The sequence below is a fragment of the Pseudogemmobacter lacusdianii genome (assembly GCF_030848395.1).
Lineage (GTDB): Bacteria > Pseudomonadota > Alphaproteobacteria > Rhodobacterales > Rhodobacteraceae > Pseudogemmobacter > Pseudogemmobacter lacusdianii.
Genome location: NZ_JAVDBT010000011.1, coordinates 64,648 through 119,276 on the forward strand (window position 1 = coordinate 64,648; position 54,629 = coordinate 119,276).

The following is a 54,629-nucleotide window of genomic DNA, read 5'->3' on the forward strand; positions in this document are numbered from 1 at the left end:
GGTTACACGGATCTCGATGGCGATCCGCAGTCGGTGAGCGACCTGTCGGGCACGGATGTGGACGACAACACCACGACCGTGACGCCGCTGGCGCAGACCCCCAGGATTGCGGTTGTTAAGACGGCGGATGACTCTGCGGTGCAGCGTCCAGCTGCAGTGGGTAACACGATCACTTACAGCTTCGCAGTGACCAACACCGGCAATGTGACGCTGAGCAATGTGGTGGTGAACGACCCGCTTCCCGGGCTGAGCGCGATCTCACCGACTTCGGTTGCAACCTTGGCACCAGGCGCAAGCACCGTCTTCACGGCGACCTATGCGGTCACGTATGATGACATTCTTGCTGGTGGTGTACCGAACACTGCAATCGCCGAGGGGACAACCCCGGCAGGGACAAGTGTTAGTGCACTGTCAAATGAGGTCATCACGGCATTGCAACTGAGCTTGGTCGAGCAAGTCCTTGAACCTCTAACAGGTATCCTCGAAGACGACCTGCGTGAGACGACTGCAAAACAGTCTCGCCTGTTCGAGGATATCGCCAGCGGGGCGAGAGATCGCTTGGCACGTCAGGCGGTTGATAAGTGCGTGGCCCGGCTGAACGAGTTTGTCACGGACAACCCGATCCTGTTTGAGACGGCACGCGCTGATCTGAAACCGGAGAGCGGTCCTGTGCTGGATGAGATCAGAGACATCCTGGCCCAGTGCGAAAACGGGCGCATTGAAATCGGCGGTCACACGGATTCCCGTGGGAGCGACGAGTACAACATGGGCCTGAGCCAAGCCCGCGTTGACTCTGTCCTGAACGCTCTGCGTCAGCGCGGCGTCAATACGGAGCGGCTGAGCGCACGTGGCTACGGCGAACGCCAGCCGATCGCAGACAACTCGACCGAAGAAGGCATGGCGCGCAATCGTCGCGTTGTGTTCACCAACCTTGACGTGGTGGCAGAGGCACGGGAAGAAGAGTGCGGCACTGTCACGCCGTTTGATGTTGACGGGTCTCTCGAAGCAGGAGGCGGCACAGCCAATGGGAATGGTCGCTTCGGCGGTGAAACCTACAACTGTGAGACGGGCGTTCGTCAGATCATCAGCGGTGAGTTCAGCATCAGTGATCAAGATGACTTTGGCTCGCAGGCTGCAATCTTCGGCACCCTGCAGCGTGAGCGTATGGTCTCTGACGACCACTTGAGCGGTTACTTTGTGGGTCTCTATGGCAGCAAGACATCTCTGTCTGGCCAAGCAGACGGCAGCATTAATGGGTTCGGCGCTTATGGTGGTATCTATGGTGCCAAATATATCAGTAACCGCGCGCTCATCCTCGATTACTATCTGGCAGGTTCAGCGGGACGTCATAGCTTCGATATGACATTCCCCGGAACGGTGCCGACGGACATCGATGTGGATGGCGCTTACAACTACTGGGCTGCATTCGGCGGGGTTTCGGTCTCTGGAGAACGCAAGTTCGACAACTATACCCTTGTGCCGCGTGTGGGGGCGCATCTCACATACGCCAATGGTGGGACTGCAAACTTCACTGCGTCTATCCCGGGGCTGAGCGAGCAAGGTCAGCTTAGGATCGGCGATCAAAACAGTCTGCGCCTCATTGGTGAGCTTGGGTTCCATTTCGGAGATGGTGACGCGGAAGAGTCCGACCTCGAGAGAGTACGGAACTGGTCCATCACGCCAGGGATCTTCTGTGATCGTTTCACCGGGATTGGCTCAGAAACCACTTGTGGGACCAGCCTCGACGTTGAGTGGTCGCAGACCGAGACCGAAACGGGCGACACGCTGGGTTATGCGCTGGGTCTTGAGGGAACGGACTCGACTGTCCGGGCCACGGGCCGCATCTTCTATGAGCGCAACATCCTGCAAGGGAATGGCTCCCTTAAACTGAACGCAGATGTTGGTCAGGGCACTGCACCAACTGTTGGAGGGGGCTTGGATCTGCGCTTCTAAAGTGCGACGTTTGTAAACTCGATCCCCAGCCTATCCTCAGGCAAACTCCCGCCCCCGTGCTTCGTGCCGGGGGCGGAAATTTCCAGAGGTGAGGGATCGTCCTTGGGTAGTGGGCTCTCACAACCCCCACCCGTGACCACGCTCCCTATGTCGGCTCCGTTCAGCCTCGCGCTCTAGCTCTTGCGTGGGCATTGTCAGGTTGTTTTCGTTTGGTGGAGCACTGGGGTTCTCGCGGTCATTATGCGCAGAGCCTTTCAGTCATGCCTGCCCAAAGGCTGAAGGCGTCAGCCCGGGCATGCCGGTATGAGATTGCGGAAAGGTGGTGACGTTTAGGGCGAAAGAGGGTAACGGCCCGGTTGCCACCGCCTTTTGATCTTGGCCTCAGATCTTAAGCTATGTCGTTATTGACGTCGTTACCGACGTCGTATCGGGGAGCTGACATCAGGTGCGTCATGTTGAGGTTCTAGGGCGGGAGCGTCGCCGTCACTGGTCGGATGCCGAGAAGATTTCGGTCCTTGGGCGTGTTGGGGTCGACGGCAGGACGGTTGCGGATGTTGCTCGCGAGGCGGACCTGACACGGCAGCACATCTACCAATGGCGGCAGGAGCTGCGGCGTAAGGGGCTTTGGCCTGTTTCGGGTTCGGCGCTGTTCGTTCAGGTTGACGAAGATACCGCTGGCCTGAACCAGCCCTTGCCACCCGGATCAGTGCCGATGATCGAGATATTGCTGCGCAACGGTCGGCAGATCCGTTGCACTGAGGTGATCGATGACCGATCTCTTGCCCGGCTGATCCGGGTGCTGGAAACTGTATGATTGGGCCCGGCACAGGCGTCCGAGTCTATCTGGCCTGCGGCGTAACCGACATGCGGAAGGGGATCGAGGGGTTGGCGGCCCTCGCCCAGGATCATCTGCGCCAGAAGCCGACCGGTGGTGCTGTCTTTGCCTTCCGGGGTCGTCGAGGTGACAGGCTGAAGCTTTTGCATTGGGATGGGCAAGGCTTCTGCCTCTATTACAAGGTGCTGGAGAAGGGGCGCTTTCCCTGGCCTTCGCGTGGCGACGGCGCGGCGCGTCTGACCTCGGCGCAGCTGGCGATGCTGTGGGAAGGCATCGACTGGCGCCGCCCGGACTGGGGGGCACCACCGGCCCGCGTTGGCTGATTTATCCTGCTGAAACGCCTTGTTTTTATAGAGGTTCTGCCTGTCTTGTGGTAGCTGGACGCATGTCGATTGTGCCCCAGATCCTTCCAGATGATCCTGCGCTTCTGAAGGCGCTGATCGCGGCATTGCAGGCAGAAAACGCGAAGATCTCGGCCACGTTGCGTGCCCATGACCAGTTGATCCAGACCTTGCGGCTCCGCATCGCCAAGCTGAAGAAGCAGGTATTCGGCCAGTCCTCGGAAAAGATCGAGCGCGAGATTGAACAGCTGGAACTGGCGCTGGAGGATCTGCTGATCGCAACGGCCGAAAGCGATATCCCGGTCACGGATGACGGCCAGGGCGATGATGCGCCGGAAACGTCAGCTCCCGATGAAGGCGGTGACCGCCCCTCCCGCCGCCGCCCTCGGGTCTCGGACAGCACACCGCGCGAGCGACAGGAACTGGATCCCGGCAGTTGTTGCCCCGATTGCGGCGGTGATCTGCGCCTGGTGGGCGAGGATGTCAGCGAGATGCTGGATCTGATCGCGGCGCAGTTGAAGGTCGTGCAGATCGCCAGGCTCAAGAAATACTGCCGCCGCTGCGAACGCATGGTGCAGGTTCCCAGCCGGCCGATCCCTGGCAGCATTGCAGGCGCGGGACTGCTGGCGCATATCCTCGTCTCCAAGTTTGACGACCATCTTCCCTTGTATCGCCAGCACGAGATCTTTGCCCGGATGGGGGCTGATATCCCGGACAGCACACTGGTCGACTGGTGCGGTCGTGCCATGAATGTGCTGGCACCCTTGATCGAACGGATCGAGGCGGATGTGATGGCCAGCGACCTACTCCATGCCGATGATACACCGATCCGGGTGCTGGATCGTGCGGGCCGTGACAAGGGGTTGGGCAAGGGTGTGAAGAAGGGGCGGATCTGGGCCTATGTCCGCGATCAGCGGCCTTGGTCGGGTGTCTCGCCCCCCGGTGCAGTCTACGCCTTCGCACCGGACTGGAAGGAAGAGCACGTCCATCGCCATCTGGCCAACACCCGCGGCATCCTGCAGGCTGATGGCTACAAGGGCTATGCCAAGCTCTATGAACCGGGACCGGACGGGGCGCCCCGCCTGCGGGAAGCCGCCTGTTGGGCCCATCTGAGGCGCGACTTCCATGACGAATGGGACAAGACCAAATCCGTCATCGCCCGCGAGGCGCTCGACCGCATCGGCGCGCTCTACGACATCGAGCGGGAGGTCAACGGCTGTCCTGCGGAGATCCGTCTTGCCGTCCGCCAGAAGCACAGCTCTCCGAAGGTTGAGGCCTTCTTCGCCTGGTCAGAGCAGCAGCTCTCGCGGATCCCCGGCAAGGGGGATCTGGCCAAAGCCTTCCGTTATGGAATGAGCCGACGGGACGCCTTCAGCCTGTTCTTGTCCGATGGTCGCGTGGGCATCGATAACAACCCAGCCGAACGCGCCTTGCGCCCGATCGGCGTCGGACGCCGCAACTGGCTCTTCGCGGGGGCCGATACCGGAGCCGAAACGCTGGCTCGGGTCATGACCATCGTTGAGACGGCCAAGATGAATGGCTTGGACCCGCAAGCCTATCTGACCGACATCCTGACCCGTATCCATGATCACAAGATCAATCGGCTCGACGATCTGCTGCCCTGGAACTGGTCGCCGCTGGCGGCACCCCCGGCGGCAGCCGCCTGATCAACCGCAAGCCAAAGCGGTAGCAACCGGGCGGTTACGAAAGAGGGCGGCGGTTTGATCGTGGGTGGACAGGAACATCTGCGCGTGCGGGTCAGACTTGAACCGGCCCATCACCTTCTCCCGCCTTCGGGTGTGCCGATGTGAAGCTTCACATCGGTTGTTCAGTCCCTTGTGTCGCCGGTGGTCGGCCTCGGGGCACAGCTCTCGGATCGCGACGCCATAGCTGCGCAGTTTGTCAGTGATGAGCACACGGGGATTGCCCCAGTGTTTCATAAGCTTTTTCAGAAAACGCTTGGCCGCACGGGCATTGCGGCGGCTTTGTATCAGGATTTCCAACGTATCGCCCCTGGCGTCAACGGCGCGCCAAAGCCAGCGCTTCTGACCGCCGATGGAGATGGCCATCTCGTCCATGTGCCATTTGTCGGCCGGGTTGGGGCGATCCCGCCGGATCGCCGCAACAAACTGCGGCCCAAATCGCAGGCACCAGACCCGGATCGTCTCATGGCTGACGCTGACCCCGCGCTCAGCCAAAACATCCTCGACGTCGCGCAGGCTGAGAGCAAAACGATGGTACAGCCAGACTGCGTAGCCGATGACGCTGCGGGGGAAGCGATGCCCTTTCAGGCGGGTCGGATCAGGCGACAATATCATGAGACCAGCATAGCCGCACGCAACCCGGGCAACAAACCTGACAATGCCCCTACGTGTCATGCTCCTGTGTGGGTGCCGCCATCGCGGCGGTCTTCAGGGGCATCATCCCCGTCATCAAGCATCTCGAACCACATTGCGTTCAGCACCGCGAAGCAGACGGCCAGCGGCAGGCCGAGGATCCAGGCAAAATACCACATATCTTGCTCCTTTCAGTAGGCGTGACCGCCGCCGGTGATGTCATCTTCATCCACCTTTCCCCACAGCAGCTTGTAGGCCCAGGCGGTATAGGCGACGATCAGCGGCAGGAAGATCACGGTGACGACAAGCATGATGAACAGCGTCATATGGCTGGAGGACGCATCCCAGACCGTCAGGCTTGCCCCGGGTTGCGCGGTCGAAGGCAGGATGAAGGGAAACATCGACAATCCGACCGAAGCGATAATCCCGAAGATCGAGAGCTTACTGAACAAGAGCGTTGCCACCTCGCGGCGTGCGCGCAGCCCCCACAGCACCAGCACCGCGCCAAGGAACCCAAGAACCGGGGCGGCGATCATCCAGGGATGGGCGGCGTAATTGGCGAACCAGGCCCCGGCGCTGACATCAACCGTTTTCGCCAGCGGATTTGACGGGCCGGTGGTACTGATCGCGCTGGTGATGCGGTAGCCATCGACGAACAGCCACAGCGCGATGCCGCCAAGTGCATAAAGCGTGATCGTCGCCAGGGTGGCGATGGTGCCAAAGCGGCGGGCGCGCCCGGCCACCTCGCCCGAGGATTTCAGCACCAGCCAGTTCGCGCCATGCATGGTCAGCATCGCGACCGATAAGAGCCCGCAGAGCAATGCAAACGGGTTCAGCAGGCCGAAGAACGTGCCATCATAGAAAATCCTCAGGTCAGAGCCCAATCGGAACGGCACTCCTTGCAGCACATTGCCGACCGCTACGCCGAAGATCAGCGCGGGAACGAAACCTCCGATGAACAATGCCCGGTCCCAGTTCCTGCGCCATGTCGCGCTTTCTCGTTTCGAGCGGTATTTGAAGCCGACCGGCCGCAGGATCAGCGCTGCAAGGATCGCGAACATCGCAAGGTAAAAGCCCGAGAAACTGACCGCGTAAAGCGGCGGCCAGGCAGCAAAGATTGCGCCGCCGCCAAGGATCAGCCAGACTTGGTTGCCTTCCCAGACCGGGCCGATGGTGTTGATGACGATACGGCGTTCCAGATCTGTTTTTCCGGCAAATGGCAGCAGCATTCCGACGCCAAGGTCGAATCCGTCCATTACGGCAAAACCGATCAGAAGCACGCCGAGCAGCAGCCACCAGATGACGCGCAATGTGTCATAATCAAGAAGGGTGTGCAGGATCATCGGGGTTACTCCGCTGCAACAGGGTTACGGGGGGCCAGCGCTTTGGGCGCAAGCGGCATCTCCGGGTCATGGTCCGGCTGCGGTCCCTTGCGGATCGCGGCCAGCATCAGCCGCATCTCGATCACGATCAGCACCGTATAAAGCAGCGTAAACCCTGCGATGGTGATCAGAAGCGACGTCACCGTCATGTCCGAGACCGCGGCGACAGTCGGCAGGACGCCTTCGATAGCCCAGGGCTGGCGGCCGAATTCGGCGGTGATCCAGCCAAGTTCCGCCGCGATCCAGGGCAGGGCCAGTGATGCGACCGCGATTTTCAGCGGCCAGCGGCTGATGCCCAGCTTGCGGCGCGCGGCAAGCACCACGAAAAAGCCCATCAGCGCGACATTGAAAAAGCCTATGGCGACCATGATGCGGAAGGACCAGAACAGTGTCGGCACATGCGGCACGGTATCCCATGCGGCGGCCCTGATCTGCTCTTCGCTCGCCCGGCGCGGATCGTCGACGTATTTCATCAGCAAAAGCGCATAGCCAAGATCGTCGCCATGCCGCTCAAAGATCTCGATGGCCTCGGGCGGAACCGCCTCTCGCGTTGGTGCGGCGCGGTATTCCTGCAAGGCGTCATAGGCCAGCAGCCCGCTACGGATGCGGGTTTCGGCATGGGCTTCCAACTCGCTGATGCCGGGGATCACGGTTGTCAGCGAACGGGTGCCGATCAGGCCCATCACCCAAGGGATATGCACGGCGTAATGGGTAGTTCGGGCCTCCATGTCTGGGATGCCGATCAGGGTGAAAGAGGCGGGGGCGGGTTCGGTTTCCCACATCCCTTCGATGGCTGCGAGCTTCATCTTCTGGTGCTCTGTTGCCAGATAGCCGCCCTCATCCCCCAGGATCACCGCTGAAATCGACGCCAGCAGTCCGAAGGAGGCCGCAATGGTCATCGAGCGTTTGGCGATGGCGATATGGCAGCCCTTCAGCAGATACCAGGCCGAGACGCCAAGCACGAAGACCGAAGCCGTCAGATAGCCCGCCGAGACGGTATGGACGAAACGCGCCTGCGCCACCGGGTTGAACAGGACCTCGAAGAAATCGATCACCTCCATCCGCATCGTATCGGGGTTGAATTGCGCCCCCACCGGGTGCTGCATCCAGCCATTGGCGATCAGGATCCACAAGGCCGAGAAGTTCGAACCAATCGCCACGCAATAGGTGGCGAACAGATGCCCGACCTTTGACATCTTGTCCCAGCCGAAGAAGAACAGCCCGACGAATGTGGCTTCCAAGAAGAAGGCCATCAGTCCCTCGATGGCCAGGGGGGCGCCGAAGATGTCGCCGACATAATGGCTGTAATAGCTCCAGTTCATGCCGAACTGGAATTCCATCACGATGCCGGTGGCGACGCCGAGGACAAAGTTGATGCCGAAGAGCGTACCCCAGAACTTGGTCATCTGGCGCCAGATCGGGCGGCCGGTCATGACATAGACCGTCTCCATCGCCGCGAGGAGGACGGAAAGGCCCAGCGTCAGGGGCACGAAAAGAAAGTGGTAAAGTGCGGTCAGGGCGAATTGAAGCCGCGACAGGGTGACGATGTCGAATTCCATCTTGCTGCCTTTGCGTATTGCGGGGGGATGGAGCTTTGAATGCGGGTGGTGGGCGGGTCGGAAACGGGGGCTCAGTCGGATTGCATCAGTCTGGGCGCAGCGCAGTCAGCGCCGCATCGAAACCGGGGCTGCCACGAATATGGATGGCTAGGATGCCGCCCTGTCCAAGAACAAGGATACGGTCGGCGTTTTCCGCTTCGCGCCGGGTATGGGTCGCGGTCACCACGGTTGTCCGATCCTTGGCCTTCTGGTCTTTGGCACGGTGCAGTCGCGCCAGCACATCGCGCGCGGTCTGGCCATCAAGCCCTTCGGTCGGCTCATCCAGCAGCCAGACGGGCGCATTGCGCAGGATCATCCGCGCCAGTGCCAGCCTGCGCGCCTGACCGCCCGACAGCCCCTGACCGCGATCTCCCAGCATTGTGTCCAGCCCATCGGGCAGGCTGTCGAACAGGCTTTCAAGCCCCGCAGCGGTCAGCGCGGAGATCAGTTCTGCGTCTTCAGCATCGTGGGCGGCAAGCCGAAGATTGCCGCGCATGCTGTCGTGAAACAGCTCGGTCCTTTGGGTCAGCCGGGCAGAGGGCAGGCAGAAGACCTCACCCGATTGCGGCGCTATTTCGCCAGCCAGGCACTGGAGCAGGCTGGTCTTGCCGATGCCGCTCGGGCCGGTCAGGGCGATATGCTCGCCTTGCCGGATCTCCAGCGAGAGATCGCCAAGCACCGCAGTCGCCGCCCCGTCATGGCGCAGCGTGACATGGTGCAGGCAGACGGCAACCCCGTCTTTCGGAGAGGGCGGGATGACAGAGGGGGCGGGCGGTGCCAGCCCCGGCCCGATACGGCGCACGGCCAGCCGGGTGCGGGCAAGGTCCAGCGCGCCCCGGCGTAAGGGTGCAAGCGTTTCCGACGCGGCCATGGCGACCAGCAGGGCCAGCGCGACACCGGGTGCCCCGATCCCCGACATGGCTGCGGCGACCAGCACCGCAGGTGGCAACAGCGCGGCGATCACCCCGAAGACGATGCCTGCCCCGGTCTCGATCCGGTTCAGTCGGGTTTCATGCGCGGCAAGCCGGGTCTCCAGCGCGCCCAGATCCGCGCAGCGGGCGGGCAACTGCCCGGCCATCAGCAATTCGGTCTGACCGCTGGCAAGGTCGATCACGCCGCTGCGCAGGCCCTCGATCAGGGCGGCACGGCGCAGTGTGGCGGGGGTGGCAGCGCGCGATATACGCCACACCATCACAGACCCCGACAGGATCAGCACTGCAAAGATGGCAAGCCCGAGCAGCGGGCTGATAAAGGCCAAGGTGATGCCTGCGGCCAGTGCGGCGATGAAGCCCGTGCAAAGCGGCACGATCAGCCGCAGATAAAGTGTGTCCAGCGCATCGACATCGGCGGTCAGCCGGAACAGAATCCGCGCCGGACGCAGGGCAAGCGCTCGTGCGGCCCCCGCCGCAGACCAGGCGCGAAACAGCCGTTCGCGCAGCGCCGCCAGCACGGCCAGCGTCGCGTCATGTGTCACCAGACGTTCGCCATAGCGGGCCGCTGTGCGGCCAAGCGCGAAAAGCCGGATCGCCGCCGAGGGCATGAAGACATCAAAGGCCAGCGCCGTGACCGTGGAAAGCCCGGCAAGCGCCGTCGCGGTGATGAACCAGCCGGAAAGCCCCAGCAACGCCATTCCCATCAATCCCGTCAGGGCCGCAAGCGCCGCGCCCGCCAGCAATCGGCGGCGCGCCTGCCGGTCGGGCAGCGCAAGAAAAGGGCGAAAATCCTGCCACAGGCGCGACATCATGGGGCCTCCACCGTTGCGGGCGCTGGCAGACTGATCCGGCGATCCATCCGTGCGGCAAGGCGCGGATCATGGGTGGCGACGATCAGGCTGCGTCCCTGCGCCAGCGCCAGCAGGCTTTCCGTCACGCTTTCAGCGGTTTCCGGGTCAAGATGGGCGGTTGGCTCATCGGCGAGCACAAGGCCCGCCGGGCTGACGGCGATCCGTGCCAGCGCCAGACGCAGCGCCTCGCCACCCGATATCCCGTTGCCGCCCTCGCCAATCGGCGCGGCGCCACGGATACTTGCCATTGCGCCCAGATGCATGTCTGAAAGCGCGCGGCTGACCTTCTCTTGCCCGATTTCCTTGCGGCCCATGGTGACGTTCTGCGCCAAAGAGCCTGCAAAGATATGCGGGCTCTGGCCGATCCAGGCCATGCGGGCGCGCAGGCGGGGGGCGGTTTCGGCTGTCAGCGCCTCGCCGTCGATTTCGATCCGGCCCGCCTGCGGCAGATCCAGCCCGGCGATCAGCGCCAGCAGCGTGGTCTTTCCGGCGCCGCTTGGGCCGGTCAGCGCCAGATGTTCGCCTGCGGCAAGGGTGAAATCCAGTCCCGCAGGCAGCGTCCCCCCATCGTCGCCATAACGGAACCGCAGACCTGCGACCAGGACAGAAGCCGCCTGCGGACCGGGGGAGGCAGGCGGGGTTGCGGGTAGCCCCGCTTCGGGCAACGTCCGTTCGCTGCGGGACAGGCGCAACAGATTGTCCTGTGCCGCCTGACCCGCCGCCTTGTCATGCCAGATAGCCGACAGATCGCGCAGCGGTTCAAAAAAGGCGGGGGCCAACAGCAGGATGAACATGCCCTGCGCCAGGCTTAGGGTGTCGCCCCAGGCTCCGAAATTCAGATCTCCCAGCAGGTGAAAGCCGACATAGACCGCGACCATGGCCACGCCGAGCGCAGCAAACAGTTCCAGCACCGCCGAGGTGAGAAAGGCGATGCGCAAAACCGCCATCGAACGCGACCGCAGGCCCTCGGCTTCGGCTCTGACACGGGTGGCCACCTGATCGGTCGCGCCCAGCCCCCGGATGGTGGCAAGCCCACGCAGCCGGTCAAGCAGAAAGGCGTTCATCGTGCCGATCTCGACCAGTTGCGCCTTGCTGGCCGCCTGCGCCTGCCAGCCGATCAGCGCCATGAAAACCGGGATCACCGGCATTGCGATCAAAAGGACCAGCGCCGCCGTCCAGGACAAGGGCAGGATCGCCAGAAAAATTGCCAGCGGAACCAGCACGGCCTTCATCCGCGCCGGGCCGAACCTGGCCAGCCAGGGCGTGATGCTGTCGGCCTGTTCGGCGATCATGCTGGCGGCTTCACCTGATGGGATGGCCCGCCTGTCAAGCGGCGCGCGCTCTGACAGGGCCATGATCGCGGTCATGCGTAACGCAGAAACGCGGGCGCGGGCATGCTGATGGCCTGCACGCTCGCTGAGCGCGCCGAGGATGACTCGCAAAATGCCTATGGCTGCGGCCGTTGCCGCCGGCAGGATCGTCGCGCCCCAGGACATCCGATCCGCGACGTTTGAGATCGCCTGCGCCAGCAGGCCGGCCTGCGGCAGCCACAAAACCGCGGCCAGCGTCGGCAACAGCGTCAGCCTGATCGGCTGGCGCGCGGGACGTTCTGCATCCTCGGTTTTGGGTCGGTTTGACATGGTCTTGATGCAATCCGTGATTTACCACTCTGCAATTGTATTTACGGGGAACCGGAACGAACCGTCAGGCAGTGACGCGACAACATACCGTTTTAATGCGCCAGGGCCGCGCGGCGGGATGACGCGCGACATTTCGGCATGGGCGGCTCTTCACGGAATGGTGCGGCATGAAACAGGCAGATTACAATTGTCTCTCTCGCCTTGGTTCGACGCTTGCCTTTCCATCGCGCTTAACAAGAGACTTTTCCAGTCAAGTATATTGCAGTTCCTGTTGGCATGGATTGCAAATGAAAAGTGCAGCATATGGCTGCCCCAGGTTGCTGCCGCTTTAGCTTTGGGAAGCATCAGGCTGTCTGACCGTCACTCGACATGGGCTGTTGGTGCGTCCGCAATGATTGCTCTCCAGGCGTCATATTGCGAAAGGAAGACCTTGCCGTTCAGGTCGTTGAGGAAACGGCTGCCTTGCAGTCGATCCATCACCGGGCCCTTGACCTCCGAAAGGTGCAGCCGCACGTTCTGGGCCGCCAGTTCATGCGCCAGCGTCTCAAGCGATTCCAGGGCGGAATAGTCGATCACATTCACCGCCGAACAGATCAGCACCACTTCGCGGATTGCGGGATTTGCGGCGAGCCGGTCCAGAACCATGGTCTCGATGGCGCGGGCATTGGCGAAATAGAGGCTCTCGTCCACCCGAAGCATCAGCACGCCCGGCAGGGTCTCGACCTGATGGCGCTGGATGTTGCGGAAATGCTGGCTGCCGGGGACCAGCCCGACCTCGGCCACATGCGGGCGGGCGGTATTGAGCAGATGCAGCAGCAGGGACAGCGCGACCCCGGTCGATACCCCGGCCTCGACCCCGAAGCCCAGCGTGGCAAGGATCGTCGCCAGCACGCTTGCAAAATCGCGGCGCGAATAGGCCCAGGTGCGGCGCAGGATGGCCGGCTCCACAAGGCTGAGGACCGCGACAATGATCGTTGCCGCCAGTGTGGCCTGCGGCAGGAAGTAAAGCAGCGGCGTCAGCGCCAGTGCTGCCAGCGCCAGACCGATCGCGGTAAGGGCCCCGGCGGCGGGCGTGGCAGCACCCGCGTCGAAATTCACCACCGAGCGCGCAAAGCCTCCCGTCACCGGAAAGCCGCCGGTAAAGGCCGCGCCGATATTGGCGGCGCCAAGCCCGATCAGTTCCTGATCCGGGTCGATCCGCTGGCGTTTCTTCGCGGCCAGCGTCTGCGCCACCGAGACGCTTTCGACAAAGCCGATGATCGAGATCAGCGCGGCGGGCAGCAGCAGGGCCCCGAGCAGGTCGGGCGACAGGCCGGGCAGGGTCAGGGGCGGCAACCCCTGCGGGATGGTTCCGACAATTGCCACGCCCTTTTCATGCAGACCGAGGGCCTCGACTGCGGCGGTGGTGGCGACAATGGCAAAGACCGGTCCAGCCCGGGTCAGCAGCGTGGCAAGCCCCTCGCCCGCGCCCAACCGTTTCAGCGCGGGCTTCATGCCCTTGCGCACCCAGACCAGAAATCCAAGCGAGGCAAGCCCGATCATCAGCGTTGGTGTATTGGTGCCGCCGATGTTCAGCCAAAGCCCGTGCAGGATCTCCGGCAGCGTATTACCGCCGCCCCTGATGCCAAGGATATGGCGCGCCTGCCCGGCGGCGATCAGCAGGCCCGAGGCGATGATGAAGCCCGCAATCACCGGATGCGACAGGAAATTCGCCAGAAAACCAAAGCGCAGCAGCCCCAATGCGATCAGCATCAGCCCTGACAGCAGTGCCAGTGTCAGCGCGGCGACCGCATAGCCCGCCGTCCCGGCCGCGGCGACCTGGCCCACCGCCGAGGCAGTCATCAGCGAGACCACGGCTACCGGCCCCACTGCCAGCGCCCGGCTGGTGCCGAAGACCGCATAAAGGATGATCGGCAGGACCGAGGCATAGATTCCCGCCTGCGGTGGCAGCCCCGCCAGCATCGCATAGGCCAGCGATTGCGGCACCAGCATGATGGTGACGATTACCGCCGCCGTCAGGTCGGACGACAGATCGGCCCGGTTGTAGCGCCGCCCCCAGACAAGAACCGGCATCAGAGAGGTCAGGGACAGGCGCATGGCAGCCACTTTCGGCAAATTCGGGAACCCGCGCCCGATCAGGGCGCGGGTGTGGGGCAGGGTGGGCCGTCAGACACCGGCGGCGGCGCAAAGCGCGCTGCTGCGCGCCCCTGAACGACACCAGAGCAAGGCTGGTCCGGGAGCATTGCGCAGGGCCCCGGCCAACGCCGGGGCCTGGGCTGCAATATCTGCTGGCCCGGAAACCGGCAGATGCAGCGCTCCGATCCCGGCCGCGCTCGCTGCGGCGGCGATCAGGGCAAATCCCGGCTGACCCGGCTCTTCGCCGTCAGGGCGATTGCAGATCAGGAGGCGGTAGCCGGATTTGACCAGCGCCGGGATGTCGTCGGGGCTGATCTGGCCGCAGATGCCGATCTGCGGCGTGTGGTGGCGAATATCCATACCGGCCTCTTACAGCCCGCCAAGAGGCACTTTGAGGAAGCGCTTGCCGTTTTCCTCGGGTGGCAACTCGCCCGCCTTCATGTTCACCTGAAGTGAGGGAATGATCAGGGTCGGCATCTTCAGCGTGGCGTCGCGGGCCTCGCGCATGGCAACAAAGTCCTCGCGCGAGCGGCCCTGACCCACATGGATATTGTGGTCGCGCTGTTCTCCCACCGTGGTTTCCCATGCGATGTCGCGGCCATTCGGTCCGTAGTCGTGGCACATGAAAAGCCGGGTTTCGCGGGACAGGGCCAACACGCGCTGGATGCTGTCATAAAGCGTTCCGGCATCGCCGCCGGGGAAATCGGCGCGGGCAGAGCCGCCATCGGGCATGAAAAGCGTATCGCCGACAAAGGCCGCATCGCCGATGACATGGGTCATGCAGGCCGGTGTATGGCCGGGGGTATGGATCGTGCAGGCGGTCATGGCCCCGATCCTGTAGCTGTCGCCATCGTCGAACAGCCGGTCGAACTGGCTGCCGTCACGCTGGAATTCGGTGCCCTCGTTGAAGACCTTTCCAAAGGTTTCCTGCACCACGGTGATGTTCCTGCCGATGCCGATCTTGCCGCCAAGCGCGGCCTGGATATAGGGCGCGCCGGAAAGGTGGTCGGCATGGACATGCGTTTCGATCAGCCATTCGAGACGCAGAGCCTTTTCGCGGATGAAGGCGATGATCCGGTCGGCGCTTTCATAGCTGATGCGGCCGGCGGCATAGTCGATATCCATCACGGAATCGACCACGGCACAGGCCTCAGAGCCCGGATCCTTCACCACATAGGAAATCGTATTGGTGGCCGGGTCGAAAAACGGTGTGACCTCGGGTTTCATGGTCAGATCGGGTTTGCAGGTCATGGGCTTCTCCGTAAATCAGGCGGTTTGGGTGCGGCTGGCGATCAGGCCGTTTATGCCACGCGCGATCAGTAGGCCGCAGATCAGGGCTGCGACAAAGGCCAGCGGCTCGGGGCGCAGGGTGCCAAGCGCGGGCAAAGCGCCGCCGGGGCAAAAGCCCGCAATCCCCCAGCCTATGCCGAAGACTGCCGATCCGGCGACCAGTTTCACGTCGATCAGCCTGGTGCCGGGCAGTTGGAACTTCGGCTCGAACCGCGGCGCGCGCCGCGCCAGAACCAACCTGTATCCCGGGATGGCGACCGCCAGCGCGCCGCCCATCACAAAGGCAAGGCTGGGGTCCCAGCTTCCGGCCAGATCGAAGAAGTTCAGGACTTTGGCCGGGTTGAACATGCCCGAGACCGCAATCCCGGTCCCGAAGACCAGGCCGATCAGCAAAGCGGAAAGCAGGCGCATTTCAGGCTCCGATCAGGTGGCGGGTCACATAGACGGTGACGAAGGCTGCGAGCATGAAGCTGATCGTTGCCGTGATCGAGCGGCGCGACAGGCGGGCGTTGCCGCAGACGCCGTGCCCGGAGGTGCAACCGCCACCATAGCTGACGCCGATGCCGACAAGAAGCCCGCCGCCAATGATGGCGGCCATGGAAACCGGCACCTCCATTGCGGGCCATGTGCCTGTTGCAAGGAGTATCAGCCCCGGTGCCAGCACCATGCCCAGAAGCATGACGGCACGCAAAGACCAGTCGCGGCCATCGCCGCTGCGCATCAAGCCGGACAGGATTCCTGTCGCACCAAGGATACGTCCATGGAAGGCCATCAGCAAAACGGCAGCAAGTCCGATCAGCATGCCACCGGAGAAGGATGTGAAGGGGGTGAACTCGGTCATTTCTTTTTCAACGGACAGGTCGAGAGACCGACCAGACGGTAAGCCGGGCAGGTGGCGAAAGCGGCGGTCAGCAACAGGACTGCCGCGACGATCCACAGCACAGGGCCGAGGATTGGCCAGTTTGCGCCGTAGAACCAGGCAATGGCAGCGATGACGATGCCAGCAGCCAGCCGCAGAATGCGGTCGGTCTGGCCAAGATTTTTCAGCATGGGACACCCCTGGAATCGGTTTCGGGTCATGGATGCCACGCCCCGGCGCCTTCCGTCTGTGACTTAGTTACTGTTCCGCGCTCTGGGTCAGTTTTTCCAATGCATCCCGGTTGGTCAGCCGCAACTCGCCCCGGGCCTGCTCGATCCAGCCCCGCCGCTGGAATTCCGCCAGCGCCCGGCTGATCACCTCGCGCGCCGAACCGAGCTCGGTCGCCAGTTGCTGATGCGTGACGTTGACCCTGTCACCCTCGGCCATGGCAAGAAGACGCTGTGCCAGGCGCAGATCGATGCGCTGGAAGGCGATGTCGTCGATCAGCGATAGCAGGTCGGTGACCCGGCGTGACCAGGCCCGCATCACAAAGCCTCGAAATTCGGGCGAAAGTCCCATCATCTCGTCGAAAGTGGCACGCGGGATACCGATCGCCTCGATATCGGTTTCGGCCATGCCCTCGGTCGCCAGATCGTCATAGGCCAGCATACAGGCCGAGGTTAACACACAGCTTTCGCCAGCACCGATACGGTAGAGAACCACTTCACGTCCGCTATCGGACACTTGAGTGACTCTGATCCGACCGGAAAGCAGCAAAAGCAGGTGATCGGCAGGCTGGCCCGCACCAAAAAGCCGTGTTCCTGCGGGAAAGTCCAGTTTGCGGCTGCCATGCAAAAGCGACTTGCGCAGCGCGGCGGGAAGCTGGTCCAGCTCTTTGAAATGGGCGGTCCAGTCGTTCATATATCGCTCCTGCAACGGCCGGATTTCGGGCCATTCCAAATCTAAAGCCAGTGGATAGCAGGCTTTGCGGTGAAAGCCTCTCTACAGATCTGCGCGCAGTCGCCTGTCGCCTTGGCGACATATCATGGCATGCTGGCGATCTTCTGCAATTGCTGTTTGGCGGCTAAATCCAAAAAGGCACAGTTCCGAGGCCACGCGTCCAGACGCCCCTGAACTTTTTTACCCGGATTCCAGGAGGGTTTCATGCAATCCGCAGATTTTGTCGCAACGCTGTTCGATGGCAAGTCCAATCCCGCAAAGGTCACCGTGGCCTTCACCATGGCGCTGAATGCGCAGCAAAAGGGCCATGGTGCGATGGTGCTTTTGATGGTGGAGGCGGTCGAACTGGGCCTGCCCGGCGCAACGGATGGCATCGACGTGGGCAAACCCTTCGAGCCTGTTTCCGATCTGTTGGCGAAGTTCCGCGACGGCGGTGGCCGCATCGGGATCTGCAAATCCTGCATGATCCACAATGGCTTTTCCGCTGAGCAGATGGTGCCGGGCTACGAGATTGTCACCGCACCCGAAGTCATCGACCTGATGATGGCGGCCAAAGGCTCGCTTCAGATCACCTGAGCGCAATTTCCCTGAAGGACAATTCCGATGACCACTGCTCCGCAACGCAACATCGTCAAGGCCCGTGAAAGCGGCTTTGGCCCCTTTGGGCAATATATCAATATCGGCCACCATATTCTTGGTGCCGATGAGCCTGGCACCTTTGGCGGCCAGGATACCGGGCCGGACCCGTTCGAACTGGTGATGGCCGGGCTTGGCGCCTGCACCACGATGACCATCCGCATGGTGGCAGGCCGCAGGAAAATCGCACTCGATGATGTCTCGGTCGAGGTGCGCCATTTGCGCGCCCCGCCGATGAATATGGGCACGGATAGCGCGCCTTCTGACCAGAAGCCGCATGCGTTCGAACGCGTCGTGACCCTGCTTGGCGATCTGTCGCCCGAGGATCGGGCCTTCCTGATCGCGATGGCCGACAAATGCCCGGTCCACAAGCTGCTGGAGGGCGAAGCCGAGATCGTCACGCGTGAGGCAGAGGCGGCATGATGCGCAGTGCAGAGCGGGGTTTCCCCGCTCTGCTTCGGTTTCAGAAGGGGGGAGATTTCAGAATGGCGGAATTCCACAGCACGCGGCGGGGCTTTATCGGCCTTGGTGCAGCGGGTGCGCTGGCCCTGGGCCTTGGCGGTGGCGCGCAGGCGGCGCGGCTGACGACGACGGCGCGGATCGTGATCATTGGTGCCGGTGCTGCGGGCACGACGCTGGCTAACCGGCTGGTCGAGCGGCTTGACGGGGCCACGATAACGGTGATCGACCCGCGCAGGGAACATCTCTACCAGCCGGGACTGTCGCTGGTCGCGGCCGGGCTGAAGCCCGCGAATTATGTTGTCAGCCAAACGACGGACTGGCTGCCGTCAGGCATCACGCTGATCCGGGAAAAGGCCGCCGCGATCGATCCGCTGGCAAAAACCGTCTCGACCGAAAGCGGTCAGCGGCTGGATTATGATTTTCTTGTGGTGGCACCCGGCCTTGTGCTGGATCATGCGGCAATCGAGGGGTTTTCCCCAGACATGGTCGGGCAGCACGGGATCGGGGCACTTTATGCCGGGCCGGACCATGCTGCAAAGACCTGGGAGGCCGCACATACATTCAGCGAAGAGGGCGGCATCGGCCTGTTCACCCGTCCCGCGACCGAGATGAAGTGCGCCGGTGCGCCGCTGAAACACACGTTCCTGATCGACGACATCGCAAGCCGTGGCGGCGCGAAGGGCAAATATGAGGTGCATTACGCTTGCCCGCAGCAGGTGCTGTTCTCGGTGCCGATCGTTTCGGAAAAAATCCGGATGCTGTTCGGTGAACGCAGGATTGCCACGCATTTCGGTCAGACCCTGACTGCCATTGACCACGGTGCAAAGCGCGCGACCTTTGCAACTGTGACCACAGATCCTGCAACCGGCCAGGCGGTGAATTCCACCACCGAAATGGATTACGATTATCTGCATGTGATCCCGCCGCAGCGCGCGCCCGATGTGATCCGGCAATCGGGCCTGAGTTGGACCGACAAATGGAGCGATCAGGGCTGGGTCGAATGCGACATGAAGACGCTGCGCCATCTGCGCTATCCCGAAATCTTCGCGCTTGGCGATGTGGCGGGTGTGCCCAAAGGCAAGACCGCGGCCTCGGTGAAGTGGCAGGTGCCGGTGGTCGAAGACCATCTGATCGCAGCCATTGGGGGCAGGGACGGCACTGCGGTCTATGACGGCTACACCTCTTGCCCGATGATCACCCGCGTGGGCCGTGCGATGCTGGTGGAATTTGACTATCACAACAATCTGGTGCCGTCCTTCCCTGGTCTGATCGCGCCGCTTGAGGAGCTGTGGATTTCCTGGCTGATGAAGGAAGTGGCGCTGAAGGCCACCTATAACGCTATGCTGCGCGGCAAGGCATAAGGGGGAAAGGCGATGCAGGACCTGACATTCACCACCATGATCGCAGTGTTCGAGGAAATCTTCGGGCGCAGCCTTTTCTGGCTCATGGTTGCCGCCGCCATAGTGGTGACCGGGCTTTATCTCTATGTGCTGGTGCGGGATCGGGCGGTGTCCTGGCGCAAGTTCCTCTGGGCGCAGGTCTCGATGCCTTTCGGGGCGGTTGCGGCGGTGCTTTTCGTGCAAAAGGTCACCAGTTCGGGGTTTCGCGATATCGGCGGGCCGATTGACGTAATCGTCCTGCTGGCTGTGGCGGCAATGGGGGCGGTCGGCGCGGCGATCCTCGTCTATACCGCGCAATCGCTGATGCGTGGCCGCGCAGAGAAGGTTTGATCTGCCACGGGGGCCGGTTTCGGGCGGATCGAAGCGTTCCCCGATCTGCTGCGGCGGGCCCTCGGACCTCCCCTCAATCAGGTTTGGTTGCCGCTCAGAAACCGCTGCGGTGTGGTTCCGAACGCCTCGCGAAAGGCCGCGATGAAGGCGCTTGGGCTGCTGTATCCCATGGAAAAGGCGATGGTCGTGCTGCTCTCACCGCGATTGAGTGCCTCGATGGCGCTGAGGAGCCGCAGTTTCGACCGCCATTGCCGGAAACTGAGCCCGGTTTCCGCGCGAAACAGCCGCTCCATCGTGCGGGGACTGGCACCTGCCATCTGGCTCAGTTCCGGCAATTGGCTCTGCTCGTCGGGATGGCCGATCAGGTGGCGCGTCACCCGCGTCAGGCGTTCATCCTGCCCGCCCGGCAGGTTCAGCGGTGCCTCGGTCAGCAGGTCCAGCTCATCAAGCAGAACGGAACACAGGCGCAGCAGGCGCGCGTCAAAGGGCAGCGACGTATCGCTTTCACCAAGCCGCCGGATCATCTCGCGCGCCAGGGGTGTCAGCAGCAGCACTGCGCAACAGGGGATCGGGCGGTTGGTCTTTCGCACCGAGATCGACGGATCGACATAGATGTTCAGCAACTCCGCTTCTGCCTCGATGGTGACCTGATGTTCCATCCCGCCGGGGATCCAGACCGCATGGCTGGGCGGCACCAGCCAGATGCAGGCATTGCTGACCACCCGCAAAACGCCGCGCATCGCCCAAAGCAACTGTCCGCGCGGATGGCTGTGCGCGCGCAAGGCCTGTCCCGTCCCGATCACCCGGCCATGTGTCAGGACCGGTCGCGCCGGATCGAGGATATAGGCGACGTCCGCCGGGTCGAGATCTGGCGGCTTGGCGATATCTGTTGTCATCATGGCAGTCTGGCACAGGGTGCGCATCAGGGCTAGGTCTGAAGTACCTGCCATTCTGTTTGGTGCCCTGCGATGACTTTCCCGATGAAACATGCCCTTGTGGCGCTTGTCGCCCTGCTGGCGCTTGTTCTGGCGCTGGTGCGGCCCGCGATGCTGGGCCCGGATCAGGCCCGGATCCTCGGGATCGTGCTGGTGACCCTCGTGTTGTGGGCCACGAATCTTGTGCAGGGCTATCTTGCCAGCCTGATCTTCTTTGCGGTGCTGCTGGTCTTCGGGCTCGCCCCGCCGGATCTGGTCTTTCTGGGCTTTCAGTCGACGGCGGTCTGGCTGATCGTTTCCGGCTTTGTGATCGGCGCGGCGATTTCGATATCCGGGCTGGGTGCGATACTGGCGCGAGCGCTGTCACCTTTGCTGACCGGCAGCTACCCACGCCTGATCGCCGGCCTGATGGCGGTTTCGGTGCTGCTGAGTTTTCTGATGCCGTCGTCGGTGGGTCGCGCGGTGGTCATGGTGCCGGTGGGGATGGCTCTGGCGGATCAGATGGGCTTTGGCCCCGGATCGAAAGGCCGGATCGGCATCGCATCGGTGCTGGCCATCGGCACCAATATGCCGGGCTTTGCCATATTGCCTTCGAACATACCGAACATGGTGCTGTCGGGCGCGGCAGAGACGATCCAGAACGTACATTTCGGCTATATGAAGTATCTCTTGCTGCATTTCCCCGTGCTGGGCTTGCTGAAGGCCGCAGCGGTGGTGATGCTGATCCTGTGGATTTTCCCCGCGAGGACAGGCGAGGCGATGTCGCCGCGCGAAGCCGTGCAGGAAGGCGGCCCCGCCAGCCGCAGGGTTCTGATCAGGGTGGGGCTTATCTTGCTGGCAACGCTGGCCTTGTGGATGACCGACAGCCTGCATGGTGTGAACTCGGCCTGGATTGGTCTTGTTGCGGCAGTGCTTTTGCTTTTGCCGGGGGTCGGTGTGGTCACTCCGCCTGCATTCAGGGCATCGGTCGATTTCGGGATGCTGCTGTTCGTTGCCGGGGCATTGGCGCTTGGCGCGCTGGTCAACGCCTCGGGTTTGGGGGCGATGCTGGGTCAGGGCCTGATCGCCATCCTTCCCCTGGAAACAGGCGCGGACGCGGTCAATTTTGCCTCGCTTTCGGTCATGTCGGTGGTGACCGGGCTTTTGGCCACGATGCCGGGTGTGCCAGCGGTACTGACCCCGATGGCGGGCGATCTTGCGGCACAGACGGGGTTTTCGGTAGAGGCGGTTCTGATGACGCAGGTGATCGGTTTCTCGACCGTGATATTCCCCTACCAGGTTGGGCCGCTGATCGTCGCCATGCAGATGTCGGGCGAAAAGCTGGGGCATCTGCTGAAGATCACCCTGCCGCTGGCTGCGATCACCCTGTTCCTGCTGTTGCCCTTGGATTTTCTGTGGTGGAAACTGCTCGGCGTCCTGTGACCTGTCCGCTTAAGCCCCGTTTAAGGGACGAGGCCCAGAGGTGATGCTGTAAATCTGTCAATCGATCCGCGGGCAACATATGCGCAAGATGAAACGACGTGACTTCGCGGCCTTCGGGCTTGCCTCAGGACTGGCCCTGACCCTTTCGCCGCGTCCGGGACAAGCCGGAGGCAACCCAATGCCGGGGGAACTGCGCAAGGCCATCGAGCGGCCCCCATTCGCCCCGGTTCTTGGCAATGCAGCTGGCGATATCACCCTGACCGAGTTCTTTGACTACAATTGCCCGCATTGCCGCACGACCGTCCCCGAGATCCGCAAGCTGATCGGCAGCGACCCGGACCTGCGCGTGGTCTTGCGTGAATGGCCGATCTTCGGAGAAGGATCGGAGTTTTGTGCGCGGGCATCGCTGGCGGCGCTGAAGCAACGGAAATACTGGGAATTCCATAGCGGTTTGATGGCGATCAAAGGCCGTGCCGATGAAGCATCTGCGATGAGAATTGCGAGCGCCATCGGGCTGGACGAGGCCCGTCTGCGGCGCGACATGGTTGGCGCTGACGTTGAAGAGCATATCGCCGAAACCATGGCACTTGGCGACCATATGGGTCTGATGGGAACGCCCACCTTCATTGCCGGAAATGACGGTCTCTTTGGCAAGCAATCGGCTGCCGATCTTGCGCGCCTGATGGCCAGGGCCCGCCAGGATCTGTCCTGAGCATCCGGCCCGTTTCGGGACGGAAGCGAAAGCGGAAACAGGACGCCCTGCCCGCGCGCAGCGGTCTTAGGGCCTTCTGTTCGGGACGGATGCCGGAACCACTCCCCTCAGGCAACGCCGCCCTCCTCGCGGATTTGTGTCGGGGCGTGTCGCGCGCGCTTAAGCCCCGGTTAAGCCGGGCACCACAAGGCAGGACCCATGAAACGCACGTCTTTTCTCCTTGCGCTTGCCGCTGCCCTTCTGGGCCTTGTGCTCTTGCTTCCCCCGGCGTTTGCCCAGCAGTTTTCCTTTGGCGCGGGGGCGGGTCGCCCGCTTGACCCCGAGCAGGCCTTTCGTATCGAGTTGATCTCGGTCGAGGAGGGGCGGGCGGTGATCGGCTGGCAGATCACAGACGGCTGTTACCTTTACCGCGACCAAATCTCTGCGCAAACCACACAGGGTGCGGCGCTGGAGGTCGATGCCCCGGCGGGGCAGATCAAGGATGATCCCGGCTTTGGACGTGTCGAAGTCTGGTATGGAAATGCCTCGGTCGTGCTGCCGCGCGCGGGGGGCGACATCCGTGTCACCTGGCAGGGCTGTCAGGAAGATGGCATCTGCTATGCCCCCGTGACCAGCGACCTGAGCCTGCCTCCGCTGCCGGTGGCGGCCAGCGGTGACGGGGCCGCTACCGCAATAGTGCTGGCGGAAGGCGGCGGCCTGCTTGCCGGATTGGCAGACCGGGGCGGGGCTGGTGCTGCTGGCATTTTTCGGCTTTGGCATGGCGCTGGCGCTGACACCTTGCGTTTTTCCGATGGTGCCCATCCTCGCGGGTGTGCTGGCGCGTCAGGGGGAGACCCTGACGCCTGCGCGCGGTGCGGTTCTGTCGGGTTCCTATGTTCTGGCCATGGCCATGGCCTTTGCCCTGATGGGCGCGGTGGCAGGCTGGTCGGGACAGAATTTGCAGATGGTGCTGCAATCGCCCTGGGCGGTGGGCGCGGTGGCGGCATTGTTCGTCATGCTCGCCCTGTCGAATTTCGGGCTGTTTGCGTTGAGCCTGCCTGCCGCCTGGACCGCGCGGCTGTCGAGGCCGGGGCGACGCGGCTCGGTCGGCAGTGCCGCGACGCTTGGCTTCACCTCGGCGCTGATCGTCGGGCCTTGCGTCACCGCGCCGCTGGCGGGGGCGTTTCTCTATGTCGCGCAGACCGGCGATGTGGTGCTCGGGGCGGCGGCCTTGTTCATGCTGGGGCTGGGGCAGGGCGTGCCACTGGTGATTGCCGGCACATTCGGCGCAAGCGTGCTGCCGCGCGCCGGGGCCTGGATGGAGGCTGTTCGGCGGCTGTTCGGCATGCTGTTTCTGGGCATGGCGATCTGGCTGGCGGCACGGATATTGCCGGGGCCGCCGGTGCTGGCGCTTTGGGGGCTGTGGTTGACGGGGGCCGCAGTGTTGCTGGGGGCCCTCGACCATTCTTCGGCGCAGGCGGCACCGCAACGCCAGCCCGGACGCAGCCTTGGGGTCTTTGCGCTGATCGGGGCCGGGGTGATGGCGGTCGGCGCGGGGCTGGGGGGCGATGATCCGCTGCGCCCGCTGGCGCCGCTGACTTTGACCGGCCAAGGCGGGTCCGTCGCCGCCGGTCCGGATTTCGCCCCTGTCACGAGCCGGGGAACCCTTGCCTCAGCGCTGGCCGACAGCCCGGCCCGTCCGACCCTGATCTATGTCACCGCCGACTGGTGCGTCACCTGCAAGGGGATTGAGCGCAGCGTGCTGCCCGATCCGCAGCTTGGCGCGCCCCTGCGCGCCATGCGGCTGCTGAAACTGGATGTGACCGATAACAGCCCCGAGGCGCAGGCGCTGATGCGTGATCTGGCCGCCGCCGGGCCGCCGACGATGATCTTTCTGGATGCCGCTCAGCGCGAGCCCGCAGGCAGCCGCCTGATCGGCACGATCGAGGCCGGTGATGTGGCGGCCTCGGCCATCCTGGCGAAAGGGGGGCTGTGATGGGCGGGCTGGCGTTGGGGCCGATGGCCCTCTCGGGTGAACGGGCGGCGGTCCTGGCCGGGCTCATCGTGCTTTTGCTTGCCACCGGGCTGATTGCGCGGCGCATGGGGCCGGCGATCGCAGGCTGGGCCAGCGCCGCTGCGATCAGCGGGGGTATTGCCGCGCGGCTGGGCTTTGTGGTGCAGAATGCGACGACCTATCTGGCGGACCCCTTGTCCGTTTTTGCGATCTGGCAGGGCGGCTTCAGCCCGCTCTGGGGGATTGCCGGTTTCGCGCTGGCCACCGGCTGGCATCTGTGGCGCAATCCCGATCTGATCCTGCCCGCAGCCGCTTCGGTCCTGTTTGCGGTGGGGGGCTGGAACATCGTCTGGCAATTGACGAGGGGGGAAGCGGTCGCCTTGCCCTCCGGGGCGGTGCTGGCCACCCTGTCGGGGGCTCCGGTCGCCCCCGGTGACTGGGAGGGCAGGCCGCTGGTCATCAACCTCTGGGCCAGCTGGTGCCCGCCCTGTCGGCGCGAAATGCCGATGATGGCGGAACTGGCGGCCGCCGATACCGGCGCGGAGTTCGTTTTCGTCAATCAGGGCGAAGGGGCCGAGGCGGTGCGCCGCTACCTCTCGCGTGAGGGGATCGTGATTGCGCCGGTGCTGGACCCGACCTCGCAGCTGATGCGGCATTACGGCTCGATGGGGCTGCCGGTCACGCTGTTCATCGACGCACAGGGGCAACTCCACACCGCGCATATGGGCGAGATCTCGCGGGCGGGATTGCTGGCTGGCATCGCGGCAATAAGGACCGGGACAGAATGAGCTGTGGGATTGACATGAGGCGGGCGCTGGCTGGGTGCGCGCTGCTGACGCTGGCGGCATGTGCGCCCCCGCCTCCGCCCGCACCGCCGTCCGCGCCGGAACTCCCGCCCGCAATCGCGGCGCAATATGCCACAGTGCAGGACGGCGGGATCGAGGTGCCGGCGGTGCCTGCGAAATATCTGAGCGAGCGCACGATCCGGCGCGAGGTGGATTACTGGACGGACGAAAAGCCCGGCACGGTAATCGTCGACCCCTGGCAGCGGTTTCTCTACTATGAGCAGCCGGGCAACCGAGCGATCCGCTATGGTGTGGCAGTGGGTGATGAGGGACGGGCCTTTTCCGGCACCGCCCATATTCCCTATAGCCGCGACTGGCCGGGCTGGCGCCCGACCGAGAACATGATCCGCGAATTCCCCGGGCAATATGCCCAATATCGCGATGGCCTGGAGGGCGGATTGACCAACCCGCTCGGGGCTCGGGCGCTCTATCTGCACAAGGGCAACCGCGACACATTCTATCGCATCCACGGCACATCCGAGATGGATTCGATCGGCAATGCCACCTCGGCCGGCTGCATCCGCATGTTCCATCAGGATGTGATCGAACTGGAAACCCTTGTCCGTTCGGGCGCGCGCGTCATCGTGCTGACCGAAGACGAGAGCGGCAAGGGCACAGCCCCACCCGGAACGCCGCTTCCCCAACTTGAGCCGCCTGTTATTGCCACCGAAGGAGATCCGGCATGAGACTGTCCCGCAGAACCCTGATCGGATCCGCCATTGGCAGCGGGATGCTGCTGGCTCCGCGCCCGGCGCGCTTGCCCAGAACGTCCGACCCGACTACCAATCTCAAACCCGCAGACTCTCGTCATGAACGAGGGACCCAAGGAGGGCAGGTCAGCTGTCGGATCACTATTCTCTGGAGCGGGTCGCCCGGCAATGGTTCGCGCATAGGTGACCAGTCTCAAAGGCACTTCACCTTCGCGCAGCAGATCCAAGGTGCCTGTCACTTCGTCGCCCGGCATTCCGATTGTCGCAGGCGTGTCCGCCCATGCCGACCGAGGCAAGAGTGTGAGCCCAGCCAGAGCAATGCCAAAGAGACGCCGGTCGATACGTTGCATCTACTGTGCCTCCATCATGACCCGGCGCGTGAGGGTTACGCCCCCGCCGCTCCACTCCATGCCGCCGATCAGGGCGGCATGCTCGGGCGTCATGTTCCAAACCATCAGCCGATAGGTGAAGCTGACCTGCCCGCCATCCGCCATCGTGGTCCCCGACCCGATCAGCTGCGGAAGACGGTTCACGTCGCAGCCGGCGATCTCGGCCAGTTCCTCGGTGCCGACCTCGCCGTCATCGCCGCGACAGTCCGGCTTATCCGGGCCGACATAGCGGAAACTGACCGCAGGGCCCCCGAGGTGTCCTGCAACACGAGGTCTTCCCCCATCAGAATGAGGCTGACGGGATGCGATGATTGATGCGATGCCGCCACGGACCGGACGCCATCGGTGAGCATTCCGGGAAAGACGGACAGGCGGTAGGGACCGACGAGATCCTCAAGCGGAGGCGATGCATCGCATTCGCTGGGGAAAAGCTCGATGGCTTCGGCGCGCACAGGCCCGGCCAGAAGCGCCGTGACGATCAGCGCGGCAAGGGCGGCGCCGCGCATCAATCCTGATTCTTGTGAAGCTGGGTCTCGAAACTGCCGCTGATTTCGTGGCAATCTGTGGGATCGGCTTCATAGCCGGGCTGGTCCACCCGGCATATCTCGCCCGAAAAGCGGGCCTGAATCATGCCGGTCTCGCCATCGAAATAATAGCTGTCGACCTCATAGGTGACATTGCTGCGCTGATCAGGGTTCATCTCCCACATCGGCGGGGTGGAGAGATTGAGTGCATAGCTGACAGAGTCATTTTGCCAGATGATGGAGGCTGTGCCGTCGTGGGGGTGTTCGTCGAAACTCCGGGTCAGGAACAATGTGCCTGCCGTGCGCCCGTCCACAGCCCTGACGCCGGTGATCTGCAGAGTGTTGACAAGCGGCAGGCCCGGCGAGCCACCCATGGTGCCGACCGTGGCCGAGGACATGGTCTGGCCGTCGATTTCGGTGGCCTGCGTCTCGAACACCAGTTCCTCGCCCTGGAAAGTGACGCGGATTTCTCCGATTGGCTCAAATTCCTGCGCCGACACGGGGCCTGCAAGCAGCACCAACAGGGCAGCGAATGTGTGATTTTTCATGGAATACTCCTGTCAATTGGGCAGATCACGGGGCGGCGATGACGCCGTCGAATGTCAGGTCGATCTGGCGTGGCGCAGACATTTCCACGCTTGAGCCATAGTCAGTGGTCTGGCCCAGAACGCCGGACAGGCTGCCCGAGAGGCGGAGCGCTTGGCCCTCGATCCCGACTTCTGTCAGCGTGATTTCGATGTCCTGGCCAAACAGGGCCGGTCCATCGCCGCGCGGCATCAAAAGCACTTCCGGGTTCTCTGGTCTGCCCTGTTGCAGTCCGAACCCGATGCTGATCATGGCGAACCACTCGGGTGCCGCATCGGGCCAGCCCATCAGCGAGATTCTGGCGTAATTGGTATCCCAGACGAAATCCGATTGTGTGGCAGAGAAGGTCCAGCTTGTCGGTGTGCCATCCAATGTGCCGGTGATGGTTCCGGTAGTCACCTGCGCCATGGCGGGTGAGACGAGGGCTGCAACGGCCAGCACCGCGAAAAGATGCCTTGTCATCATATGCTCCTGTCTCAGGGTGCGACTTCGATGATGGTCCGGCCCAGCACGGCCTGTCCTGCCACGTCGAGGAAACGCAATTCGTAGCGGCCCGGTGCATCCGGCAGCGTGATCTCAAGGCTGCTGCGCCCAATGGCACTTTCCGCGATGATCCAGCTGAAATCGGCCTGATCGGCACGGGCCAGCGCCACACGCTGATCGGCACTGTCACTGCCGCCGCTCCAGCTGATGGTGATGACTTCGCCGGGTTTGCCGGTGGCCGGAGCTTGCAGACCGGCGCCGTCATCCAGCGCCGCATCCGGTGCCAGCACCTCAAGGGGTCCCCGAGCCATGACCCGGTTGCCACGCTCCAGCTGATAGCGAATTTCATAGGCACCGGGCTCTTCCGGGGCCGTCATTCTGCCCTGAGAGGCATCGCCAACACGCGTATAGGCGGCATATTCCCCATCTGCGGTTCCCGCAGGAACGATGGTGATATAGTCACGCGGGTGGATGGCACCGGTCCAGGAAACGGCGACATCACCCCCTGCCCGGACGCGCTCGGGGCCGCTCAGCGTCACCTCTCCTTCGGCCACTTCCACCGGCGTGCGCGCGAGGACACGGCCACCGTTTTCAAGTTGCAGGCGCACCTCATAGAGCCCGGGTTCAATTGGAGCACGCAGGCGGCCGGATGCTTGACCTTCAAGGCGGTCGTAATCGGTATATTCCCCCTCGGCTGCGCCCATGGGGACGATGGTGACATAATCGCGCGGATGCAGCCCTTCGGCGGTCCAACTCACATCGAAGGCCGAGCCGACCAGAACCTGCGCGGGTGCCGAAACCGTCACCTGCGCCTCGACAACTTCAATGGGCGCGCGGGCGAGGACACGACCGCCATTCTCCATCTGCAAGCGCAGCTCATAGAGCCCGGCTTCGGCAGGGGCGCGCAGGCTGCCTTCGGTCTTGCCCTCAAGGCGGGTGTAATCGGTATAGGCACCTTCCTCGGCCCCCAAAGGGACGATGGTAACATAGTCACGCGGGTGCAGGCCTTCGGCTGCCCAGCTCACCGGGAAGGCCGATCCGATCACGACCTGCGCCGGGCCGGAGACGGTCACGACAGCATCGACAACCTCGATCGGAGTTGTGGCGAGAACGGCCTTGCCATCCTCGGTCTGCAACCGAACCTCGTAGAGGCCGGGCTCGGCGGGCGCTCGCAACTGCCCCTCAGACCGACCCTGCAGACGGTCATAGTCTGTATAGGCGCCGCCTTCTGCGCCCACGGGCACGATGGTCACATAGTCCCGTTCCTTCAACGCGCCCTCTGCCGTCCAGCTGACGCCAAAGGCAGACCCCACCACAACCTGTGCAGGCGCGGTGACCGTGACGGCGGGCAGCGGCGCGGCCGGGGTTTCAAAAACAAAGGTCTGTGTCGCGCGCTGACCTTCCGCCAGCGTCAGCGTCTGTGATTGCTCCAGCTCCATCGCGGTGTGATAGCCGGTGACGGTCCAGGTGCCGGGGCGAACCTCCATGACGCCGGGATTGCCGCCGAATTCAAAGCTGTCGTCACCTTGCGCGAACTCCCAGGTGATCGGGGTATCGATCAGCGGACCGCTTGCGCTGTCCAGAACCGCGCGCAGGGTCAATTCGGCCAGGTCCGGCTCTCGGGGCGGGAACATCACCGACAGATTGTGGATGGAATCCGCCGCGAAGTTCATCTCGGTCTGGACCGGCTGATCCCAGGCCTCAGTTGTGACGGTCACCACATAGTCGCCGAACGGCAGGTCCAGCTGGGCCGGGTTGCCGGTGAGGGTCTGGACATAGCTGGCTTCACTGTCCGAGATCTCCCAGCTGACATTGCCCGCGAGATACTCGGCCGACATCTCCTGATCCGGCCGGAAGAAGACCGGCTCTGGCCCCATGCGCTCGTGGTTCTGATACGCGGCAAAGCTGAAGGTGCCGGATTCGACAACGGCCAGCTGTTCCAGCGCACCATAAAGCTCTTCGGCATTGTCGGCGGTGAAGAACCGCCCACCGGTCTCATCGGCGATGCATTGCATCTGTAGCAGCGCCTCGGCCTCGCCGCGCACATCAAAGCCGATGACATGGGCGGTGAAATCGACGCCGGCGTCGTTCAGCGCACGGGCGGCAGCGCAGGGATCGGGGTTGCAGGTCTCGATCCCATCCGAGATCAGGATCACGGTCGCCGCCTGTTCGGTATGGCGCAGGGCGTGCGCCGCCGCGATCACCGCATCGGTCATCGGCGTCATGCCGCGCGGGTTCAGCTCGGCCACGATCTTGGCGATATCCTCGCCGGTTCCCAAGGCGGGGGTTACGATGGTCTCGATATCGGAACACTGGCCGCGCTCGCGGTGACCATAGGCCACAAGGCCAAGGTTCTCATCCGCCGGAAAGACCGCCACGAAATCGCGCACCACATCGCGGGCGATGGTGATCTTGTTCACGCCGTCGATCTGCCCCCACATCGAGCCGGAGGCATCAAGGACGAGTATCGTATCCGGGCGCTGCTGTGCGGTGGCGGGGAGGGCAAGACCAAGGGCCGCCAGCCCTGCAAAAAGAGTGCGTTTCATGCGGTTTCTCCCTTGCGGGTAAAGGCGCCCGTGACCCGGGCCTTGAGTTTGCGGAAATGCGACGACATCTGTTCCAGCCGCGCATCCCATTCGGGATCCAGCGGCTGGCCGTCGGTGGTTTTCACCCAGACCTGCAACAGGCAGGCGACGGCAAAGGGTTCAAGGAAAGCGGCCTTGACGCTCCAGGCGAAGAGCAGCGCGAAGACGAAGCCTCCGGCCGACCAAGCTCCGGGCATGACGTAGACCAGCGCCGCCGCCGGGGCGAGCATGACAAGGAACACGAGGCCCGCCAGCCCATAGGTGAAAACCGTCAGCCAGGCGGCATTGCGCAGCATCACCTTCCAGCTCTGGCCATAGAGCACCAGTGCTTCGCGGGCCGATCCCCAGGCATCGGAAGACCCGGACCGGATCGCATGGGCCAGTATGATCTCATCGACAAAACCCACCGCCACGCGCAGAAAAGCCTGCACCACGCCCATCAGTTGTTTGACGTAGGGAATTGGTAGAATGCTGAGGATTCCGCGCACAAGGCCGGTCACCGCACGGATCACGCCCTTGACCAGTTGATCCAGCGCGAACAGCGTCGAGGCCTCGCCGAACCGCCCTTTCACCACGGCGGTGGCATGACCGATCTGGCCGCGCCCCTCGGGTAGTGTCCGCCCGTCGATCAGTTCGACCATGACGGCGATATGCCCAGCCTTGACGATGTAGAGGATGTATTCGCGGATCCAATACATCACCGCGCCGGTGATCCCGAAGCCGATCATGCCGCCCCAGGCCATGCTCTGGGCCCGGAACTCGTCATCGCCAAAGGCTCCGATGCCCCAGCCGATCCCGACCCCGGTTCCGGTCGCAAGCATATAGGCCAAGGTGATCCCGAAATAGACCCCTGCGCGCAACAGCACGAACGGCATCGTGCGTAGCATCAGGCCAATCGCCTGTGCCATACTGAAATCCCACATCGTCGAAACGCCTTCGCCTGGTTCGAATTTTTTCGATCCTTGCACGACAGAACCGGCACCGCCCCGTTCGTTTGAACGGGGAAGGGCGGCAAAATCTGTGACAGGTATCGAGACAGAGCCTATCCTGACCCGGTTCAGAACGGATTTTGCGGAGGCTGATTTGAGAAAGCTGCGGATTTTGACCGCCGGACTTGCCTGGCTGGCCATGACCGCCAGCATTACGGTTGCACAGGATATTCACTATTGGGTCGATCATGGCACGGGATCGAACACGGTGTATGCCGATGCGATCATGGCCCTGCCGATGCATCAGATCGCCACAACGACCTCGGTCACCGAAGGGGTGCAGCAGTTCGAGGGCGTGTTGATGCGTGATCTGCTGGCGCTCATGGCGCGCCATGTGCCGGGCGAAACCGTCGTCGTCGGGGCACTGAACGATTACGAGGTCGAGATCCCGATGGAGGATTTCATCCGCTTTGACGTGATCCTGGCCCACAGCATGAACGGCACCCGCCTGACCCCGCGTGACAAGGGGCCGTGGTGGATCATCTACCCCCGCGACGACCACGAAGAGTTGCAGGACATCCGCTATGATACCCGCTGGGTCTGGCAGCTGAACCGGCTCGACATCCGGTGAGGAAGCGCGCCCGCCAGTTTGCCGGGGTGGTGCTGCCGCTTGTGACGATCGCGGTCTTCGCGACGGTGCTGCTCATGTCGTTCCGCCAACTAACCGCCACCCAAAGCACGCTGCGGATCGAGCTGACCCAGAACATGCTCTGGGTGATCTCTCGGGCCGAGGCCGCCACCCTGCGGCTGGCCGAAGAGGCGGCCTGGGCCAGGCCGGAAGATTCAGTACGGGTGCAGCAGCTGTTGGATGTCTGGTTCTCGCGCACGCAAATCCTGCTCGATGAGCCACAGCGCGCCCGCATGATCCATCTTGGGTTCGAGCAGACGCTTATCGCGCTTGAGGCGGCCGAGGGCCATCTCGAGGCAGATCTCGCGCTCCTTCTCACCCGTGACATTGCGGCGAAAGACCGGGTTCAGGAGACGCTTCAACCTCTGGGCCGAGAGCTCGCCCGTGCCGCCAATCGCGCGATGACCGCGGAATGGGAGGATGTCGGGCGCCAGTTGGACGAGACCGCTACCGGCATGCGCCAGATCGCTCTATCGCTGGCGGTGATTGCCGGGGCTGGGCTGGTGCTTGTGCTTTCATTGGCACTGACCGCGCGGGCGTCGAACCGCCGCGCAGCGCAGCTTCAGGCGGAGCGAGCCTTCTCCCAGCTGTTGGTCAGTGCCGGGGATCGCGGGATCGTGGCCTTTGACGCGGCCGGACGGTGCTCGGTGTGGAATGGCGCGATGGAGGCGTTGTTCGGGGTGCGTGCGGCCGAGGCCCTTGGCCGCAGTCCTGCTGAAATCGCCGGATTCTTTGCCACGGAGCATATCGCGGCCATGCTGCAAGACATTACGGGGGGCCGTGCGCGTGTGGCGGTCGACCAATCGGTGTTCGACCGGGATGGCGGAGAGCCGCATTTCGTTGACCTGATGGGCTTTCCCTTGCGCCGGGACAGTCAGATTATGGGCGCGGTGTTGATTGCCTCCGATGTCACCGAACGCCACGATGCGCAGCGCGAGCTTGCGCGGCACCGGGACCATCTGGAAATCGAGGTCGCGCGCCGCACCGAAGAACTGGATGCGGCCCTGATCCGCGAGCGGGCGTCTCTAGACATCTATCGCAATTTTGCCGCGATGATCTCGCACCAGTTCCGCACCCCGCTGGCGGTGGTCGACTCAAGCCTGCAGCGGCTGATGCGGCGCGGAAGTGCGGTCGACACCGCCGAGATTGCCGAGCGCGCAACGCGGGCACGCGGTGCCGTCGCGCAGCTGCTGCGCCTGATCGAAAGTATTTTCGACGCCGCCCGTCTCGACGCGGGCCAGGTCACGATCGACTCGCGCAGGATAGATATTGCAGCGCTTCTGGCCAGGCTGATGGCACATGCCGAGCATGATTTCGCGCCGATAGACTTTGACGCTCGTCCCTCGGAGGATCTGACGCCGGTGACTGGCGACGCAACACAGATCGAGCATATCCTGCTCAACCTGCTGTCCAATGCCCGCAAATACTCCGATCCTGGAGAGAGCATCCACGTGATCCTTGCAGCAAAAGGGCGTGGGGCTTCGATTGTCGTCGCCAATCCCGGCAATATTGCAGCCGTAGATCGACCCCATGTGTTTGAACGCTACTACCGGGGCAGCCGGGTAGAGGGGGTCAGCGGCATTGGCCTTGGGCTCTATATGGCCCGCAGTCTGGCGCGCATTCAGGGGGGCGATCTGGTCCTGTTGGATACAGCGCCCGGAACGGTGGCATTCGAACTGACTTTGCCCTCGGCCGGAGCCGACGGGGTACAGTTGCATGAAGGAGGCGGCCATGCGCAGACGTGACGGCAAGGGGCTTGTGCTCTGCATCGACGACGAGGCCGATCTTTTGCGCGATCTGGCCGATGAACTGCGGGAGGCCGGTTATGGTGCGATTGAGGTGGCCAGCGGCGAAGCTGCGCTCGAACAACTGGCCCGTGTGCAGCCGGATCTGATCCTCTGTGACATCTCGATGCCGGGAATGGATGGCTATGGTGTGCTTCAGGCCGTGAAGGCGGGTGGCGGCCCCAATGCCGCGATCCCGTTCGTGTTCCTGACGGCGCTCGCCGAGCGTCAGCAGATCATCGACGGCAAGCGGCTCGGCGCGGATGATTATCTGGTGAAGCCGATCGACTATGATCTGATGCTGGCAACCGTCGAGGCGCGGCTCAGGCAGGTGAAGCTCTGGCCGGATCGCGGCACCGGTCCCGCAGCGCAGCGCTGGTCTGACGCCAGTTCGCCGGAAGCGATGCGCGTTCTCGATGTGCTGGCGACCCCGGTGGTCGTGACCGATGCCGAGCGGCGTATCCATTTTGCCAATATCGCCGCCCGCAAATTCGTCGAAGAGGTGGGGGGGCTGGTGTTGGATGGCGGGATTTCTGCGTGTGATGATGCCGAAAACCGCAAGCTCGGCATGTGGTTGAGGGAAGTTGGGACAGGCGAAAGCGAGGGAGAGGTTGCTACTCTGACCATATCAGCCGGTTCGGATGAGCATGATCTTTCGCTCTTCGGTATCGCATTGCAGAGCGGCCGGGCTGAACCGCACATCGCGGTGTTTCTGGGAAACAGACAACGGCCCCCGCTTCCGCGACCGGAAACGCTGTCTTCAATCTACGGTCTGACACCGACTGAAGCGCGGATCTCGCTGCTCCTGGCGGGTGGCGCGAAACCTGCGTTGATTGCGGCAACACTGGGTGTGTCAGCCTCGACTGTTGCCTTCCATCTGCGTAACATCTTCGAGAAAACCGGTGCAGATCGTCAAGCGACGCTTGTGAGGCTGCTTTTTTCTTGTCCGGCGATATCTACGACGCCCGACTAGGTGAGCTTCTATGGCTAACCTGACGGATCTGTTTGCCAGTTGCCGTGGGAAGCCGGATTATAGGCAGATCATGCGCGAGTGTCAGAGCGATTTTTGACAGACCATCACGGCTTTTCGTCCATTTGGCCGCAGACTTCTTCGGCGAGGCTCAGAAATGCCAGCCTGATTTCCTCTGGAAGGGAGAAATAGGCCTTCAGTATGCGATGCCGTTCCCCCATGCGTTGAAATGGCTGTAGTTCAGATAGCCTGTCGTCGCAGCTCTCGGTGAGTACTGACTCAAGGACTGCACAAGGCTCTACGGCCAATAGCGCTGTCACTCGCAACATGCGCTTAACGGACACGCTATTGCGGCCTGCTTCGTGCTTTTGCATTTGCTGATAGCTGATGCCGATCTCTTCAGAGACATCCGACAGTGACAGCCCACGTCTTGTCCGCAGTTCTCTCAGTCTCGCTCCGAGGCGCGTATCAAAGTCTTGTAGATTGCCGTCCAACTCGGCCCACCCTTTGCCGGACAGAAGCGAATGCTGCGGTACGCCCCCGCAATCGCTTCCTGACCCATGATCGGGGAGTTGGAAAACCGAACCTGTCCGGTCCCTATGACCTTTAGCACCGGAGCGCCTGGACATACGTCACAGGCTCCCCGACCGCATGGTCAAGGAATCGGCGCCGTTTCGGCCGACGCCAATACCGACAGGTTCAGGGGTTTCCACGCCCCAGGGACGACGCGTGGCGTCCCCAAGTGCAGTGTATCGGTTTCAGGGGGTTAGGAGCAAGATGGTGCGTTGACCGGTTCCAAGGTGATCTGGTCAGGCGGCAGGGTCTTCGGTCGCGGGGGCAACTGGCGCGTCAGGCCCGAGCGACTCGCGCAGCTTTCGACCCGCCAGGTTCCAGTCGTGCCTGGGCTCATCCCAGCTTTGCGTCGAGGTGAGCTGGCGGTCCAGGTAATCGCGGAACTCTTGTTCACCGACCCGCAACTGGAATGTGTAGAGCCGATTGACGATTTCGTGCATCAAGTCACGCAGTTCGTCATCGCTGATCCTGGAAACCTCTGACCATGGGATCTCTCGGCCGTTGGCGTCGGTCACGATAACATCAGAGTAGTCCTCGGTAAGGCTGACCACTCCGGGGCCTGCATGCAGGGTTTCAAGACACGTATTACGAACACAGATCAGCGCCATGGCCTTGGACATGACAGAGGCAATTTTGCGCTCAAGGTCGTTGGGCATGGCTTCCTCGTCTCGCAATACGAGCGAGGGCCTATCGTTCCCCGCCCTGTTGATTAGATAGCGAAATCTTCGAGCGATTTTCCGGCGGCAAGCGCGTCGCCGATCCAGCCGGGTTTGCGTCCGCGCCCTGACCATGTCAGTTCCGGGTTTTCGGGATGGCGATACTTCGCGACCGAAGGAGAGCGCTTCCGGGTTGTTGCGGCTTCCGCGAGATCCTCGAAAGAATAGCCGAGTTCGCGGGCCAGCTCATCGACCTTGGCGCGGGCTTCGGCTTTACGGCGCTCCTCAAAGGAAGAAATGGCCTTGGCCACCGATTTTTCCAGCTGCTTCAGTTCGCTTAGCGAGAAGGCGTCGAGGTTGATTTCGGTCATCAAAGTCCCCTTTGTACTGCAACACTGATAGGGCAGGGCGAGGTGACAGGCAATTCCCCAATGGGGGACATGGCCAGACATGGCTGTGTGGTCTAATGCTGCCGCATGAGCAGAAGAAGAGAGCCCCGGCCATCCACGCGTACCATTGCGAGACGATCAGCATCTGGACTTCGCCGACCAGGCGGCGGGCGCCACTGGCCTTTCCAAAGTCTGGCCGTTCTTGGTTGCGTGTTGTTGTTTGGCTTTATGGCGGTGGAGCGCTTTCCCGAGCATCTCGGGGCGTTGCCGGAATTGACCGCCATTCGTGTGGTTGAAGGTCCGGTCAGACATATTCGCGACGGTGATACGATTGAGGTGGCGGGCACGCCTGTCCGGTTTGGATCCCTTGACTGTGCCGAGCGTGGAACAGTGCGAGGCGATGCGGCTACCAGGCGGATGCGGGAGCTGGTTGCCGAGCAGCCCCTCACCTGCGCCCTGAATGGTCGCACCAGCTATGATCGCAGCATCGGGCGCTGCACTTTGCCCGATGGGCGTGACGTGGCCGCACAGATGATCCGGGAAGGATTGTGCGGCCGATACTGGTGAGGGCAGTCCTGTCGGATTCAGAGTGAGAGCGCGGGTGGTTTGCCCGTGACGGGTCCGGGCTGGAGGAGAGGCCTCCGGCGGCCCGTCGCGGAGTGACTGTCATGAACAACATACAAATTCTGGAACCCGCGCGACCGGCGCGCGGCGGCTATAAGGTGGATGTCAGCCGGGGTGAGCGCAATGGCCGGGTGTCATCCGAATGGTTCAACCGGCCCGATGATGAGCGCTATCTTTCGCTCGATGACCTCTGGGCCTCGGTCAAGGCGCGCTCGGAGCGCAGCACGTCCCGCATCGTCGAGACGGCGAAGATCCATGTCGAGGCCAGCCGTGACAATGCCGAGCGGCTGCAACTGATCCTGCCGAAAGCCGATGCGCCGCTGGCACCGACCCATTGGGCCTTTGGCCAGCTTGCAAGCTTGGTCGGCGCACCGGCCTCGTATCTGCGTCAACTGCCTGCGCCTCTGGCGGGGATTAATCTGCAGTATGGCCTCTCCGGCCATCGGGCCGAGCAGATCAAGACCTTCGAGACCGAAGACGGCAGGACGGAACTGCGCGCGGTGACCGGCCCGGATTACGGGCGGATCTATGATCATGAGCTGGTCGAGGCGGTGCAGCGCATCGCGGGCAATGGCACCGGTGACACGCGCTGGAAAGTGCCGGGCAGGCTCGACTGGTCGACCGGGGTCTATAACCCGGACGTCGACATCACCCGCGACACGACCACGCTCTATGCTTCGGACCGCGATGTGTTCCTCTTCCTCGTGGACGATCACAATCCCATCGAGGCGGGCAAGCTGCCCGACGGATCGCCGGATCTCTACTTTCGCGGCTTCTACTGCTGGAACTCGGAGGTCGGGGCCAAGACACTCGGTATCGCCAGCTTCTATCTGCGTGCTGTGTGCCAGAACCGGAACATCTGGGGGCAGGAAGAATTCCAGGAGATCACCATCCGCCATTCGAAATACGCCGCCTCGCGGTTCGCCCATGAGGCGGCACCGGCGCTGACCCGCTTTGCCAATTCCTCGCCCTCGGGGTTCATCAACGGGATCAAGGCGGCCCGTCAGCAGATTGTGGCCCGGACGGATGAGGACCGGGAAGCCTTCCTGCGCAAGCGCGGCTTCTCGAAGCTCGAGGCGGGCAAGATCATCGACAAGGTGCTGGTGGAGGAGGGCCACCCGGCGGAGAGCATCTTCGACTTTGTTCAGGGGATCACGCGTCTCGCGCGGGACAAGACCCAGCAGGACACCCGGCTTGAGCTGGAGGGCAAGGCGAAGAAGCTGCTCGAGCGCGCGGGCTGACAGCAGTCGCGCACCCATTCTTCCCATCATCGCGCGGCAGCCCGGCTCCTGGTTCTCGGTTGCCGCGTCCCTTCCCATTCCCGGCCCAAGCGCTCGCGGCTTTATAGATGCGGGCGGCGGGCTTCTCATCCCGAGAGACCCCTGATGCAAACCTTCGACGAAAAAGTGGATACCGCTGTTTACGCCGCCTTCATGGCTCTTGGCCTTTCGGTTGCCACGAATATGGAGCTGGCGATCCGGCTCAACGACTTCATCACCCAGGAGTTCCAGTTCGTCGTGTGTGATGATGACGGTGATGGGGGGCGCAACGCATGCCAGCGGTCCCGGAGGGCGGGCCGATGACTGAGCAGGAGAAAACTGTCATCCTTGAGGCGCGTGAGATTCTTGCGCGCTATTTCAACCAAAACCCGCTGCTGACCTCCTGGCAGGCTGTCCTGGACTATTGTGCCATCGCGGTACGGGGTGAGGTCGAGTGCTTTCATGTTCTCTACCTTGACCGAAAGAACCGGCTGATTTCCGATGTTCGGGTCTCGGTCGGCACCGTCGATCATGTGCCGGTGTATCCGCGCGAGGTGCTGAAATGTGCGCTTCTGATGAACGCATCGGCGCTGATCCTGGTCCACAATCACCCCAGTGGTGATCCCGAACCGTCTGATGCCGACCTGAAGATGACGAAGGAGATCCAGAAGGGCTGCAAAACGCTGGGTCTTACCCTGCATGACCACATCATCGTCGGGGCAGGGCGTGAGATCAGTCTGCGTGCTCGCGGTGATCTCTGAGCGACAGGTCGCCAAATACTCACCGGACACGGGTCTGGCTTGCCATCCTTCACCTGAAACGCCAGTCAGATACACCGTTAAGAATTGTAGCTGAATGACGGAGAAGAGCCGGATGGTGGTTCCAAGTACAAAAGCCGAGCTACTGGAAGCGATTGCGACGACATTTGATCGCCTCACCATCGATCTCGCGAGGGGTTGAACTGACCGTGCAAGGGAGGCATCACTCGCGGGGCACGCGGCGGGGACAATGATGAGCCCAGCCGATTTGGTAGCTTATCTGATCGGGTGGAACGATTTGGTGCTCAAGTGGCTGGATCGTGACGACCGGGGCGAGCCGGTCGATTTTCCCGAGGCCGGGTTCAAATGGAATGAACTCGGTCTGCTGGCCCAGAAGTTCTACCGGGATCATGAGGCTTTGGATTGGGTCAGTCTGTTGGCACGCCTGACCGAGGCCAGGACCCGGCTGGTCGACACGATTTCCGCACGGTCCGACCCCGAACTCTACGGCGGGCCCTGGTATGGGAAATGGACGAAGGGCCGGATGATCCAGTTCAATACGTCTTCTCCCTACGCCAATGCGCGAGTCCGGATTCGGAAGTGGCTCAAGGAGAAGGGCTGAGAGCGATACAGCTCTCTGCTGCAAGGGGAAACCTGTCCATGCAGCAGAGGCGCCTGGTCTGCCTGTGGCCTCACGCTTTCAGCGCGTCTTTCACGGCCTTGGCAGGCGTAAAGGCCAGCTTCTTTGAGGCAGCAATGATCACGGTTGCGCCGGTGGCCGGGTTGCGGCCTTCGCGTTCGGCGGTTTCCTTGACCTTGAACTTGCCAAAACCGGGGATCGAGGTTTCTTCGCCGGCAATGGCGGCGTCGGTCACGGCTTTGAAGACCGCCTCGACGGCAGATTTGGCCTGAACCTTGGTCAGGCCATTCTCTTCCGCGACTTTGGCGGCGATATCGTTGGTCGTGGTCATATGGGTCAGCTCCTGTTGGATCCCGATGACCATGTTAACTTTGGCGCAGGATCGTAATCTTGAATTTCACGCAGCGTGGACGTTCAAGCCGTTTCCTGCTTCTCTGCTGCTGGCAGGGCTTCGGCGTGCTCTGCCGCAGACGAAGCGTAATCACGCATGCGGCCTATGGTCTGCTGGCATGCCTCATCTGAGGCTTGCAGCGGGGTGCTCGCCAGTTGCCGGAGTGCGCTGATAGCCGCCTCCTTCGGTATCGGCTTTCCTGCCCCGAGGCCGATTGTTCCGATCGGCTCGTTCGTCTGCATGAACATTTCCAACCAGGGGCCGACATAGTCCGTGCCATTGCCGAGCGGTGAAGCCGCCGTTGGCTCCAGTTCATAGACCATCACGCATTCAACGCTCTTACCGTCTACGGTCGCCTGATAGCTGCCGAATGGGCGGCGCTCCAACATCCAGGACAGCGCGATCATCGGTGCGTTTTCCAGCGCCGCCGCCAGATCTTCGGCTCTGTCGATCTGCTGCGGCAGCAGATTGGTGTCGAGGCACCGCCATTGGCTGGTGGTGCCGGAATAATATGCAAGCAGATAGCGCATTGTCAGCATGCCCATATGTTCTTGTTGTCGCTGGCATCTTCGCCCGACCAGGAAGTAGGGAGCGCGTCTTCTGCTCGCAAGGATTTGCGGTGGGCCTTGGGCGGGATGCCGCCCAGGGGTATGTCGTCTTGCCTGCACGTACGGCATTAACGCCGTGACAGCAGCCTGCCGAGCCAGCTGCTTTTGCCGTTGGCATTGCGCAGCTTCGACCGGGGCGACCTGGCAAGAACTTCGCGCCCCGCATCGGTCAGTTGGTAACGCTTTGCGCTTATGACCCTGAAGAGCCCGCGATCCGTCAGGCGCTCGGCGATCTGCTCTGTCTCCGGATCCGCGTCAGAACCGATCAGGGACAGGATATTTTCTGGCAGACCCTCAGCGTCGCGCAGAAGATCGAGCCATGAAGATGGCATTTCATCGTCCGACAACGCACGGCTCCGGGGATGGCGGCGTGTCGGGCATCAGGTCATCTCGCAGCGCAGGCATATCAACTCGCCCTCAGCGGACGACCAGCACCGGCACCGGGCTGTGGGCCAGCACTTCGGCGGTCTGGCTGCCGAGCAACAGACGACCAAGGCCACGCCGGCCGTGCGAGGACATGCAGATCAGGCTACAATCCCGCGCTTTCGCAGTCTCGACAATCGCCTCGGCAGGTTGGGCATTGGGGATATGCAGAACCTCGGCGACTACACCGATCTTGTCCGCAGCTTCCTTCGCAGTTCTCAGGATGCCATCGGCCAGTTCCTTCTGGCTTTCCTCGAACCCGCCGCTGACCTCGATGGGTGCGACCCATGCCCCGCCCGCGGCCGCTGCATAGATCGGGAAGGCTTCCGTGACGGTGACGATGGTCACCTTCGCGCCGAGGGTCTTGGCCAGCGTCAAGCCGTGGTCGAGGCCCTTGGTGGCGGTTTCCGATCCATCGGTGGAAATCAGGATGTGATGATACATGATCATTCCTTTTGGCTGGCAGGGAAGATCTGGCGCATGGCGGGATCGTGATATTGTTGCACAGGCTTGCCCCCTGGCCAAGGAAATCCGTTCCAGATCAATGCCCGAGATGGGCTGGGCCTTTGGCCGTTCGACCGTTTCCTTGCCGCCGGTCAGGAGAGGGAGAGTGGGGAGGGGTTTTCCATGACGGGTTGGTAGCCGGAGAGAGGGTCTCCCCGGCGCCCGTCCTCGGAGTATCTGACATGGCCACTGCCGTTCAGAAGATCACCCTGTCGTCCTCGCGCGACATTCCCTTCAACAAGCTGGTGCTGAGCCAGTCCAACGTCCGGCGCGTCAAGGCCGGCGTTTCGGTCGATGAACTGGCCGAGTCCATCGCCCGTCGCGGACTGATCCAGTCGCTGCATGTCCGCCCGGTTATGGGCGAGGATGGTACCGAGACCGGCATGGTCGAGGTGCCCGCCGGCGGTCGCCGCTTCCGGGCGCTGGAGGTGCTGGTGAAGCAGAAGCGCCTCGCCCAAACCGCCCCGGTCCCCTGCATCGTGTCCGACGCAACCGACGACGTGCTGATCGACGAGGTGTCGCTGGCCGAGAATATCGAGCGCGCACCGCTGCATCCGGTCGACCAGTTCCGCGCCTTCCAGGCCATGCGCGAGAAGGGCATGACCGAGGAGGCCATTGCGGCCGCCTTCTTCGTTGATGCCAAAGTGGTGAAACAGCGCTTGCGGCTGGTCTCGGTCGCGCCCGCGCTGCTCGAGATCTATGCCGAGGACGGCATGACGCTGGAGCAGCTGATGGCCTTCACCATCTCTTCGGACCATGAGCGCCAGGTTCAGGTCTGGGAGGCGGTGAAGGACAGCTGGTCGAAGGAACCCTACAACATCCGCCGCCTGCTGACCGAGACCACGGTGCGGGCCTCCGACAAGCGCGTCACCTTTGTCGGCATCGAGGCCTATGAGGCGGCGGGCGGCTATGTGCTGCGCGACCTCTTCCAGCAGGACGATGGCGGCTGGCTGCAGGATCCGGTGCTGCTCGACCGGCTGGTGAACGAGAAGCTGAAGGCCGAGGCCGAGATCATCGCCGCCGAGGGCTGGAAATGGATCGAGCTCGCGGTCAGCTTCCCCTACAGCCACGCCTATGGCATGCGGCAGTTGATCGGCACCACGGTCGATCTGACCGAGGACGAGCGCGCCACCCGCGAGGCGCTGCGAGACGAATACGACCGGCTTGAGGCCGAATATGCGCAAGCTGAGGAATACCCCGATGAGGTCGATGCCCGGATGGGCGAGATCGAGAAGACCCTCGGCGCCTTCGAGATGCGGCCGATGATCTACGATCCGGCGCAGATGGCGCGGGCCGGGGTCTTCGTCAGCCTCGATGTCGATGGCACGCTGCTGATCGAGCGCGGTTACGTCCGGGCCGAGGATGAAGCACCGCTGGAACCGGAGCCCGAGATCGTCGATCCCGAGACCGGCGAGGTGCTGCAGCGCGGCGAGCCGGAAACCTACCACCAGCGTGCGGTGATCAGCCTCGGAGGAGAGCCGGCGACTTCGCCCGAGGAGGAAGAAGACGAAGGCGAGGCGATCAAGCCTCTCCCCGAACGGCTGGTGATCGAACTGACGGCCCATCGGACACTGGCCCTTCGCGATGCTGTGGCGAATAGCCCGCGCATCGCGATGACCGCGCTCTTGCACCGGCTGGTGCTCGACTGCTTCGGCATCCGCAGCTCGGGCAATGCGCTGCAGGCCCGTGTCAGCGAAGTGCATCTGTCGGTGCAGGCTCCTGACCTTGGCGACTCGATCCCGGCGCAGGCCATCGACGAACGGCATGCGGCCTGGCGGGCGGATATCCCGCTTGATGACGGCGATGACCGTCTCTGGGACTGGCTGCACGATCTTGACGAGGCAAGCCGTCAGGCTCTGCTGGCGCATTGCCTAAGCTTCGGGGTCAACGCGCTCTATGAGCGACCGAACCCCTATAGCGGCAATGGCATCAGCCAGCATGGCCTGGATCGGCGGCTGCATGAAGCGGATCGGCTCGCGCGCATGACGGGTCTCGATCTGGTCGAAACGGGCTGGAAGCCGACGGTCGCCAATTACCTCGGTCGCGTCACCAAGGTGCGTATCCTGGATGCCGTGCGTGAAGGTGTCGGCGATCAGGCGGTGGAACTGATCGGTCATCTGAAGAAAGGCGAGATGGCGACGGAGGCCGAACGGCTGCTGGCAGGCAGCGGCTGGTTGCCGGAGCCGCTGCGGATGGAGGACCACGAGGCCTTTGCAGACTCGGCAGATGCCGACGGTTCCGAAGCGAACGCCTTGCCGGACTTCCTCTCGGGCGACAGCGAGGACGAAGAGCCCTCCGAAGATGAAGAGCAGAATCCGGGGCATCGCATCGCCGCAGAATGACCAGTCCCGAGGGCGGCCGTGGTCGCCCTCGCCTCTATCCTCTCAAACTGGCTCGGTCTTCGTGACCGGGCCTTTCTTTTTGCTTACGCCCTTCGGTCATGAGGCATAGAGGCGCCCCTCACTCGGCCATTCAATACCGGTGCCGAAGCGCATTTCCTCGGTTGGGGACTCGATGTCCGCCTTGGCTGGTCAATTCGGTATCGCCATTCAAAGCCTCGGTGGTGCCATCATGTCGCTTTGACGGGACCGGTGGTCCTCTATCGCCATGTTCAGAGAACGCGCGATCCGCTCGGCGCGCTCGATCACATGGGCGGCGCCGTCAGGCGGACAGATCTCCTGCGCGGTCAGGCGGAAGAGCTCCAGCCAGCGCTCGAAATGCGCCCATTCAACAGGCAGAGCGACATGGGCGGGCATCGGGGCGCCTTTGTAGATGCCAGTCATCAGCGCGACCGAATGCCAGAAGGCGACCATCTTTTCCAGATGCGGCCCCCAGTCGGTGATCCGTTCGGCAAAGACAGGACCCAGCATCGGATCCTGCTGCACGCGGTCGTAAAACCCGTGCACCAGGTCATGCAGCATCCGGCTGTCGAGGCCGGTCTCTGCCATCAGCGCGGCGGTCACCTCGGGGCGCATCGTCGGGGGAAGGGCGGGTGCGGTACTGGTCATCTGGCTCTCCGGCTGCGGCGCGCTGTCACGCCGCCTTGCAGGACAGGATAATCCTGCTAATTGGTATTTCAAATACTGATTGATTGCGACCATGCGCCTCACCGCCTTCACTGACTACGGCCTGCGCGCCCTGATGCGGATCGCCTCGGATCCGTCGCGTGGCTTTTCCACCGCCGAACTGGCGGATGAGTTTGGCCTGTCGCGGCATCATCTGGCCAAGATCGTGCAGCGGCTGGCGCAGGGCGGCATCCTGAGCACGCGCCGGGGCGGTGGTGGCGGGGCGATGCTGGCGGTCCCGGCCGGGACGCTGCGCCTCGGGGCAGTGGTGCGTTTGCTGGAAGAGAGTGGCTCGGGGCTGGTCGATTGCCTGACGCCGGGCGCGTTGGCCTGCACCGTCGACGGGCGCTGCGGCCTGAAATCGCGCCTGCGCCGGGCCGAGGCCGCCTTCATGGCAGAGCTTGACCGCTCGACGCTGGCTGATATCGCCCTGCACCCTTTGGAGGTGGAGCAATGACCGACTGGCCCACGGGGCTGCAGCCCTACAAGCGCACGCCCGAGTTCACCGAGACCAGCATTCCGCTGGGGCTTCTGCGCGCCCATGCCACCAAGGCGGGCACCTGGGCGCAGCTGCACGTGCTGGAGGGCAGGCTTCGCTTCCGCGAACTGGTGCGGGACCGGGTGTTCGACCTTGGCCCTGGCATCCATCCCGTGATCCGACCCGAGGAACAGCACGAGGTTGCCCCATTGGGCCCCGTTCGATTCTTCGTCGAGTTTTGCCGGATGGAGGACGAGGCCGGAAAAACTCTGTAGACCCTGCATGCAGACGGCAACCGGTGTGCGCCGCAGGTGATGTGGCGGAAATGAGGGTCAGGGAGCGGCTTAACGGTATTGAAGCAAGGCAATGTTTTTCTTCCGTAAACCGCACATTACTCCATGTGGGTTATTCATGGCGTCGCTGCGATGGATATACTGACCTGAACTGCAACACCCGTGCACCCGGCCCGGTTCAGCCCTCGTACCCGCATGATCTATCTCGCCTACCCTGCTGCCACCGCCTGGTCTCTCGGTTGTGCCTGGTTTCTGGTTCGGCTGATCAAGGATACGATCCGCACGGAGACGCGTTTCAACATCGCCGTCATATTCCTGACCGTCGTTCCGGTCCTGGTGGTGTTGGGCTACGCGCCATGGATCCTGATCGAGAGCTTCAACTCGCCGGTCATCGCCACGTTGCGCGAGAACGAATGGCACTGCACGCAAACCGGGACCATGCAGACGATGGTCAGATCCTATACGCGGTTTGTCGAGATCTGCACGACCTATCAGCGTATCGGGCATTGATACCGGGGCCCCTCGGCTGAGCACTATACTCCGCGATGCGGAGCAGTTTTTCGAGGTTGCGGCTGTGCTTGACCATATTCCCTTGTCTTTTGCTTGACCGCCACGCGACATAAGGGCGAGGATCGCGGCTGTTTGTTTGAAAGCATTGCAGCAGATGAATGACACCGCCTCCCCTGAGCATCAGTTGATAGGGCACCTCTACGATGTTGCGGTGGATCCGGGGCATTATGAGGCGATGATCGACCATTGGGAGACCATGCTGCGCCCGGCGCTTGAGGGGCAGATGGCGGGTGCGACCGATCCTCATGATCTGGTCGGGCGCCATGTGCTGCGCGCTGATCGCGTGCTCGAGCAGGTGCTGATGACCCCGCAGGACGATGGGGCCGCGGCTCAGGTCGAGCGGATCCGCCAGACGGCCTGTTTCACGGTAGATGGCCGGGGTCATATGGCGGCGGTGAACAACGCGACCACGCTGATGTTCGGCCTGACCGCCGGTGCAAGGGCGCGCGATCTGCCGCTTGCGAGGGGCGAGGCGGACAAGCTGATCACGCTGGCTGCCAGTCTTTTGCAGTCCAACGCACCCATCTCGCGGGTGCTGTGCTTACGTCTGCGCGACACGGGCCGCCTGCTTGTCCTGCAATTGCGGCTTTGCCGTCCGCCGACCGAAGCCGCCTTTGTGCTGTGCGTCACCTCGGAAATCCATTGGCCTGACGGCTTTGCCCAACTGATGGAGGACAGCTTCGGCCTCTCGCCCAGCGAGATCGAGGTGCTGCGCTTCCTCGCCGAAGGGCTCTCGGTGGCCGATATCGCAGCGCAGCGCCGGCGCAGCCTGGAAACGGTCCGGGTGCAGCTCAAATCCCTGCAAAGCCGCACCGGCACGCGCAGCCAGCAGGAGCTTATCCGGCTGGCTTTGACGACTTTGAACAGTCTGCGGGATCAGGCCCTGCCGGCGTCCGAGCGCCGGACAGGGCCTGCCGAGGTCGAGACCCGCCGCTTCGCGCTCAAGGGCGGCCGACAGATGGAGTATCTGGTCTTTGGCAACCCCGAGGGCCGTCCGGTCCTGTTTCTGCCGCTCGATATGGGGTTCGTGCGCTGGCCACCCAAGGCCGAGGCCGATGCGCTGCGCCGGGGGCTGCGCATCATCGTTCCGATCCGCGCCGGCTATGGTGGCTCCAGCCCCGCTCCGGCACGGAGCGAGTTTTTCCGGCAGTTCATCAGCGATCATCTCGATCTGCTGGATCACCTGCGCATTCCCCGCCTGCCGATCCTGACGCTTGGCGATGACAGCCTGCTGGCAATCCGGCTTTACGCGGCAGCGCCGCAGCGTTTCTCGGCGCTGCTGGCCTGTGCCGGCGCCCTGCCACTGACCAGCAGCGAACAGATCCAGCGCATGGGCAAGTGGCATCGCTTCATCCTTGGCGGCGCGCGGCTGACGCCGCATCTGCTGCCGTTCATGGTGCGCGCGGGTGCTGCGATGGCGCGTCGCTATGGCAAGACCCGCTTTCTGGCTTCGGTCTTTTCCTCCTCGCCCGCCGATGCCGCGACCTTCGCGATCCCCGATGTGGCAGAGGCGATGATCGTCGGATCCGAGGTTATGCTCTCAGCGGATCATTGTGCGGCGGGGCCTTTCGCACAAAGCGTGGCGGCGCTGGCGCAAGCCGACTGGACAGGGCCGATGGCGCAACTTCGCTCAGGTGTCGAAAACGGACGGATGAAGGTTCTGTTCTTCAGCGGCGAGCAGGATCCGCAGACCCCGCAGGAAACCATGGTCGAGCAGCGGGATGAACATCCCTGGATCGAGTTCACGGTCTATCCCGATGCGGGGCAGCTTCTGTTCTTTCTGAAGTGGCGCGACGTTATCGCGCGCCTCGATGAACTTGCATGAGAGATGTCGATTAACCCATCCGGGTTATTCACGAACAGGCAGAATCGGGGAAAGTGTCGCCTGCCTGACCCTATCATGGGATCCGGGCGGATTGCTCTGACACTTTCGAAGGAAGACCCCATGACCCGTAAACTCCTGGCCTCGGCCGCTCTTGCCGGTGCCCTGTTCGGCGCGGCCCCCGCCATGGCCGAAGAGCTTTCGCTGCATACCTTCCTGCTGGTCTGGGTCTCGGACAATTGCGAGGGGTTTGAATATGCCGAGGACATGCTGCGCCATGCGAATATCGCGGTGATGGGCGCCCCCGAGGCCGAGGTCGCCGCCTTTACCGAGAAGATGGAGCACGGCCTGAACGACCTCTTCGAGGGCGACAAGGCGGGCTATTGCGAGAGCATGATCTGGAATATCGAGGATCTAGAGGCCGAAGCGGCGGAGTGACCCGATCGTGGATGCGAGTCTGACGCGGCGGATGCTGCTAGCAGGGGCAGGGGCGGGTGCGGTTTTGGCGGCGCCTGTTCTTGCGGAAGGCGCGGCCTGGCTGGACGCTGTTGCGCAGCGGCTGGCATCGCAGGGCGGGTCTGATCCGGGCCAGCTTGCTCTTGATTTGGCGGGCAATATCCGGGTGGAGCTCTACTGGAGCACGGATGTCCCGGGCTTTCTCGCCGATATTGCGGCGGTGAAGGCGCGCGCCCCTCTTGCCGAGGCTGGCTATGATCCGGCCACGGGCATCAGCCGGATCGATCAGCAGCTCGCAGATGGGCGGTCAAGCCTGACCGACCACTGGATGGACCACGGCTGGACCCTGCGCCGGATCACGATAACGGCGGGCGACCCGGCGACCGCCGCCAGCGGGCTGGATGAATTTGCAGGCTTCCGCAATCGCGGGGGCTTTGGCGGCCCGGCGCTGCTGACGCCGCCCTTTTCCCCTTTGCAGGATTGACAGGATGAAGATTCCATCTGCTCTGGCTGCCCTTGGGCTTGCCGTTTTCGCTCTCCCGGCCTTTGCGCAGGGGGCGTCTTGTGATGACGAAACCGATACTGCGGCAACAGTCGCCTGCCTCGACACATACTGGCAGCGTGAAACCGCCCGCACGGATCTGCTGATGGAGCGTCTGTCGGCGCTGATCGCCCCGCAAGACGAGAGTTACGTCGAAGATGCCCCGAATGGCGCTGCGCGCCTTGCCGCCTCGGCAATCGCCTGGGAGGCGTCACGCGATGCCGATTGCGCGCTGGCGGGATATGCCATGGCCGGCGGATCCTGGGAGGCGGTGATCACCGCTGCATGCCTTGGCACGCAACAGGCATCCCGCAATGGCTGGCTTGAGGGGCGTATCGCACAGTTCGAGATGGCCGAGTGATGGGCCGTGTTTCTGCTCTGCTGGCTGCGCTTTTGCTCGGGGCCTGTGTTCAGCCGTCGCCCCCGAATGATTGTGCGCAGCGTCTGGCTGTCGCCCGCGATCTGGCGGCCCTGCACCAATATGGCGGCGACATGGAGGCCCATATCCGCAGCCTCGGCACCAAAGGGGCCAGCGCCGCCGAACTGGCCGATTACCGGGACATGGCCGTCCGGCTGCGCCCGGTCCCGCGCCTCGCCGGTGACGGTGGGCGTGAGATGGGCATCGAGGCCGGTCTGGCCGAATTGAACCTGACCTGTCCCTGAAGCGATGAAACCCATGGAGAAGACAATGACATTCCCGATCCGGCGCCTGATGGGCGCAGCCCTCTCGCTTGCGCTGCTGGCGGTGCCGATGACGGGTTTTGCCGATCAGGCGGTGATCGACCGGCTGAACCAGTTGGAGATCAAATGGAAAAACGGCCCGGTCGATGCGGCCGGCTTTGCCGATCTGCAATCCATCTCGATCCCGCATACGATGCGCGAAAGCCTGACCGATGCCGACCTTGTGCTGCTGGCCAAGCTGCCCCGGCTGGGCCATCTGGCGCTGGATGGCGTCAAGGGCCTGACCCCCGAGGGCCTGCGCGCTTTGGAGGCTGTACCGAACCTGTGGTTCGTCTCCTGGAAGATCGCCGATCTGACCGACGCCCATGTGCAGGCGCTTGGTGGTATCCAGACCCTGAAGATGCTGGAACTGAGCGGAAACAAGGCCCTGACCGATGCCATCATGCCGACGGTAGCGGCGCTGCCGGTGCTGGAGGGGCTGCAACTTGACGGCACCTCTGTCACCGATGCCGGTGTGGCCAAATTGGCGGGCCATCCGACGCTGCAACGCCTGTCGCTGATCTCGCTGGGCGTGACGGATGCGATCTTTGCGCCGCTGTCCTCTGCGCCGAAGCTAAAATCCCTGATCCTGAACCGCAGTGCCGTCACCGGCAAGGGGGCGGCGCAACTCGCGGCGCTGCCTGGGTTCGACGAGATCGGGCTGCATCACGCTGCGCTGACCGATGAAGGGGTGCTGGAACTGGCGCAGATCCCCACTCTGCGCAACGCCTTCCTGTGGGAAAACCGTATCTCGGATGCCGGGCTGGCGGCGCTTGCGGCGCTGCCGGGGCTGCGCACGCTCTATCTTAACGGCACGGATGTAACCGATGCGGGCATGGCGGATCTGGGGCGCTCGACTTCGATCGAGACGCTGTGGCTGTCGAAAACGGCGGTTGGTGACGAGGGCGTTGCGGCGCTTTCAAACCTGCCGCTCAGCTCGATCATGCTCGAAGAGACCAGGTTGGGCGATGACGGGCTGGCCAGCCTTGCGGCTATCCCGACCCTGCGCAACATCACCAGCCGCAAGTCCAATGTGACCGAGGCCGGTGTCGAACGCGCCATGGCGGTCGAGGGACGCAACGATAAGCTCTCGATCCGGAATTGAGGATGCGGGTCCGGCCAGGCTCGGGAAAGGAGGCCCCCCGATGACAGCGAATGAGGACGCCCCCTGGCTGGCAGATCTGGCCTGTGCGTTGTCGCGGGCCAGATGGATCATCGTGGCACCTGCTGTGGTCGGTGTGGCCCTGTTCCTCGCCCTCGGCGGTTGGCAGGGCGAACCCGGACTGGCCGCCTTTCTGGCGCTGGCCCTTGGGCTGAACGGCGCGGCGATGGCGGCATGGATGCTGCGCCTTGGCCTCGACAGCGCCTTCCTGCCGGCGCTGGCACGGGCGCGCGGGCTGGAGCATCAACCCGTCGCCTCGACCTGGCGCCTGCTGCCCGAAGGGGTCCTTCCCGAAGGCAATACCCGGATGATGCGCAATCTGGTCACGGGGCGCATCGCGGATCGCAGCTGGCAGGCGGGCTTTCTGGAGATCGGCCGCAAGCAGCGCAACAAGGGCAATACGATCAGCATCTTTCGCGGCCAGCTGGTGCAGGTCGAGGCGGCCCCTGGCGCGCCGGATGTTATTCTACTGCCCGCCAACCGCAGACCTGCGGCGATGTCGGGCGGCATTGGCACCCTGAACTGGCCGCAGCGAGCCGAGTTCACTTGGCAGAGCCGGCGCTGGCAGGTGTTTTCGCCGCAGGATGTTGGACCGGAGGATCTGCAACACTTGCAGGTGATGATGGCCGCCCTGCCGCCCTTGCCGCGCGCTGTCGTGCTCCGCGCTGTTGTCCGGGCGAATGGCTGGCAGCACTTGGTTTTTGCCAACCGGAATGATCTGTTCAGGATGGGCAGCCTGCCAACGCTTTGGCAGCCGGCAGAGCAGGTGGCGGAGCGGGTGTTTGGCAACCTCACCTGGGCGGAACTGGTTGCACGGGCAATGGTGACGCAAAGCGACTGAGCCCTAGGTCCCGGCTCATGCTTGTTCGCCGCAGCGACAGCGCGTATCAACGCTGCCGAAACACATGGACCCGGGTGCGATCCCCGGGTGGCTCTTCCGGCCGCCGATCCGCCGGACAACCTGAAAAGCCCCTACAGCTTTGACAGTCCGGCAGGCGACGGCTGGTTAGGACATTCCACATGCTTTCTCTCGCTGACTACCGGAGCCAATGGTTTGGCAATATCCGCCCCGATCTCCTGTCCGGCCTTGTGGTGGCGCTGGCGCTGATCCCCGAGGCCATTGCCTTTTCCATCATTGCGGGCGTCGATCCCAAGGTCGGGCTTTACGCCAGTTTTTCCATCGCGCTCATCACCGCGATTGCCGGTGGGCGGCCCGGGATGATCTCGGCCGCGACCGCCTCCAAGGCGGTGCTGATGGTGACCCTGGTCAAGGAGAACGGTCTGCAATATCTGCTGGCCGCGACAATTCTGGCGGGGCTGTTGCAGATCGGCATGGGGTTGCTGAAACTGGGCTTCGTCATGCGCTATGTGTCGAAATCGGTGATGACCGGCTTCGTCAACGCCCTCGCGATCCTGATCTTTCTAGCGCAACTGCCGAAACTGGACCCGGGTCGCGTGCCGATGCTGACCTATCCGTTGGGCGCGCTTGGGCTGGCGATCATCTATCTGTTTCTGCGCCTGACCACCTCCATTCCGTCGCCTCTGATCACGATCATCGTGCTGACGGCGCTGGTGCTGGCGCTGGATCTTGATGTGCGCAATGTCGGCGATATGGGCGCGCTGCCCGATACATTGCCGGTCTTCCTGTTGCCCAATGTGCCGCTGACCTATCAGACGCTGGCGATCATCTTTCCCTATGCGCTGGCGGTTGCTGTCGTGGGCCTGCTGGAAAGCCTGATGACCGCCAATCTGATCGACGAGGTCACCAATACGAAATCCGACCGCAATCAGGAATGCATCGGTCAGGGGCTGGCGAATTTCGGCACCGGCTTCATCGGCGGCATGGCTGGCTGCGCGATGATCGGGCAGAGCATTATCAACGTGAAATCCGGCGGGCGCGGACGGCTCTCGTGCGGCTTTGCCGGGGTGATGCTGCTGATCTTCTGCGTTTCGCTTGGCGATTGGGTCAGCCTGATCCCGATGCCGGCGCTGGTGGCGATCATGGTCATGGTGTCTATCGGCACGTTTTCCTGGGCGTCGCTCGGCAATCTGCGCACCCATCTCCGGTCAAGATCGGTGGTGATGCTGACCACGGTGGCGGCGGTGATCTGGACGCACAACCTCGCCATTGGCATGGGGGTGGGCGTGCTACTCTCGGGCCTGTTCTTCGCGGCGAAGATCGCGCAGCTGTTCCGGGTGACCTCCAGCGAAGACGCGGGCACCCGCACCTACCGCGTCGAGGGCCAGCTGTTCTACGGCTCGGTCGAGGATTTCAGCGCGGCGTTCGACTATCGCAACCCGCCTGCGCGGGTGGTGGTCGACGTTTCGGATGCGCATATCTGGGACATCTCCTCGGTGCAGGCGCTGAACGCTGCCTCGGCCACGATTGTTGACCGGCTAGGCACAATGGACAGGGAAAGGGCGGGCGATATGCTGCGCACCGCAGTGAAGGAGAACCAGCATGTCTGATGAGATACGGATGACCGAGGCAGAGATCCTCGCGCTGGCGCAGGGTTTTCTGGTATCTCACGGGGTGTCGCAGCTGCAGGCGGCAGCCATGGCCGGGTTTCTGACGCGCGCGCAGCGTGACGGATGCCTGTCCCACGGTTTGCAACGACTGCCCGGAACGCGCGACACCATGGCCCATCCGGCCTTCAACCGGGAGGCGGTTCCGGCGGTAACGCAGGTGACCCCGGCGGTTTTGCGCGTCGATGCGCGTTTCGGCTTCTCGGCCCTTGCGGCGCAGACCGGCCTTCCCGCTCTGATCTCCAGTGCGCGCAATCTGGGCATTGCATTCATGGCGGTCAACAACGGCTTTCACGCGACAGCTCTCTGGCCGCTGGTCGAGGAGATCGCGGCAGAGGGTCTGGCTGCGATGTCGATGAACCCGACCCATGACTGGGTGGCCCCTGCGGGCGGCACGCGGCCGGTTCTGGGCACCAATCCACTGGCCTTCGCCTGGCCGCGGCCCGGCGGCAAGGCCCCCTATGTGTTCGATTTTGCCACAACGGCCGCCGCGCGCGCGGATATCGCGATGCACCGGCAAGCGGGCAGATCCATCCCCGAAGGCTGGGGGCTGGATGCCGGGGGTCAGCCCACCACGGATCCGGCAGAGGTTCTGGCCGGGGCGATGCTGCCCTTCGGCGGGCACAAGGGCTCGGCGCTGGCCACGATGATCGAATTACTGGCAGGCCCGCTCATT

Annotated in this window: 61 protein-coding genes, 3 pseudogenes and 1 other annotated feature (1 of these 65 running past the window's edge); of the genes and pseudogenes, 35 read left to right on the plus strand and 29 right to left on the minus strand. The window is 63.1% G+C overall.

The features are described 5' to 3' along the window. On the plus strand, positions 1-1,953 hold a 1,953-nt coding region (locus tag Q9295_RS12225; protein ID WP_306680853.1), incomplete at its 5' end, for an OmpA family protein. A 238-nt stretch (positions 1,954-2,191) separates the two neighbouring features. Here the strand turns inward: Q9295_RS12225 and Q9295_RS12230 are convergent. After that, positions 2,192-2,299: pseudogene (locus tag Q9295_RS12230) on the minus strand (IS6 family transposase); the annotation flags it as partial. 99 nt (positions 2,300-2,398) lie between these two features. On the opposite strand from Q9295_RS12230, the gene Q9295_RS12235 reads away from it, so the two are divergent. The 3 genes from Q9295_RS12235 (at position 2,399) to tnpC (ending at position 4,796) form a co-directional block, all read left to right on the plus strand. Then, a complete protein-coding gene (locus tag Q9295_RS12235; protein ID WP_306680854.1) occupies positions 2,399-2,767 on the plus strand; it encodes a transposase in 369 nt (122 codons plus the stop codon). Beyond that, complete coding sequence (gene tnpB, locus Q9295_RS12240; protein ID WP_306680855.1) at positions 2,764-3,111, plus strand: IS66 family insertion sequence element accessory protein TnpB; 348 nt, start codon at positions 2,764-2,766, stop codon at positions 3,109-3,111. Before Q9295_RS12235 ends, tnpB begins: the two co-directional genes overlap by 4 nt. A 62-nt stretch (positions 3,112-3,173) precedes the next feature. Then, complete coding sequence (gene tnpC, locus Q9295_RS12245; protein ID WP_306680856.1) at positions 3,174-4,796, plus strand: IS66 family transposase; 1,623 nt, start codon at positions 3,174-3,176, stop codon at positions 4,794-4,796. On the opposite strand, the gene Q9295_RS12250 is transcribed toward tnpC, so the two are convergent. From Q9295_RS12250 to Q9295_RS12310, 13 genes are all read right to left on the minus strand, one after another. Continuing rightward, positions 4,797-5,447: an IS6 family transposase gene (locus Q9295_RS12250; RefSeq protein WP_373457460.1), complete on the minus strand. Its 651-nt coding sequence runs from the start codon at positions 5,445-5,447 to the stop codon at positions 4,797-4,799. Positions 5,448-5,503: 56 nt separating this feature from the next. Further along, on the minus strand, positions 5,504-5,644 hold the full coding sequence (gene cydX / locus Q9295_RS12255; protein WP_306680857.1) for a cytochrome bd-I oxidase subunit CydX: 141 nt from the start codon (positions 5,642-5,644) through the stop codon (positions 5,504-5,506). A 12-nt stretch (positions 5,645-5,656) separates the two neighbouring features. Next, complete coding sequence (cydB, locus tag Q9295_RS12260; RefSeq protein ID WP_306680858.1) at positions 5,657-6,808, minus strand: cytochrome d ubiquinol oxidase subunit II; 1,152 nt, start codon at positions 6,806-6,808, stop codon at positions 5,657-5,659. A 5-nt stretch (positions 6,809-6,813) separates the two neighbouring features. Continuing rightward, entirely contained in the window at positions 6,814-8,406 is a 1,593-nt protein-coding gene (locus Q9295_RS12265) for a cytochrome ubiquinol oxidase subunit I (RefSeq protein WP_306680859.1), read from the minus strand. An 85-nt stretch (positions 8,407-8,491) separates the two neighbouring features. Beyond that, positions 8,492-10,189 carry an amino acid ABC transporter ATP-binding/permease protein gene (locus tag Q9295_RS12270; RefSeq protein WP_306680860.1) on the minus strand — a complete coding sequence of 566 codons (1,698 nt, stop codon included), beginning with the start codon at positions 10,187-10,189 and terminating at the stop codon, positions 8,492-8,494. After that, the gene (gene cydD, locus Q9295_RS12275) at positions 10,186-11,868 is read right to left on the minus strand and encodes a thiol reductant ABC exporter subunit CydD (RefSeq protein ID WP_306680861.1); all 1,683 of its coding nucleotides are present in this window, start codon (positions 11,866-11,868) and stop codon (positions 10,186-10,188) included. Before cydD ends, Q9295_RS12270 begins: the two co-directional genes overlap by 4 nt. A gap of 360 nt (positions 11,869-12,228) precedes the next feature. Further along, entirely contained in the window at positions 12,229-13,965 is a 1,737-nt protein-coding gene (locus Q9295_RS12280; protein ID WP_306680862.1) for a SulP family inorganic anion transporter, read from the minus strand. A gap of 69 nt (positions 13,966-14,034) precedes the next feature. Continuing rightward, a complete protein-coding gene (locus Q9295_RS12285; RefSeq protein ID WP_020952690.1) occupies positions 14,035-14,364 on the minus strand; it encodes a protein tyrosine phosphatase family protein in 330 nt (109 codons plus the stop codon). A 9-nt stretch (positions 14,365-14,373) separates the two neighbouring features. Then, positions 14,374-15,255 (minus strand): MBL fold metallo-hydrolase, encoded by an 882-nt coding sequence (locus tag Q9295_RS12290; RefSeq protein ID WP_306680863.1) that lies wholly within the window; start codon positions 15,253-15,255, stop codon positions 14,374-14,376. Between the two features lie 15 nt (positions 15,256-15,270). Further along, entirely contained in the window at positions 15,271-15,705 is a 435-nt protein-coding gene (locus tag Q9295_RS12295) for a DUF6691 family protein (protein ID WP_020952688.1), read from the minus strand. 1 nt (position 15,706) lies between these two features. Then, on the minus strand, positions 15,707-16,135 hold the full coding sequence (locus Q9295_RS12300) for a YeeE/YedE family protein (RefSeq protein ID WP_020952687.1): 429 nt from the start codon (positions 16,133-16,135) through the stop codon (positions 15,707-15,709). Further along, the gene (locus Q9295_RS12305; RefSeq protein WP_041528433.1) at positions 16,132-16,344 is read right to left on the minus strand and encodes a YgaP family membrane protein; all 213 of its coding nucleotides are present in this window, start codon (positions 16,342-16,344) and stop codon (positions 16,132-16,134) included. The genes Q9295_RS12300 and Q9295_RS12305 overlap by 4 nt, the downstream gene beginning before the upstream one ends. A gap of 67 nt (positions 16,345-16,411) precedes the next feature. Then, the gene (locus tag Q9295_RS12310; protein ID WP_020952686.1) at positions 16,412-17,074 is read right to left on the minus strand and encodes a Crp/Fnr family transcriptional regulator; all 663 of its coding nucleotides are present in this window, start codon (positions 17,072-17,074) and stop codon (positions 16,412-16,414) included. Between the two features lie 243 nt (positions 17,075-17,317). On the opposite strand from Q9295_RS12310, the gene Q9295_RS12315 reads away from it, so the two are divergent. The 4 genes from Q9295_RS12315 (at position 17,318) to Q9295_RS12330 (ending at position 19,941) form a co-directional block, all read left to right on the plus strand. Then, positions 17,318-17,689, plus strand: a complete 372-nt coding sequence (locus Q9295_RS12315; RefSeq protein WP_306680864.1) for a DsrE family protein — start codon at positions 17,318-17,320, stop codon at positions 17,687-17,689. 27 nt (positions 17,690-17,716) lie between these two features. Next, on the plus strand, positions 17,717-18,172 hold the full coding sequence (locus Q9295_RS12320; RefSeq protein ID WP_306680865.1) for an OsmC family protein: 456 nt from the start codon (positions 17,717-17,719) through the stop codon (positions 18,170-18,172). Positions 18,173-18,234: 62 nt separating this feature from the next. Beyond that, complete coding sequence (locus Q9295_RS12325) at positions 18,235-19,572, plus strand: NAD(P)/FAD-dependent oxidoreductase (protein WP_306680866.1); 1,338 nt, start codon at positions 18,235-18,237, stop codon at positions 19,570-19,572. Between the two features lie 12 nt (positions 19,573-19,584). Next, positions 19,585-19,941, plus strand: coding sequence for a DUF5368 domain-containing protein (locus tag Q9295_RS12330; protein WP_020952682.1), 357 nt, complete (start codon positions 19,585-19,587; stop codon positions 19,939-19,941). A 77-nt stretch (positions 19,942-20,018) separates the two neighbouring features. Here Q9295_RS12330 and Q9295_RS12335 read toward each other — a convergent pair whose 3' ends face one another. Further along, complete coding sequence (locus Q9295_RS12335) at positions 20,019-20,891, minus strand: AraC family transcriptional regulator (protein WP_306680868.1); 873 nt, start codon at positions 20,889-20,891, stop codon at positions 20,019-20,021. Between the two features lie 30 nt (positions 20,892-20,921). On the opposite strand from Q9295_RS12335, the gene Q9295_RS12340 reads away from it, so the two are divergent. The 6 genes and pseudogenes from Q9295_RS12340 (at position 20,922) to Q9295_RS12365 (ending at position 26,534) form a co-directional block, all read left to right on the plus strand. Beyond that, complete coding sequence (locus tag Q9295_RS12340) at positions 20,922-22,298, plus strand: SLC13 family permease (RefSeq protein WP_306680869.1); 1,377 nt, start codon at positions 20,922-20,924, stop codon at positions 22,296-22,298. Between the two features lie 88 nt (positions 22,299-22,386). After that, the gene (locus tag Q9295_RS12345; RefSeq protein ID WP_306680870.1) at positions 22,387-23,010 is read left to right on the plus strand and encodes a DsbA family protein; all 624 of its coding nucleotides are present in this window, start codon (positions 22,387-22,389) and stop codon (positions 23,008-23,010) included. 198 nt (positions 23,011-23,208) lie between these two features. Continuing rightward, positions 23,209-23,568: pseudogene (locus Q9295_RS12350) on the plus strand (protein-disulfide reductase DsbD N-terminal domain-containing protein); the annotation flags it as partial. A gap of 142 nt (positions 23,569-23,710) precedes the next feature. Then, positions 23,711-24,985, plus strand: a complete 1,275-nt coding sequence (dsbD, locus tag Q9295_RS12355) for a protein-disulfide reductase DsbD (protein ID WP_306680871.1) — start codon at positions 23,711-23,713, stop codon at positions 24,983-24,985. Continuing rightward, positions 24,985-25,791: a TlpA family protein disulfide reductase gene (locus Q9295_RS12360; protein ID WP_306680872.1), complete on the plus strand. Its 807-nt coding sequence runs from the start codon at positions 24,985-24,987 to the stop codon at positions 25,789-25,791. The genes dsbD and Q9295_RS12360 overlap by 1 nt, the downstream gene beginning before the upstream one ends. Beyond that, the gene (locus tag Q9295_RS12365) at positions 25,788-26,534 is read left to right on the plus strand and encodes a L,D-transpeptidase (protein ID WP_306680873.1); all 747 of its coding nucleotides are present in this window, start codon (positions 25,788-25,790) and stop codon (positions 26,532-26,534) included. The genes Q9295_RS12360 and Q9295_RS12365 overlap by 4 nt, the downstream gene beginning before the upstream one ends. A gap of 374 nt (positions 26,535-26,908) precedes the next feature. On the opposite strand, the gene Q9295_RS12370 is transcribed toward Q9295_RS12365, so the two are convergent. From Q9295_RS12370 to Q9295_RS12395, 6 genes are read right to left on the minus strand one after another with little or no spacing between them, the layout of a single operon-like run. Further along, positions 26,909-27,091 carry a hypothetical protein gene (locus Q9295_RS12370; protein ID WP_306680874.1) on the minus strand — a complete coding sequence of 61 codons (183 nt, stop codon included), beginning with the start codon at positions 27,089-27,091 and terminating at the stop codon, positions 26,909-26,911. Further along, a complete protein-coding gene (locus Q9295_RS12375) occupies positions 27,088-27,453 on the minus strand; it encodes a hypothetical protein (RefSeq protein ID WP_306680875.1) in 366 nt (121 codons plus the stop codon). Before Q9295_RS12375 ends, Q9295_RS12370 begins: the two co-directional genes overlap by 4 nt. Beyond that, positions 27,453-28,019, minus strand: coding sequence for a hypothetical protein (locus Q9295_RS12380; RefSeq protein WP_306680876.1), 567 nt, complete (start codon positions 28,017-28,019; stop codon positions 27,453-27,455). Before Q9295_RS12380 ends, Q9295_RS12375 begins: the two co-directional genes overlap by 1 nt. A gap of 25 nt (positions 28,020-28,044) precedes the next feature. Next, entirely contained in the window at positions 28,045-28,518 is a 474-nt protein-coding gene (locus tag Q9295_RS12385) for a hypothetical protein (protein ID WP_306680877.1), read from the minus strand. Positions 28,519-28,532: 14 nt separating this feature from the next. Then, entirely contained in the window at positions 28,533-31,085 is a 2,553-nt protein-coding gene (locus Q9295_RS12390; protein WP_306680878.1) for a vWA domain-containing protein, read from the minus strand. After that, the gene (locus Q9295_RS12395; protein WP_306680879.1) at positions 31,082-32,254 is read right to left on the minus strand and encodes a hypothetical protein; all 1,173 of its coding nucleotides are present in this window, start codon (positions 32,252-32,254) and stop codon (positions 31,082-31,084) included. The genes Q9295_RS12390 and Q9295_RS12395 overlap by 4 nt, the downstream gene beginning before the upstream one ends. Between Q9295_RS12395 and Q9295_RS12400 the strand changes: the two genes are divergently transcribed. Genes Q9295_RS12400 through Q9295_RS12410 form a run of 3 tightly spaced genes read left to right on the plus strand, consistent with a single transcriptional unit; the run spans position 32,253 to position 35,498 of the window. Next, positions 32,253-32,684, plus strand: coding sequence for a putative pterin-binding protein (locus Q9295_RS12400; protein ID WP_306680880.1), 432 nt, complete (start codon positions 32,253-32,255; stop codon positions 32,682-32,684). The two genes, Q9295_RS12395 and Q9295_RS12400, sit on opposite strands and share 2 nt — an antisense overlap. Next, a complete protein-coding gene (locus Q9295_RS12405) occupies positions 32,681-34,486 on the plus strand; it encodes a sensor histidine kinase (protein ID WP_306680881.1) in 1,806 nt (601 codons plus the stop codon). The genes Q9295_RS12400 and Q9295_RS12405 overlap by 4 nt, the downstream gene beginning before the upstream one ends. Further along, positions 34,473-35,498 carry a response regulator gene (locus Q9295_RS12410; RefSeq protein ID WP_306680882.1) on the plus strand — a complete coding sequence of 342 codons (1,026 nt, stop codon included), beginning with the start codon at positions 34,473-34,475 and terminating at the stop codon, positions 35,496-35,498. Before Q9295_RS12405 ends, Q9295_RS12410 begins: the two co-directional genes overlap by 14 nt. Before the next feature lie 104 nt (positions 35,499-35,602). On the opposite strand, the gene Q9295_RS12415 is transcribed toward Q9295_RS12410, so the two are convergent. The 3 genes from Q9295_RS12415 to Q9295_RS12425 all read right to left on the minus strand — a co-directional run bounded on the left by Q9295_RS12415 (position 35,603) and on the right by Q9295_RS12425 (position 37,095). Beyond that, positions 35,603-35,989 (minus strand): helix-turn-helix domain-containing protein, encoded by a 387-nt coding sequence (locus tag Q9295_RS12415; protein WP_306680883.1) that lies wholly within the window; start codon positions 35,987-35,989, stop codon positions 35,603-35,605. 315 nt (positions 35,990-36,304) lie between these two features. After that, positions 36,305-36,724, minus strand: coding sequence for a hypothetical protein (locus tag Q9295_RS12420; RefSeq protein WP_306680884.1), 420 nt, complete (start codon positions 36,722-36,724; stop codon positions 36,305-36,307). A 53-nt stretch (positions 36,725-36,777) separates the two neighbouring features. Then, positions 36,778-37,095, minus strand: a complete 318-nt coding sequence (locus Q9295_RS12425; protein ID WP_306680885.1) for an H-NS histone family protein — start codon at positions 37,093-37,095, stop codon at positions 36,778-36,780. A gap of 231 nt (positions 37,096-37,326) precedes the next feature. On the opposite strand from Q9295_RS12425, the gene Q9295_RS12430 reads away from it, so the two are divergent. The 5 genes and pseudogenes from Q9295_RS12430 to Q9295_RS12450 all read left to right on the plus strand — a co-directional run. Then, positions 37,327-37,680 carry a thermonuclease family protein gene (locus Q9295_RS12430; RefSeq protein WP_306680886.1) on the plus strand — a complete coding sequence of 118 codons (354 nt, stop codon included), beginning with the start codon at positions 37,327-37,329 and terminating at the stop codon, positions 37,678-37,680. A gap of 101 nt (positions 37,681-37,781) precedes the next feature. Beyond that, positions 37,782-38,978, plus strand: a complete 1,197-nt coding sequence (locus Q9295_RS12435; RefSeq protein WP_306680887.1) for a DUF932 domain-containing protein — start codon at positions 37,782-37,784, stop codon at positions 38,976-38,978. A gap of 144 nt (positions 38,979-39,122) precedes the next feature. Further along, positions 39,123-39,320 carry a hypothetical protein gene (locus Q9295_RS12440; protein WP_306680888.1) on the plus strand — a complete coding sequence of 66 codons (198 nt, stop codon included), beginning with the start codon at positions 39,123-39,125 and terminating at the stop codon, positions 39,318-39,320. After that, positions 39,317-39,757, plus strand: coding sequence for a JAB domain-containing protein (locus tag Q9295_RS12445; protein WP_306680889.1), 441 nt, complete (start codon positions 39,317-39,319; stop codon positions 39,755-39,757). The genes Q9295_RS12440 and Q9295_RS12445 overlap by 4 nt, the downstream gene beginning before the upstream one ends. A 229-nt stretch (positions 39,758-39,986) precedes the next feature. Continuing rightward, positions 39,987-40,376, plus strand: a pseudogene (locus Q9295_RS12450) (ClbS/DfsB family four-helix bundle protein); the annotation flags it as partial. Positions 40,377-40,446: 70 nt separating this feature from the next. Here the strand turns inward: Q9295_RS12450 and Q9295_RS12455 are convergent. The 4 genes from Q9295_RS12455 to Q9295_RS12470 form a co-directional block, all read right to left on the minus strand. Beyond that, the gene (locus Q9295_RS12455) at positions 40,447-40,725 is read right to left on the minus strand and encodes an HU family DNA-binding protein (RefSeq protein WP_306680890.1); all 279 of its coding nucleotides are present in this window, start codon (positions 40,723-40,725) and stop codon (positions 40,447-40,449) included. Between the two features lie 83 nt (positions 40,726-40,808). Beyond that, on the minus strand, positions 40,809-41,324 hold the full coding sequence (locus Q9295_RS12460; protein WP_306680891.1) for a hypothetical protein: 516 nt from the start codon (positions 41,322-41,324) through the stop codon (positions 40,809-40,811). A gap of 137 nt (positions 41,325-41,461) precedes the next feature. Further along, entirely contained in the window at positions 41,462-41,740 is a 279-nt protein-coding gene (locus Q9295_RS12465; protein WP_306680892.1) for a hypothetical protein, read from the minus strand. A gap of 70 nt (positions 41,741-41,810) precedes the next feature. Beyond that, positions 41,811-42,260, minus strand: coding sequence for a universal stress protein (locus Q9295_RS12470; protein WP_155046323.1), 450 nt, complete (start codon positions 42,258-42,260; stop codon positions 41,811-41,813). A 242-nt stretch (positions 42,261-42,502) separates the two neighbouring features. Here Q9295_RS12470 and Q9295_RS12475 point away from each other — a divergent pair, with 242 nt between their 5' ends. Next, positions 42,503-44,662 (plus strand): ParB/RepB/Spo0J family partition protein, encoded by a 2,160-nt coding sequence (locus Q9295_RS12475; protein WP_306680893.1) that lies wholly within the window; start codon positions 42,503-42,505, stop codon positions 44,660-44,662. A gap of 207 nt (positions 44,663-44,869) precedes the next feature. Here the strand turns inward: Q9295_RS12475 and Q9295_RS12480 are convergent, their stop codons facing one another. Beyond that, a complete protein-coding gene (locus tag Q9295_RS12480) occupies positions 44,870-45,328 on the minus strand; it encodes a group III truncated hemoglobin (protein ID WP_306680894.1) in 459 nt (152 codons plus the stop codon). 91 nt (positions 45,329-45,419) lie between these two features. On the opposite strand from Q9295_RS12480, the gene Q9295_RS12485 reads away from it, so the two are divergent. The 12 genes from Q9295_RS12485 to Q9295_RS12540 form a co-directional block, all read left to right on the plus strand. Beyond that, positions 45,420-45,842 (plus strand): RrF2 family transcriptional regulator, encoded by a 423-nt coding sequence (locus Q9295_RS12485; RefSeq protein WP_306680895.1) that lies wholly within the window; start codon positions 45,420-45,422, stop codon positions 45,840-45,842. Continuing rightward, the gene (locus tag Q9295_RS12490) at positions 45,839-46,138 is read left to right on the plus strand and encodes a TehB family protein (protein WP_306680896.1); all 300 of its coding nucleotides are present in this window, start codon (positions 45,839-45,841) and stop codon (positions 46,136-46,138) included. The genes Q9295_RS12485 and Q9295_RS12490 overlap by 4 nt, the downstream gene beginning before the upstream one ends. 213 nt (positions 46,139-46,351) lie before the next feature. Further along, positions 46,352-46,666: a hypothetical protein gene (locus tag Q9295_RS12495; protein WP_306680898.1), complete on the plus strand. Its 315-nt coding sequence runs from the start codon at positions 46,352-46,354 to the stop codon at positions 46,664-46,666. 154 nt (positions 46,667-46,820) lie between these two features. Continuing rightward, on the plus strand, positions 46,821-48,551 hold the full coding sequence (locus Q9295_RS12500) for a LuxR C-terminal-related transcriptional regulator (protein ID WP_306680899.1): 1,731 nt from the start codon (positions 46,821-46,823) through the stop codon (positions 48,549-48,551). A gap of 120 nt (positions 48,552-48,671) precedes the next feature. Continuing rightward, positions 48,672-48,986, plus strand: a complete 315-nt coding sequence (locus Q9295_RS12505; protein WP_306680900.1) for a hypothetical protein — start codon at positions 48,672-48,674, stop codon at positions 48,984-48,986. A 7-nt stretch (positions 48,987-48,993) separates the two neighbouring features. Further along, positions 48,994-49,488: a hypothetical protein gene (locus Q9295_RS12510; protein ID WP_306680901.1), complete on the plus strand. Its 495-nt coding sequence runs from the start codon at positions 48,994-48,996 to the stop codon at positions 49,486-49,488. A gap of 4 nt (positions 49,489-49,492) precedes the next feature. Continuing rightward, entirely contained in the window at positions 49,493-49,906 is a 414-nt protein-coding gene (locus tag Q9295_RS12515; RefSeq protein WP_306680902.1) for a lysozyme inhibitor LprI family protein, read from the plus strand. Next, positions 49,906-50,208 carry a hypothetical protein gene (locus Q9295_RS12520; protein WP_306680903.1) on the plus strand — a complete coding sequence of 101 codons (303 nt, stop codon included), beginning with the start codon at positions 49,906-49,908 and terminating at the stop codon, positions 50,206-50,208. The genes Q9295_RS12515 and Q9295_RS12520 overlap by 1 nt, the downstream gene beginning before the upstream one ends. Before the next feature lie 25 nt (positions 50,209-50,233). Continuing rightward, positions 50,234-51,370 carry a leucine-rich repeat domain-containing protein gene (locus Q9295_RS12525; protein ID WP_306680904.1) on the plus strand — a complete coding sequence of 379 codons (1,137 nt, stop codon included), beginning with the start codon at positions 50,234-50,236 and terminating at the stop codon, positions 51,368-51,370. A 40-nt stretch (positions 51,371-51,410) separates the two neighbouring features. Further along, on the plus strand, positions 51,411-52,268 hold the full coding sequence (locus Q9295_RS12530) for a hypothetical protein (protein WP_306680905.1): 858 nt from the start codon (positions 51,411-51,413) through the stop codon (positions 52,266-52,268). 63 nt (positions 52,269-52,331) lie between these two features. Next, positions 52,332-52,389, plus strand: a sequence feature (sul1 is cis-regulatory element that is thought to sense ions involved in sulfur or methionine metabolism; They are found in Alphaproteobacteria). 58 nt (positions 52,390-52,447) lie between these two features. Next, positions 52,448-53,896, plus strand: a complete 1,449-nt coding sequence (locus tag Q9295_RS12535; RefSeq protein ID WP_306680906.1) for a SulP family inorganic anion transporter — start codon at positions 52,448-52,450, stop codon at positions 53,894-53,896. Between the two features lie 10 nt (positions 53,897-53,906). Next, on the plus strand, positions 53,907-54,629 hold the 5' portion of the coding sequence (locus tag Q9295_RS12540) for an Ldh family oxidoreductase (protein ID WP_306680907.1). It continues 270 nt past the right edge of the window; only the first 723 of its 993 coding nucleotides appear in the window; it begins with the start codon at positions 53,907-53,909; its stop codon lies off the right edge, out of view.

Coding starts and splice junctions, on each gene's coding strand:
- tnpB (WP_306680855.1), top strand. CDS start 2,764: ATGATTGGGCCCGGCACAGGCGTCCGAGTCTATCTGGCCTGCGGCGTA.
- tnpC (WP_306680856.1), top strand. CDS start 3,174: ATGTCGATTGTGCCCCAGATCCTTCCAGATGATCCTGCGCTTCTGAAG.
- Q9295_RS12250 (WP_373457460.1), bottom strand. CDS start 5,447: ATGATATTGTCGCCTGATCCGACCCGCCTGAAAGGGCATCGCTTCCCC.
- cydX (WP_306680857.1), bottom strand. CDS start 5,644: ATGTGGTATTTTGCCTGGATCCTCGGCCTGCCGCTGGCCGTCTGCTTC.
- cydB (WP_306680858.1), bottom strand. CDS start 6,808: ATGATCCTGCACACCCTTCTTGATTATGACACATTGCGCGTCATCTGG.
- Q9295_RS12265 (WP_306680859.1), bottom strand. CDS start 8,406: ATGGAATTCGACATCGTCACCCTGTCGCGGCTTCAATTCGCCCTGACC.
- Q9295_RS12270 (WP_306680860.1), bottom strand. CDS start 10,189: ATGATGTCGCGCCTGTGGCAGGATTTTCGCCCTTTTCTTGCGCTGCCC.
- cydD (WP_306680861.1), bottom strand. CDS start 11,868: ATGTCAAACCGACCCAAAACCGAGGATGCAGAACGTCCCGCGCGCCAG.
- Q9295_RS12280 (WP_306680862.1), bottom strand. CDS start 13,965: ATGCGCCTGTCCCTGACCTCTCTGATGCCGGTTCTTGTCTGGGGGCGG.
- Q9295_RS12285 (WP_020952690.1), bottom strand. CDS start 14,364: ATGGATATTCGCCACCACACGCCGCAGATCGGCATCTGCGGCCAGATC.
- Q9295_RS12290 (WP_306680863.1), bottom strand. CDS start 15,255: ATGACCTGCAAACCCGATCTGACCATGAAACCCGAGGTCACACCGTTT.
- Q9295_RS12295 (WP_020952688.1), bottom strand. CDS start 15,705: ATGCGCCTGCTTTCCGCTTTGCTGATCGGCCTGGTCTTCGGGACCGGG.
- Q9295_RS12300 (WP_020952687.1), bottom strand. CDS start 16,135: ATGACCGAGTTCACCCCCTTCACATCCTTCTCCGGTGGCATGCTGATC.
- Q9295_RS12305 (WP_041528433.1), bottom strand. CDS start 16,344: ATGCTGAAAAATCTTGGCCAGACCGACCGCATTCTGCGGCTGGCTGCT.
- Q9295_RS12310 (WP_020952686.1), bottom strand. CDS start 17,074: ATGAACGACTGGACCGCCCATTTCAAAGAGCTGGACCAGCTTCCCGCC.
- Q9295_RS12315 (WP_306680864.1), top strand. CDS start 17,318: ATGCAATCCGCAGATTTTGTCGCAACGCTGTTCGATGGCAAGTCCAAT.
- Q9295_RS12320 (WP_306680865.1), top strand. CDS start 17,717: ATGACCACTGCTCCGCAACGCAACATCGTCAAGGCCCGTGAAAGCGGC.
- Q9295_RS12325 (WP_306680866.1), top strand. CDS start 18,235: ATGGCGGAATTCCACAGCACGCGGCGGGGCTTTATCGGCCTTGGTGCA.
- Q9295_RS12330 (WP_020952682.1), top strand. CDS start 19,585: ATGCAGGACCTGACATTCACCACCATGATCGCAGTGTTCGAGGAAATC.
- Q9295_RS12335 (WP_306680868.1), bottom strand. CDS start 20,891: ATGGCAGGTACTTCAGACCTAGCCCTGATGCGCACCCTGTGCCAGACT.
- Q9295_RS12340 (WP_306680869.1), top strand. CDS start 20,922: ATGAAACATGCCCTTGTGGCGCTTGTCGCCCTGCTGGCGCTTGTTCTG.
- Q9295_RS12345 (WP_306680870.1), top strand. CDS start 22,387: ATGAAACGACGTGACTTCGCGGCCTTCGGGCTTGCCTCAGGACTGGCC.
- Q9295_RS12360 (WP_306680872.1), top strand. CDS start 24,985: ATGGGCGGGCTGGCGTTGGGGCCGATGGCCCTCTCGGGTGAACGGGCG.
- Q9295_RS12365 (WP_306680873.1), top strand. CDS start 25,788: ATGAGCTGTGGGATTGACATGAGGCGGGCGCTGGCTGGGTGCGCGCTG.
- Q9295_RS12375 (WP_306680875.1), bottom strand. CDS start 27,453: ATGCGCGGCGCCGCCCTTGCCGCGCTGATCGTCACGGCGCTTCTGGCC.
- Q9295_RS12380 (WP_306680876.1), bottom strand. CDS start 28,019: ATGAAAAATCACACATTCGCTGCCCTGTTGGTGCTGCTTGCAGGCCCC.
- Q9295_RS12385 (WP_306680877.1), bottom strand. CDS start 28,518: ATGACAAGGCATCTTTTCGCGGTGCTGGCCGTTGCAGCCCTCGTCTCA.
- Q9295_RS12390 (WP_306680878.1), bottom strand. CDS start 31,085: ATGAAACGCACTCTTTTTGCAGGGCTGGCGGCCCTTGGTCTTGCCCTC.
- Q9295_RS12400 (WP_306680880.1), top strand. CDS start 32,253: ATGACCGCCAGCATTACGGTTGCACAGGATATTCACTATTGGGTCGAT.
- Q9295_RS12395 (WP_306680879.1), bottom strand. CDS start 32,254: ATGGCCAGCCAGGCAAGTCCGGCGGTCAAAATCCGCAGCTTTCTCAAA.
- Q9295_RS12410 (WP_306680882.1), top strand. CDS start 34,473: ATGCGCAGACGTGACGGCAAGGGGCTTGTGCTCTGCATCGACGACGAG.
- Q9295_RS12420 (WP_306680884.1), bottom strand. CDS start 36,724: ATGCCCAACGACCTTGAGCGCAAAATTGCCTCTGTCATGTCCAAGGCC.
- Q9295_RS12425 (WP_306680885.1), bottom strand. CDS start 37,095: ATGACCGAAATCAACCTCGACGCCTTCTCGCTAAGCGAACTGAAGCAG.
- Q9295_RS12435 (WP_306680887.1), top strand. CDS start 37,782: ATGAACAACATACAAATTCTGGAACCCGCGCGACCGGCGCGCGGCGGC.
- Q9295_RS12440 (WP_306680888.1), top strand. CDS start 39,123: ATGCAAACCTTCGACGAAAAAGTGGATACCGCTGTTTACGCCGCCTTC.
- Q9295_RS12445 (WP_306680889.1), top strand. CDS start 39,317: ATGACTGAGCAGGAGAAAACTGTCATCCTTGAGGCGCGTGAGATTCTT.
- Q9295_RS12455 (WP_306680890.1), bottom strand. CDS start 40,725: ATGACCACGACCAACGATATCGCCGCCAAAGTCGCGGAAGAGAATGGC.
- Q9295_RS12460 (WP_306680891.1), bottom strand. CDS start 41,324: ATGCTGACAATGCGCTATCTGCTTGCATATTATTCCGGCACCACCAGC.
- Q9295_RS12470 (WP_155046323.1), bottom strand. CDS start 42,260: ATGTATCATCACATCCTGATTTCCACCGATGGATCGGAAACCGCCACC.
- Q9295_RS12475 (WP_306680893.1), top strand. CDS start 42,503: ATGGCCACTGCCGTTCAGAAGATCACCCTGTCGTCCTCGCGCGACATT.
- Q9295_RS12480 (WP_306680894.1), bottom strand. CDS start 45,328: ATGACCAGTACCGCACCCGCCCTTCCCCCGACGATGCGCCCCGAGGTG.
- Q9295_RS12485 (WP_306680895.1), top strand. CDS start 45,420: ATGCGCCTCACCGCCTTCACTGACTACGGCCTGCGCGCCCTGATGCGG.
- Q9295_RS12490 (WP_306680896.1), top strand. CDS start 45,839: ATGACCGACTGGCCCACGGGGCTGCAGCCCTACAAGCGCACGCCCGAG.
- Q9295_RS12495 (WP_306680898.1), top strand. CDS start 46,352: ATGATCTATCTCGCCTACCCTGCTGCCACCGCCTGGTCTCTCGGTTGT.
- Q9295_RS12500 (WP_306680899.1), top strand. CDS start 46,821: ATGAATGACACCGCCTCCCCTGAGCATCAGTTGATAGGGCACCTCTAC.
- Q9295_RS12505 (WP_306680900.1), top strand. CDS start 48,672: ATGACCCGTAAACTCCTGGCCTCGGCCGCTCTTGCCGGTGCCCTGTTC.
- Q9295_RS12515 (WP_306680902.1), top strand. CDS start 49,493: ATGAAGATTCCATCTGCTCTGGCTGCCCTTGGGCTTGCCGTTTTCGCT.
- Q9295_RS12520 (WP_306680903.1), top strand. CDS start 49,906: ATGGGCCGTGTTTCTGCTCTGCTGGCTGCGCTTTTGCTCGGGGCCTGT.
- Q9295_RS12525 (WP_306680904.1), top strand. CDS start 50,234: ATGACATTCCCGATCCGGCGCCTGATGGGCGCAGCCCTCTCGCTTGCG.
- Q9295_RS12530 (WP_306680905.1), top strand. CDS start 51,411: ATGACAGCGAATGAGGACGCCCCCTGGCTGGCAGATCTGGCCTGTGCG.
- Q9295_RS12535 (WP_306680906.1), top strand. CDS start 52,448: ATGCTTTCTCTCGCTGACTACCGGAGCCAATGGTTTGGCAATATCCGC.